This window comes from Pontibacter sp. HSC-14F20, assembly GCF_019599265.1.
GTDB lineage: Bacteria > Bacteroidota > Bacteroidia > Cytophagales > Hymenobacteraceae > Pontibacter.
On the sequence record NZ_JAHZTC010000027.1, the window covers coordinates 1 to 48,059 of the forward strand.

Consider the following 48,059-nt stretch of genomic DNA (forward strand, 5'->3'; position numbering starts at 1 on the left):
TTGCTCACATAATGCTCCAGGTACTCTTTATCTGATTCACTCAATTTTATTTCTATCTTCTCCATGCTTCCTCCTGCTTTTAAGGAAGAAACGCAATCATTACCTACTAAGTTGACTGTGTACTAGTACCTAACGGTCGGACAGGATAACCCGCCTGGCAATGTAATCCTGTAAGTCCTGCCGGAAGGTTTCCCCGATAGGCACTTCCAAGTGATTGGTGAGCAGGACCGTGCGGCCTGCTACGCGTTGTATGTGTTGCTTTGCGATGATGAAGGATTTGTGCACCCGGATAAAATCGCCGGAAGCATTCAACGTGTTTTCCATCTCCCGCATGGTTAGGTAAGCGACGTGCTTTTGCGTCGTGGTCGTAATTTTAACATAATTTTTCAGCCCTTCCACCAAAACAATATCCCCCGGGGATATTTTAACATACTTGTTTTTTTTGGTCACTTTTTATAAAAAATGAGGTGTCTTGGCGAATAGGTGGGCGCGCTGGCTCCTCCCGACGCTTCAGCAGCATATCGATAGTCATGGCAAACTTATTCATCCCGATAGGCTTTAGCAGGAAATGGTCCGCGCGTACCTCAAAAGCCTCCACGGCATACTTTGAATGGGCCGTCGTGAATACCAGGAAAGCGGTCAACGATCGGAGGGACTTTGCCAGTTCCATACCGGAGAGGCGGGGCATGTCAATGTCCATGAAAATAAAATCATAGTTTTCCTCTCCCTGGCTTTCCATCAGCGCGGCTACCGGGTCCTGGTACGTTTTTGTAAGTTGTAGCCGGGGAATGGCCTGAATGTAATCGGACAGGAGCTCAATCGCATGGCTTTCATCGTCGATCACCATACAGCGGTAAGTCTGTGTCATAGGCAGTATCCTGTGTTTGTTCTCAATGGTATGTTTTTCTAAGACGCGAATTGTTGTTAAGTTTCTCTTTTCAGGAATAAAACGGGTGATCCCAAAGGAAGCAGCGTCAGAAGCTAGGGTAATATAAAAATTATTATGCTGATAAAGTACTTTTTGCGGAATATAACATCGGGTAGCCGGCTCTTGTCAGTCCTACACCACCTGGATCGGTCAGGATCCGGCCGCTGTTGAAGCCATTGGCGTTCTATTCCGTGAGGAGGGTAGCAGCGACTCTGGTCTTCACCTATGGCAAGGCACGGGTGAAGATCACCTAGTGTAAGCTGTCGGCCATCGTACTTCGGAAAGTTTACTCATGAAAGCAGGAATTGCAGACCGGCAAGCTAAAGACGAGACAGCCCTGCTGTCCGTAGTTCCCGCACACTACAATAAAGGCACGTACTTTTACCTCTTTCTGAAAAACCTTCACAAAAAAAGCACAGCCCCCTATGGGGGACTGTGCTTTCCATACGATTCAAGTTAACAGACTACTGGTACAGGTAGCGCAGGGCTGTTCTGTCGTTGGAGTTGAAGTAGCGGTTCACGCCGGTGCCGATGCAGGCCAGCATCCAGGAGTTCGGATCAGCACCTGTCGGTGTGCCCGGGATGTGCACAGCACCCACTGTAGAGGCACCCTCGTTGTAGTACGAACCACCGCAGCTGTAGGCTCTGTTCATGTAGTCGGTGTGGCGGAAGCCGATCGTGTGGCCGATCTCGTGCGCCAGGATCGTGGCCAGGTAATTGGTGCCCGGGTTAGAGCCCAGGTAGTCTGAGTTCACGCGGATGGCGTTGTAGGGGTTGCCACCGGAAGGGAAGCCGGCAGAGGCCAGGTAAGAAGAGCCGCTTGGCGCTTTCGACACCAGGATGTTGTAGCCCGAGGACACGCGGCGGAACTTCAGGCGCAGGTTCTCTGCGTTGAAGCGGCGGATGGCCTCGTCGAGCGCCGACACATAAGAGGAAGGCAGGCTGGTGGTGATCGCCACGTTGATGGTGCGACTGGAGCCCACGCTTACCAGGTTGTTGGTGCGGTACTGCTCCTCCTCACCCACGCGCAGGGCCGTGGTCTCAGGAGAGGCCTGCAGGTCGCTGTCAGAGAAGAAGATGTCACCCTCCACAATGTAGCCGCCCTCGGTGCGCTGCACATTGTCGGTGTTGAAACCCATCTCTGAGATTTTAGCCATGGTGAGGGGTGAAATCTCGTTGGCTGTTACTTCAGCCTCTTCTTTCTGGCAAGAGGAGAAACCAAACATGACCGCAAGGGCCAGGAGCGAAAAGAGTCGTAATTTTTTCATAAAGGAACTGGTTTTAAGTGAGATGATGATTTGATTACGAGTAAGTTGCAAAAGGATTTCGGTGGTTGGTAATTTATTACACGAACTCCCTGGATCACGGGACAAACACGGCACAAAGCTTTATTCTCCGTGGTATTGTATGCGACGGTAAACAACTCTACCGTGCTTTGTGAAGTGCCGGGTTAGACCGATGGAGGGTTGCCGCCTTGCTGGAAACGCCGAACCAGCTCCTGGAAAGAAAAGGTAAAATAAGTGCCATCGGCAATCAGGGTTTCAAGGGCGACGCGCAGTTCATCAGGTTCCGTATTCTTGAGTACAAACCCGCGAACACCACATTCCAGAAGCCGCCAGATGACTACTGGGTCACATTCCGAGGAGAGTATCAGGATCTTTAACTGCGGGTAGTGCCTCGTAAGCCATGAGGCCGTTTCTATGCCATCCATAACGGGCATGCAGATATCAAGCAGGACGAGGTCCGGTAGTCGCCCGGAACCGAGTTGAAGCACCAGGTCTTTCCCGTGCGCTGCCTCAATGGTAACAGAAAATCCGTTCATTCCATCAATTAAGGCAACCATTTCCCTGCGAAAGCGCGGGTGATCGTCCACCATGGCTATGTTACAAATGACTGGATGCATGGTGCGTTTCTTTTACTGGGTACTGGACCTGGGTTAGTGATTGGCGACATGCTGCCATTGGCTTAAGAATAAGGGCAATACTAGCCAGATAATATGGCGCTTGATCTTTTTTTACACCAACGCTAACCTGGCTGGGACAAAGGGGCTGTTATGGCCGGAGTCGTCCCTATCGCTACACAGGGAAAAGGGGCTACCAGGTAGCCTGTTGCTTCCACAGGCGGATAACTGCCATTTTAGCCTAAAATCTTGAGAGAATGCTATATCAGCTGCGGCATTTATAAGGTCTTCGGGGGCAGCTCCGGCGGCAGGCTGCGGAGCACATGCCAGCTTGCCTTTCAGGGTATCTGCCAGTTGCGTGCATGACCGGTAATCGTACTGCAGAATGCCGGGTTGGATGATAACTATAATTAGAGAAACATTGCACTCGCTACCCGATCAGTAGGACGGGAAAACCCGCTTTCTCCCAAGCCTCTTACTTTCAGCAGCAGCCTGACGCTTACTTTGTCTAAGGCTTTGACAGGTTAGTCTAATATTCTTTCTATTTCTTTCTATCCATGCTTGCTTTAAACCATAAATCGCGGGCAGGGTGTGGATCTGATGCGAATCCCTCTCAACCCAGCGCTTAATTGAAACCTTAACTTATACAGTATGAAAACGAGAGAAAGATTCCAGGCGATCAAGTGCTGGCTTTTGCTTATCACGGGGCTCTCCCTGGTGGGCTCTCTGCAGGCCCAGCATGTGATTTCCGGCAAAGTGCTGGAAAAAAACAATAGTGGTGTGCCCTTTGCTTCGGTTACCCTGCTAAAGGCCAGTGATAGCACGCTGGTGAAGGGGGCAATGACAGGGGAGGACGGTCACTTTCAGTTAATGCAGCCTGTGCCGGGAACATATTTCCTGGCAGTATCCTATGTGGGATTCTCCAAACACCGCAGTGAGGTTTTCTCATACGCCGGACAGGAGCTGGAGCTTTCCCCCATCATCCTGCAGCCAACGTCGAATACTTTGGGGGAGGTGACCATCCAAGCGGAACGTCAGGTGGTCCAGCGAAAGGCAGACCGTTATGTGATGGACGTGACGGCCAGTTCTTTTCAATCGGACAACCTGATTGATATTTTCCATGCTTTGCCCTTTGTGCAGGTAAAAGGAGAAGAAATCACCATTAATGGCAAAGGAGGCGTGTTGATCCTGCTGGACAATGTGCAGATGCCGGGCGCCACGTTGAGTACCGTCCTGGAGACCATGACAGGAGACGAGGTAGAAAAGATCGAGTTTATCACAAACCCCTCTGCCCGCTACCCGGCCAGCGTCGGAACCGTGATCCAGATCACAACCAAAAGATCCAAGCAATACGGCATGACGGGGTCTGCCAGGCTTACTGCCTCTCAGGGCAACAGGGGCAGGGTTCTCGGAGGCACCTCCCTGACATTTCGGAGAGAGAAATGGGTGGCCAATGTGAACCTGAACCATACTATGGGAAACGCACTGTCAGAGAACAACGGTTACCGGGTTCTGCGATCAAACGGACAGCGCGTAGTCCTGCACCAGGACCTCATCTCCTCTTTCAACACACAGAAGCCCTCCCTGCGTGGAAGCTTTGAGTATACCCTCAATAAGAACAATACGTTGGGTGTGCAAGCCTCCACTGCCTATAGCAGGACAATGGATAACAGCCTGACGCAGAACAGAATTCGTTTCTCGACCGAAGTAAACGGAGCGACCGACTCCCTGCTTTCCACTGACTTCAGGGATTACGGCCACAGCCTGTTACAGAATTACAGCGCCTACTACAAGCACAAATTCGGTAAGATGGGCAAGTCCTTTGACCTGATTTTTACCTATACGCCGGTAGAGCGCAGGGAAAACACCGAAATGCTTTTCCAGGAATTGCTGAACCCGCAGGGGGGGCTGATCCGGCCTTTGCGTACCGTTCGGAACACCAATGCGAGCCAGGCCGATATCCTTGTAGGACAGATGGATTGGGAACTCCCTTATCAGAATGACTGGAATATTTCCACAGGCGCCAAAGTGACGCACTCCAAAAATAATACCCGGCCCACACAGGAAGTGCTGTCCGACAGAGGGTTTGTCCGGGAAGAGGAGTTCAGCTTCCAGAACAACTTTGAGGAAAGTATTCTGGCGGGATACGCCTCCGTTAACAAAACGGTCAATAAAAAAACCCAGATCAATGCGGGGCTGCGGACAGAGTATGCCTTGATGCAGGTAGATAATCTGACAACCGGTGCCAGGGTGGTGGATCGGAACTTCCTGGATTTTTTTCCGAACCTGATGGTCAACTACACGCTCTCGGATGATCTGCAGGTCACTGCAAATTACAGGGCTACCATCCAACGGCCGGGATTTCAGTCGTTAACGCCGTTCAGGACCTACCTGGATGACTTTACCATCACGGAGGGAAATCCGGCCTTGCGCCCTAAATACACTAGTTCTTACGCATTGAATACCGTCTACAAGGGCAATCTATACCTTGAGATGGAGTACAAAAGTGAAAAAGATATCTATACCCAGCTGCCGGAGGCGGTAGGGGACATCACGATCTGGAAGGACCGGAATTTTGACCTTAGCTCCTACAGCCTGGTCGGAAATTACAGCTATCGTTTCACATCCTGGTGGTCTGGAAGCGTGTTTGCCTACGGAGCTGTTTTTGAGGCGGCAATCGATTCAAAGGATTTCAACAAGGTGACCATACCACGTAGCCTCTACCATACTTTTGGACTGGAGAATACCTTTTCGCTTCCGGCGGGCCTGCGACTGGAAACCTCTTTCAAATATACGGGCCCCTTCCGCTACGGGATGATCGATATCGTCTCCAACAACTATTCCCGCATTGCCTTGAAGGGAGACCTGCTGGATAAAAAGCTGCAGTACACATTGGCTGTGACGGACCTGTTCAGAGGTGATGTGACAGGGGGGGCGATTAACGCGTTCAATGTGGAGACCAACCTGGTGAATTACTATGATGCCAGGAGAATCCAGCTCGGTCTGGTCTATCGGTTTGGAAAGAATACGGTCAAAGATGCTCGAAGCAAGAAAATGGGGAATGAGGATGTACTGGACCGGGTAGAGTAGTAGAAGACGTCTATTCTCCAGCTTTTTAAGCCCTTCAAATACCTTTTACTACACACAATATGGAACTACTATATAAGCTTAATACAGCAATCACTGAAAGTGACAGAAAGTTTAAGTATGCAAAAGTGCTTGCATTTCTTCAAAATCAGGAAGTAGATGCTTTGGGGATTTCCGCGGATTTAAAAGGGCTGTATGATCAGTATAGTGAGCAGATTAGAGCAATCAACGGGGAAATGTTCAGGCCGCAGGCGGATTACCAACAGATTCTGGCAAATCTCCACGCCGTGGAGCAGGAGGTACACCAAAATAAACGATTGACTCCTGCCTTAAGGAGATATATAGCAGTGCAGATATTTCCTAAAACAGCCTATTGCTATTACAAGCTAAAGGATTTATCACAGGCTGAGCATTATTTGGAACAAAAGTTCCGGCTTGGGATTGAGCTGGTGAAGGAGGGGAATTTTTTTGAATTCTATGACCTGTTGGAGCAGGTGCTCAATCGTAACAAGGTGTTGCTTGCCCAAAATAGGATGGATGAATGTATCCAACAGTGGGCTGAACTGTTCAGGTTCCTGCTAAATGGACACAGTTCCAGTTGGCCGTTTTTACACTTTGACATTTCTTTTACGGAGACAGGGCTCTTCAAAATACTGAAAGAGTACACCTTTTTTAATTTCCTGAATGTCTATATCAATGATTATATGAAGTTTAATGTCTACCCGAATCCTTCCGTCATCTTCTCTCCCTGGTACAGTGACATGGAGGTGAATACAACGGAGAGACTGGCCATTTATAGGTATATCAACCTGCAGGAACGCGTACCCAAGATACCGCTTGACAAATTTATCAGTGAGGTAGTTGAATTCACGCAGCTTTTTGAGAATAAAAACTACTTGAACCTGAGATGTTCCTTGATCGCCTCCCTGGTTGATAAGCTGGAAGTAGCTACCATACCTGCACAACAGAAATCTGTCCAGGCTGCTTTCCTGATTGATTACCTGAACGGACTTGCTACTGGAATAGCGTGGGTCCATAAGTTGACTGCCAAGCTTGAAAAACTGGTGTCGGCACAAGGAGTCCTGGCAAAATGTATTGAAAAAGAGCGCTAATAAACTTGAAATGTCAATGATGAACGAACTATTGGTAAAAGAGCAGGTTCCGGTGTCAACTGCTACACAGGCTGAACTGAGTTACTTACTAACCAGAATCGAAGCCAGTGTAAGCAGCAATATCGCACACTTAGAAAATTCTACGTTGAGCAGTGGTTGGTTAGGAGCCTGTCTTTTTTACTGCCAGTACGCGCAGTATACCGGCAACGACCTTTATTTTGAAAAAGCGAAAACGTACCTGGATAAAGCGCTGGAACGGGCTGATTACAAGTTCTACAAAAGGGTTTATCCCACAGACTCATACGATGCGAACATTGCAGGGCTGGGCACTTTCCTGCTCAAATCCGCTGAGCAAGGGTATCTGAATTTTGATGCAAGCTCCTGGCTGGAACATATTGAGGGTACCCTGCACCTGCTCTGCAAAAATAAACTTGAACAAGCGGATTTTAGTATTTTTTCAGGCGCCTTAGCCACAGGTAATTTCCTATTGTCAGCGCCGGGCTCAGCCCCTAATCAACAACTACTCGCTGAGATAGTGGAGTCCATTGAACGCCATGCGATACCAGATCCATCAGGGGGGATATACTGGACCAGTCCCAGACTGCATAACAAGGTCTACCTGGGAATAAGCCATGGCAGCTGTATGATCATTTCCTTCCTATGCGGTGTGTTTGAGCGGGGATTACTAAAGGACAAATGCCAGGCACTTATTGGACAGGCAGCCGCGTTTGTTTTGAAATGCAAGCGAAATAATCCCAAAGGATTGTTTCCCCATGTCCTGGGCGAAGGGGTTCAGGATACCCAGTTCAGCCTATGCTACGGGGATTTAGGCGTTGGGTATGGTCTGCTGAAAGGAGGCCTTGCAACAGGGAACGAAGACTTGGTGGCTGAGGCCAGGGAAGTGTTAGGGAAATGCCTGGAAAGAACCTATGAGGATGGGCTGACCTACGATGGCAGTATGACATACGGCGCTTCGGGAGTGGCTTATTTGTTTCGGAAGCTTTCAAAGCTAGATCCAGCGGAAGCGAAATACCAACAAGCCTATCAGTATTGGATTCACCAAATTCCCCGCTACGCAACCGGAGATAACGAGTTTTGTGGGTTTCAGTCCTTCTTCAAGCCGGAATCAGGCCTGTTCAACCTGTCTTATGGGTGGGGAATCATTGGGATTGGTGTTGCTGTGATGCAATTTCTGAATGAGGATCTTCCTACCATTGAAGGGATTAACCATGGTATATAGCATCAGGGAGGCAAGCGTCACGGTAGAGGAAATCGCCGGGAAACTGGTGGATGTAAGTGTTTACGATCCGCTGGAGTCAGATGCGCTGTATATGGGCAATTTAGGCAAAGTTGTCTCGCTTCTGACATTGTCAGAGTATTACCAAGATGCTGCATTCGCCAGCCGCGCGGTAGAGGTTTTCAAAGCGGTCACCGGGCGGGTAGGGGATGAGCAAGGGGTTAAATTCACAACCGCCATGAGCAACGGGTTGAGCGGGTTCGGTTACGTGCTGATGCTTATGCAGAAGAGTGGCATTCTGGAAAGTGATCAACAGGCCCAATCGCTTCTTGACTGGACCAGTGAGAAGGTTTATGAAAAAGCAAAAGCTGAGATTGAGACGGGTGACCTGGATCCCATGTATTCAGCGGTGGGTGGCCTGTACTTTCTTTCAAAGTCCGCCTACGTCAAGCCGTCGAATGCGGCCTACAGCATAGAGCTGGTGCAGCTACTGGAGAGTCGGGTACAAGAAAATGCGCATGGGAAGTACATAGCCAACAGAAGGTACCAGCGAGAGGGGACGTATGTGATCAACACCGGATTGGCGCATGGTATCTGCGGAATGATTCTGGTCCTGGTTGCTACCTATCAAGCTTCTCCTCATGCTGCTGCCGCGAGGCAAATACAGCTGCTCTTGAACTACCTGAAGCAACTATACAAGCCATATTCCGGGACAGAGGAAGACTTCCTGTTTCCACGTTCCGTGACGGATGAAGGAGTCCCCTTGTGCCAGCCCAGGAAACTCAACTTAAACATTGGTTGGTGCACCAGTGATCTTTCCATTGCCTATGCTTTCCTAAAGGCTGGAGATACGTTGAAGCATCAGGAAACAACAGCCTATGGAAACCTGTTGCTTTCCGATTTTTTGAAATTTGATCAAACCAAATTGCCTGTTTATGAAGCCAATTTTTGTCATGGTTTTGCTGGTTTCTCGTGGCTCTTTACGAAATGCTATGAATTGACGAATCGACTTGAGTGTCTGGAGGCTGCACAGTATTGGCTCCGAAGATCCCTGGCAAATCCGTATTCTTCAGACAACAATAACCTGTTGGATGGGAGCCAGGGAGTTTACAATGTAATCCTGCAAAGCACCGGGATGAAACGACAGCAGTGGGATGAAGTCTTTTTCTTATAAGCGGAGAATATAAGTATGAAAATAAGTCTATTAGAATTTGGGGAGGGGGATTCCAGGTCAAACAGCCTTGTCCGTCTAAGCAGTGTGTTTGATTACGCGATGAAAGCTGATGAACTTAAGTTTAACAGATTCTGGTTAGCCGAGCATCATCTTAACAACAGAAAGCGTGCCTGGTGCAACCCAGTGGCGATCGTGCCGGTGATTGCAAGCATTACACAGCAGATAAGAGTGGGAACAGGGGGGGTCTTATTGAAGATTCACGATCCGTTTGACACAGCCTCCCAATTTAAGTTGTGGAATAACATTTATTCAAACAGGATCGATCTTGGCTTGGCGAATGGAGGCACATCAAATATCGAATTGCTTCACCGTTCCGGTTATCCCAGCCCGACCTTTGATGAAAGGTTCAGTAGCATCATTTCTTACTTTCATGAGGAGGAGAAGCTACGGGATCAAAACATTGTCATTCCTCCCTATCAGGGCACTGTTCCCGAGGTTTGGGCTTTGGGTGCATCCGCCCGCGGCTTCCACCGGTCCCTCCTGCATGGCACCAATTATGTCAGGTCAATTTTTCATGAGTTGGCGGAACTTGAACCACAGAAAGAAATTTTTGAGAGCTTTAAAATAGATTTCGAGCAAAGGCACGGAAGAAAAGTAAAGACCATGCTCTCCATTTCCGGGAGTTGCCTGAGAAACGAAGGCCGTCTGAAAGAACTGCGCAATGAAGCTGAAAAGGATGATAAAAACCACTTCATAGGAACAGTTTCGTATTTTGAAGACAAGCTGCCTGAGCTATTGCAGGAATACGGGGCAGATGAAATTCTGTGGAGGGACATGAATAAAAACGTAGTAGAGAAATTTGAATCTCTTGAATTACTGTCCGCGTTCCTTACTAAAGATGAGCCGGAAGAGGAATGCTGCCTACAAGCTTAAAGGGCTTCCCGGATTCTTTTGCAGCCTGTAGGAGCGTGTTGCGCCTAGTTTGCATAGCGTTTCCCTCGACACTAGCCTTTTAAATTATAATTTTGTGTAATCCTGACCAGTTACCTGTAGGTATCGCATTTACCAGGCACTGCTTTCTACTCCTTATTGGCAGCCACTATAGACAGCGGGTGGGATTGGGGTATGTGTTGAATCATCCACTGGCGGGCTAGCCCATTTTGGTCTTGCCCCAATTTTACTTCTTCCTCCAATTAAACAGCTTCTTTTAACCGCTCTATTCGCTGTTGACTTAGCGCCCCCCTGGGCTGCTCTTGCTAAAGAATCTCCTTCTTTTGTCATGCTCATCCAGCGCTTTTTTATCTTAGAACGCGCTAAAAAAGCATAGTAAGGTGCTTTCCTACATCGGTGTCTGAGGAGCACCCGCTTCACGCCCGGTTTTTAAATAGAATGGCCAAATCTAGCCTTTGGGAGCGGATGGAGTATCAGGGGCCTTCTTTCTATATCCACACTGTTCTCAACCGGATTCAGTAGGTCTGTTCCAGCCTGATCCCTTTAGGATGGAGGCGAGGTATTTTCCGTCTTCAGCATTAGTACGTTTGTGGTTGTGACGCTGATGAGAGATAGGTCTGGGAGAGAGTACCCTACTTCAGCTGTAGAAGCGAATAGGTCCAGGTGACACCATGTTACTATGAGAACAAAAGTCACTTTCATTCCTCTTGTGGGATTGCTTTCGATACATCTCCCCTTGCCTTTCTCTGGCAGACGGGTATGCGATTTCCTGATTCCCCCCGTTTCTGACTCCACCTCTTTTCAATAAGTGCCTTGCCATCTTCAATCGGTACCTGTGTTAAATCCCTCGTCATATTGCGGCTGCTTTTAGGGAGCTGCATCAAGCGTTTTGTACTATCCGTTGCTGCATCGTGTATTAAAGGTCCAATAGGTTTCCTTCACTTTAAATTCTACCTGGATTTACCACAGCTGGTTAGGCCCTAGTCGCAGACCTTTAGACTCTGGTGTACACTACGCGGAAGATGAAGTAAATGCAATCATGCATCGACAGGGCTATATGGCTTTCTGTTTGAATAGCAAAGGCAGACAGGGTAGCAGCATCAGGGTGCTGTCAATATAAAACCAATTCATTCCATATTTTTCATAGAAAATGAGTTTAGACGAAGTTGAAATACGCGCAAACCGGCACTTTGTCTAAGGCAGGGTCGGGTATGTCTAAAGAGTTGCCGCACCAGAAATGTAGTGCCTACCTTTCAAGTGTTAATTGATCAATAACAGGAAAAATTTTTAACCCTTAAAAACGAATTAAGATGAAAAAGAAGAACGTAAGCCCCCTGAACCTGGACAAGGAAACGATCGCGCGACTGGACCAAAAGCAGCTGGACGCCCTGGCGGGCGGCGCCGGCGATCCGGACAGTGGCGACGAGGCCACCTGCTTTATTGCGACCAGAAACACTATCAAAAGCGAGGATGAACTGGAGCCGGCAGATCCGGGCGTTGCTGCCGACTGCTGCATCACAAAAGACTAGTGGGCGCACGCCTTATCTAGTGCTTTCCTCAAAGGGTTCGGGACATCACGTTCCGAACCCTTTTGTTTTCATCCCAACCCCTGTTAGGAGCGTGAGGCGTTTTGCCAACAAGGTCTGGACTGAGTGGTTTGCTGGTGCTGCAGCCGAAATTGCCCACCGTAGTGGAGTCTTCTTCCTGCCTGCCTTGGCTGGGACGATTGTTTTAACTGCCTTACGCTTAGGTTAGCAAAGTTTCAGGTGTACCGTGTAAGCACTGTCCGACCTGGATGGAACAGTCGAGATTTTTCAGAGGAAGTGGGTTTAGACGAAGTTGAAATATGCGTAAACCGTCACTTTGTCTAAGGCAGGGCCGGGTACGTCTAAAGAGTTGCCGCACCAGAAATGAAGTAGCTACCTTTCAAGAGTTAATTGATCAATAACAGGAAAAATTTTTAACCCTTAAAAACGAATTAAGATGAAAAAGAAGAACGTAAGCCCCCTGAACCTGGACAAGGAAACGATCGCGCGACTGGACCAAAAGCAGCTGGACGCCCTGGCGGGCGGCGCCGGCGATCCGGACAGTGGCGACGAGGCCACCTGCTTTATTGCTACTAAGAACACTATCAAAAGCGAGGATGAACTGGAGCCGGCAGATCCGGGCGTTGCTGCCGACTGCTGCATCACGAGAGACTAGCTAGCGCAAGCTTTCTCGAGGACTTTCCTTAAAAAGTTCGGGACACAGCGTCCCGAACTTTTTTGCTTTCATCCCAACCCCTCTCCGGGGTATGGGAGACGGCAGCTGAACGGACCTGGTGATGCGTGGCATACCTCTTCTGCCAGCGTAGGTGGTCCCGCTCTAGAAATGCCCTTTTGCAGTCAGTTTAATCTGGTATGGGATAGCGACTTCATACTCCTGCGTGCAGTTCGGATAGCGAAGCATCTGGCATGCTGTGTAACCACTATCCAGTATGGATGGGACAGTTTCAGTCCCTTAGAAGGGGTGGCCAAAAAAAAGAAGAAGTACGCCTGAATCGGGCCTTTGTCTAAGGCAGGGTCGGGTACGTCTAAAGAGTTACCACACCGAAGCATTTGTGGCTACCTTTCTAGTATTAATTCATCAATCACAGGAAATGCTTTTAACCCTTAAAAACGAATTAAGATGAAAAAGAAGAACGTAAGCCCCCTGAACCTGGACAAGGAAACGATCGCGCGACTGGACCAAAAGCAGCTGGACGCCCTGGCGGGCGGCGCCGGCGATCCGGATAGCGGCGACGAGGCTACCTGCTTTATTACTATGAGACCTAAGGAGGGGGAGGAGCTGCCACCAATTCAGCCCACTGCTACTGACTGCTGCGCTTCCTACAGATAATGCTGTAATTGAAGAATTTCCCAAGACTACCGGTGCATGATAATTTGAAATAATTCTGATTTCTGGGTTGTGGCAGCCGCGCCAAAGGCTGGCACATCGGCAAGACAGGAATACCATTGGACTGGTACTGATCAAAGTGCCTGTCCTGAAAGAATAGAAGGCTGATGGGACATGTAAGCTGGCACACAGGAACGTGCAGTGCAAACGCCAGTCAGGCAGCTAAAGGGACATGCAGGTTGTGTTGCTTCCCTACCAGACAGCAGGATTATATGGATATTCATGCTACACCATCATCTTCTCTTATAATTTGCCAAGGCCGGATATAAACTGCTACATCAAGTAGGGGAGTGCCAGCATGTATTCAGCTTACTGTGCAGGAAAACTCCCTTTATTAAGATTAAACAAAACCTGGTTATGAAATTATTTCATTCTTTAGAGTATTACCTGTTAAGAACTTCAGCCCTCCCCATTGAGGAGTCTTTTGAATTCATAGAGAGCGGAGGAAGTCCGGCCCTGCAGCATATCAGTAGTAAAATTTCAGAACCCTTTATCAGAAGCGCCTTTTTCCTTGCTTCCCCGGATTTTACGAAGGCGCTCGACAACTTTCTGGCAAGTGGGAAGCCTTTTTCAGTTGACGAAAAAGTAATCAAGTCTTTCTACAAGTACTATGTCCGCATGAGCAGTCGCTGCACACCCTTCGGGCTGTTCGCAGGATGCGCCCTTGGCTCGTTTGGCACGACTACCCGGATCGAATTCGGAGAAGACAAGCTCAGGACGATCTCGCGGCTTGACATGTATTACGTATCAGCACTTTCGGAATACATCAACAGAATCCCGGGCATTAAGAGTCAGCTTCTGTTTTACCCGAATGAGACGCTTTATGCAACCGGGAATGATTTCAGGTATATTGAATTCTCCACCTTCAAATCCACCCGGAAGTATAGGCTGTCCTCTTTTAAAGGGAACAGCATTATTCGGGATATGCTGCTATTGGCGCAGACGGGTGTCTCCTACACAGCCCTGATCCAGTCTTTGACCGACAAGAACTTTGAGGAAGCGGAAACGATCAGGTTTATAGATAACCTGATCGAGTCACAGATCCTGGTGAGTGACTTACTGCCCTCCATCACAGGGGAGGAGTACTTTGGCCTGCTGATTGAGCGGCTGAAAGCACTAGAGGATACCGGTCTGCTGGTTTCTGACCTGGAAACCGTAAATCAGCTGGTGAAGTCCGGCAATTGGACGGAAGAGTCGAGTGAAAAGGTAAAAGGTATCCTGAGCAAGTATGTGCCTACCCAGACGAAAGACATTGTGCAGACGGACCTGTTCTTCAATACCAGGCAGAACACCATCAGCAGTGGCGTCATCAAGGAAATTGCTGACCTGGCAGGAAGATGCATGACCCTGCAGCCTTTCGGACAGGCTCCCGGCCTACGTCAGTTTATTACGAAGTTTGAAGCGAAGTACGGAGAGCAGGAAGTGCCTTTGCTGGTAGCATTGGATTCAGAGAACGGTGTTGGCTATAACGTGACAGACCCCGGAGCTTTTGCCTTCATGCCCCTGTTGGAGAATATTCATGTGCCGCCAGGCAGGCAGGCACGCAATACTGCATGGGGGGCGGACAAAGACCACGCATTGCGCCTTATTTTGGATGCGATCCAAACGGGAAGCAGGCTGGTTGACCTGCAGCATTCAAAAGTTGACGCCGCTGTAAGCGGCAGGAAATCAAATCTGCCGGCTAGCATGTTCCTCTTTGGAAGCCTGTTGGCAGGATCTTCCAAAGAACTGGATGAAGGCAATTTCCAGTTTTTACTCAGTAGTGCCAACGGTCCCTCAGGAGCAAATCTCCTGTCACGTTTTTGCCATGGGGATGAGAAACTGGAGGCGAGTGTCAAAGAGACGCTACGTACAGAAGAGCATTTGCATCCAGACGTGATTTTCGCTGAGATTGTGCATCTGCCTGACGGCAGAACCGGGAATGTGATCATGCGTCCTACCGTGCGCGCCTATGAGATACCGATCCTGACACAGGCTTCTGTTGCGGATGACTTTGTCATCCGACTATCGGACCTGACAGTATCGGTCAGCAGTGGGTTGGTGGTATTGCGTTCAAAGAAACTTAAAAAGCAAATCATTCCCAGGCTCACCAATGCGCATAACTATGTGCAGGGGCTCCCCATTTACAAGTTTCTATGTGATCTACAGAACCAGGGATTGGACAGTTTGCAGCTTTGGAACTGGTCTGTCTTTAAACATCAGCCTTTTCTGCCCCGGGTACAATATGGGAAGATAATTTTGAGCCGGGCAACCTGGAATCTGAAAAAATCAGATTTCCTGAAGGCAACGCGCCAGGATTCCACGCAATCCTATTTTGAAATGTTGAAAAGCAAGTTTCGCATGCCGGATAAAGTGGCCCTGGTGGAGGGGGACAATGAGCTCCTCTTAAGCATGTCCTCACCGCTTAGCCTCCAGATTCTCGCAGATAAGCTAAAGAAAAGAGATGTTGTCCTGCAGGAGTTTCTGTTTACGACCGACAATTGCTTTATCAAGGACGAACGGGGAAGCTATACTAATGAACTGGTTATTCCATTCTTTACACAGCATGAAACCGCGACGGCCGATCGGCGGACGCAGCCGACGCCACCGTTGGCTGAAAGTACAAAGCGAGACTACCACCTGGGAGAACACTGGCTGTACTTTAAAATTTTTTTGGGAAATAAGACCGCTGACAAAATCCTTATTGAGGCCATCAAGCCCCTAGCCGAGACCCTCCTGATTGATGGAGTGATCGAAAAATGGTTTTTCATCCGATATGACGAGCATGGCCATCATTTACGGGTCAGGTTTTTTAACGGGAGCAACGAAAAGTTCTGGAGTACGGTCATTGACCGCATAAAATTCCTGCTGCAGCCTTTCCAGGAGAACGGGCTGATCCACAAAGTGCAGATTGACACCTATCAGCGTGAGCTGGAAAGATACGGCAATCATACCATGGAGTTAAGTGAGAGCCTGTTCTTTTTCGACAGTATCGCCGTCACAGAGTTTTTAGAGCTCATTGACGGGGACAGCGGTGAGGAGTACAGGTGGCTGTTCGCCCTACTGAATGTAGACCGTTTGCTGGATGATTTCGGACTGTCCTTATATGAGAAGTTTCAGCTGATGAGCCAACTCAGGGAGTACTTCTACCAGGAGGCGAATAAAGGGAGCCAGTCGAAGCGGCTATGGATCAGTTTAAATGATGGTTACAGAGCAAAGGCAGCGGATATCCGGGAGCTGCTGGATCACAACAGGCATAAACAGGAGGACGTGCGTGAGGCGATCGACTGCTTCAAGCGCAGGTCAGAACGGAACAGGCTAGTGACGAAGGATATTGTGGATATTCTGAAACAGGCCCACAGCCAGGAGGAGGTTTCGCTGTCCAGCCTGATAAGCAGTCATGTCCATATGACACTGAACAGAACCTTCATTGCCAGGCAGCGGATTCACGAAACCGTTATCTACCATTATCTGGCTAAATATTACGATTCTAAAATTGCCAGGGAAGCAAGTGCTTCCAGGAAAAAAAATGAAGAAGTCACCGCATAAAGAAAGAACATGATGCAACGTAGCGCCATTATAATGCTTTTTTCAGTGTTCCTGTGGAGTGTCTCCTTCTCCGGTCAGGCACAAAACTCCCTTGCTTATCAAAAACCCGCCAGAGCCCTGGAGGAGTTGATTAACCTGCCGACAGAGCCGGTCATGAGCCTGAGCCCTGACAGGAGAATTATCTTACTCTGTAGCTATGACCGATTTTTATCCAGTTCCCAGGGAGGGGAGAGGCGGACTGTAACACTGGCTGGAGTCAAGTTTGACACGCATTCCAACCTGCCCGCAGACAAGTCCTGGTATACTGCCATCTCGTTTAAATACGCCAACAGGGATTCTGCGACCTATCCCATCAAGGGATTGCCTGCCCATTTTCAGCTGGTGGACTATAAATGGTCTTATGACAGCCAGCACCTGGGTCTGGCCGTTCTGGAGGAGAAGGGGGTGCGGTTGTGGGTCGTGGATATCAAAACCAGGAAAGCAAGAAGAATTTACGAGGGATACCTTAACTTTTCACTTGTTGAAGAAGAGCTCTTTGCCTGGCTCCCCCAGGAAAAGGCCATTGTTTTTGCCGCAATTCCGGATAGGGGACAAGCCGAACCCATGGTATCGTCCCGTAAGCCCGCCATTTACGAGAATGACAGGCACACCCTGCCCCAGCGGACCTATCAGGGGCTGCTGAAGAGTGAGGCGGATGAGGCGCTTTTTGAGTATTACGCCACAACACAGCTGAAAAAGGTGGACATGAAAGGAAGGGTGTCCAATATAGGGAAGAGCGGAATAATCGCCAGCTTTGCGCCTTCCCCAGACGGCAAGTACCTCAAGGTGCATTATGTGAAGAAACCTTATTCATACACGCTGACTTTCCACCGCTTCCCTTCAGACATTGTTATACTTGGAAGGAATGGGAAAGAAGTCGCCAAAAAGGAGCTTCCTGCCGTGATCCGGCCGCTGGGCAGGGACGCGGCCTACCAGGTGCCCCGGGATTTTGCCTGGAGAACGGATGTAGGCGCGACATTGACCTGGGTCGAGGCAAAAGATGGAGGAGACCCAAAAATCGAAAGCAGGGAGAGAGATCAGTTATGGGCCTGGCAGGCGCCCTTCGATAAAGTACCCCGCCTGCTGCAGACGAGCAGCCTGCGGGCGGAGACCACCTACTGGGTGAATGATTCCCTGGCAATTATGGTAGAGAAATGGTGGACAAACAGATCGGTCAACTGGTTACTTTTTAATCCTTTAACGGGTAGGACACTTGATACCCTGATGGTTTCGGGTAATCAGGGGCCGACGATCGATCCGGGAGTACCGGTGCAGGTGAAAACTGCAGGGCTGAAAAAGCTGCTGTTCCAGGACGGAAGCATTTTCCTTTCCCGGAAAACGCAGAATGAGAAAGGCGAGGTGGTACCCGTACTGGAAAAATTCCACCTTACCCGTAAACGCAGCGACGAGATTTGGCGGTCCAGCGCGCCCTATTATGAGTACCCGGTTGCGTTTGAAAACGGCCCCGGATCCATGACCTGGATTATGGCTCGGCAGTCGAGAACCATCCCAAACAATTTGGTACGACTTGATCTGGAAAATCTGCACGAGGAAGTGTTGACCTACAACAGCGACAAGCTGTCGCTGTTAAATACATCCCTGGTTAAGAAGGAGCTATCCTTCCTCAGGAGTGACAGCATCCCGCTGCGGGCTACCTTGTATTATAACAAAGACAGTGTGCGGGATGATCGGCTGATGGGCTGCCTGATTTATGCCTACCCGCTGGATTATATACGCCCTGCCGATGCCGGGGCAGTCACGGCTAACCCCTACCGGTATGAAGCCAACCTGTCCCTGCAAAAATTACTGGCCTTGTCTGGATACGCTGTTTTGGATAATACCTCCTTCCCGATCATAGGTCGGAAAGGGAGTCATCCCAATGATACGTATTTAGAGCAGATCGAACTGAATGCGCAGGCAGCCATCAGGGCGGCAGGGAAAACGGGTCTCATCGATACGGGAAAGGTAGCGGTCATAGGACATTCCTACGGGGCTTTTATGGTGGCTAACCTGTTGACCCACACCAATTTGTTTAAAACTGGAGTGGCCTTGAGTGGGGCTTATAACAGGTCGCTTACACCCTTCGGTTTCCAGCGGGAGTACCGGACATATTGGGAAGAACAGGCTCTCTACCACCGACTATCGCCGCTTCAGAACGCGGACAAGCTGGCCCATCCCATCTTGCTTTTCCATGGGGAGCTGGATGAGAATCCTGGTACGCATTACAGCCAATCTGAGCAGTACTTTGCCGCTTTGAAGGGCCTGGGCAAAACGGTGCGTTTCGTATCCCTGCCAGGTGAGCCGCATTCCTATGGCTTGCGGGCTTCTTACCTGCACATCCTTTGGGAAGTTGACCATTGGTTGAGGAAGCACTTCCGAGAGGATCCGGCTCTCAAGGCTTCCAGTTGGGCGGATGAAAAATAGCCTTTGTCTAAGCCTTCCTGATTGTTGGTCTAATAAAATTCTTTTTTGACCAGTTCTTCATCAATTTAATCGAAAAGAAAGAAAACATGAAAAAGCTATTCAACTTCAAAAGCAAGCGCAAAGGTCTGGGAGACTTTCACGCGTTATCCCTCGAAGAGTCGGAGGCAAACCGACTGAGCGGAGGCTTCAAGGAATACAAGCCAACCATCTACAGTTCGGACAAGCACCAAAGCGTGCGGATAAAGGTCAGTCAACTGTTGAGTGGCATGGAGGAAATAGTATAACCTAAACGGATATGAAAAAGAGCAAAAAAGTGAAAGACAGGAAAACGATCGAAGAGCTCAAGCGGCTACGCCTGTTTGGCGATGCCGAGGGACAGGAGCAAAACGACGACACGGACCTGGACAACCTGGCTGGTGGGAACGCCGGCACTACGGTAGAGACCCACTGGCCGACCACGACAAACAAATTTCCTAATCAATAGCGCGGGCGATGCATTCCAAGTATAAGTTTTATAAGCAGTTGGACTACATGGACTGCGGTCCCACCTGTTTAAGAATGGTGAGTGCATATTACGGGAAAGAGTACACCCTGGACTACCTGCGGTCCATCTCGCATATCACCAAGAATGGCGTGAGTTTTCTGGGGCTCAGCGAGGCCTCAGAAAAGGTCGGGTTCAAAACGCTGGTAGGCAAGCTCTCCTACAATCAGTTGAAGGAGGAGGTGCCTCTTCCCTGCATCCTGCACTGGAACCAGGACCACTTCGTGGTGCTCTACGACGTGAAGGAGAAGTCCCTGCTGCGGCGGGAAGAGAAGCTGGTGATCGGGGATCCCGGCCATAACCTGGTGGAGGTGGACGTGGAAACGTTCAAGAAGTGCTGGGTCAGCACGGAGGACGGGAGAGGGGTTGCCCTCCTGCTGGAGACCACGCCGGAATTTTACAGCCGCGACTCGGATGAGGAGACCGAGGAGAGTTCCTCCAGCATTGGCTTCCTGTTTCAGTACATCAAGCCCTACAAGGCTTTTATCTTCCAGATTTTCCTGGGGATGATCCTGGCCAGTTTTATCAGCATGTGCTTTCCTTTCCTGACGCAGAGCCTGGTGGACTTCGGGATCAACAAGCAGAATATTGGCTTCGTCCACCTGGTGCTGATTTCCCAGCTGGCCCTCTTTATCGGAAGCCTGCTGGTCAGCCTGATCCGAAACTGGATACTGCTCCATGTCAGCACACGCATCAGCATCACGATTATCTCCAATTTCCTGATAAAATTAATGAAGTTGCCCATTAACTTCTTTGAGTCAAAGAACATTGGCGACATCACCCAGCGCATCAGTGACCACCACCGTATTGAAAGCTTCCTGACGGGCTCCGCACTGAGTACGCTTTTCTCCATCATCAACTTGGTGATTTTCTCCATTGTGCTGGGTATTTACGACATGCGGTTTTTGCTTGTATTCTTTGTGGGGAGCAGCCTGTCGGTGGCCTGGATTTTCCTCTTTCTCAAACGGAGGCGCAACATCGACTACAACCGCTTTCAGCGGGCACGGGAAAACCAGAACAGCATTTATGAGATCATTACTGGCATGCAGGAGATCAAGCTCTACAACAGCCAGAAGTCCCGGCGCTGGGAGTGGGAGAAAATCCAGTCGAAGCTCTTCAAGATCAACATCAAAAGCTTGGCCCTGGAGCAGTACCAGGAAATCGGCGCCACGTTTTTCACGCAGCTCAAGAATATCCTGATTTCCTTCATGGCGGCCCTCCTGGTGATCGAAGGGCAGATTTCCCTGGGGGTGATGCTGAGTATCTCTTATATCATCGGGCAGATGAACGGTCCGCTCAACCAGCTCATCCAGTTTGTCAAGACCGTGCAGGACGCCAAAATCAGCCTGGAGCGGCTAGGGGAAATCCACAATAAGCAGAACGAGGAAAAAAGCAGCCTGCAGGTGGCTGATGTGCACGAGGAGGACTTCGGACACTCGCTCAACCAGGTGTTCTTTGCCAAAGGGCTAAACAGCAGGTTCAGACCGGGCATCACGCTGGACAATGTCAGTTTCCAATATGGACACGCGAAGTCCGCCATGGTGTTGAAGAACATCAGTCTCCATATCCCCAAAGGACAGGTTACAGCCATAGTAGGTGCCAGCGGGAGCGGGAAGACAACGCTGATGAAGCTGCTGCTTAAATTCTATCCCCCCACCGAAGGGGAGATTCTGGTGGATGGGAGTAACCTCAACGACATTTCGGCCAAGCTGTGGCGAAGCCAGTGTGGCACAGTGATGCAGGACGGTTACATCTTCTCTGACTCCATCGCCCGTAACATTGCCCTGGACGGTAATAAGATCGACGAGCTCAAGTTAATGAACGCGGTGCACGTGGCCAACGCGCATGACTATATCTCGCAGCTCCCACTGGGTTTCACGACCCGCATAGGGAATACGGGCTCGGGCCTGAGCGGTGGCCAGAAACAGCGGATCTTCATTGCCCGTGCCGTTTACAAAGAGCCGGGGTACATGTTCTTCGATGAGGCTACCAGCGCGCTGGACTCCAACAACGAGCGCATCATCATGGAGAACCTGGACGAGTTTTACAAAGGCCGAACTGTGCTGATCATCGCCCACCGGCTGAGCACGGTCAAAAAAGCCGATCAGATCATCGTGATGAAAGACGGAGAGATTGTGGAGCAGGGTACGCACCTGGGCCTGGTCTACCAGCGCGGCTACTACTATGAGCTTGTTAAAAATCAATTGGAACTGGACGCCGCCTAAACTGAATATAAAATGCCAAACCACAGTCCCCTAAATGCAGAAGAGCAGAGCCATGAGATGGAGGAAATCATCGGCCGGGTGCCACACTGGATCACCCGGTGGGGTATTACCATCCTGTTCATCGTCTCGGCCATCGGTATCTTCATCAGCAACACAATCGCCTTTCCGGACAGTGTGCCGGCCGAGGTGTTGATCCAGGCCAAGGAGCAACCCGGAAAGGTTTCCCTCAAGCGAGAGGATGCCGGGCAGGAGTTCATTTTCCTTGTGAAGGACGAAGAATGGGTGCAGCCTGGAGACACTCTCTTCATTCACCGGAACACCTCCAAAAACATCAATGAACCTATTATCACCCCCATGTCCGGTCAGGTTTTCATTTCCAAAGGGATAGATGACAGTAATACGCAGGACTATGTGGTGTGGGTCGTGCCCAAAACGACCGATTTTGAAGTTAAGCTGTTCTACCCCGTAAAAGGATCCGGGAAGATACAGCTCGGACAGGAAGTTGTCATCACGGTGGACAACTACCCACCCTCGGACTTTGGCTTTCTAACCGGTCGAATCACCAAGATTCTCCCGGTTCCCGTGGACGGGAAGGTGCAGGGCTATGTAACGCTGGATCACCGGCAGCTGCAGACGAACCTGGGGAAGGAACTGCCCATCAAGTACCTGATGATCGGGAAGGCGGAGATCGTTTTGGAAAGAAGGACCATCGCGGGCAGGATCTTTGGGAATGTCCTACCCCTTTAACCGGACTGAAAGAGGCGCAGCGTCCCGCATCATGTTGAAAGAAGCATTTTTAAGTTGAAAAGATGGGTTTTCTAAAGAAATTTCGACAACTTGACATATCGTGCTGGCTTGGACAGATAAATTTCATCACTCGCTGTTCCGGCTGCCCGTACTTTTAGCATGGGTGAAGCATGCGGAGCAAACCAGACACAATGCTGTCAAGCTGTGTTCTGTTCCGGCTCCCGTTTCCACTTCCATTGAACCGATTAACCTTGTGAACAAACTTTGTAGGACGCATGAAGTGTATAATAATTGATGATGAGCCCCTAGCACAAGAGGTGATTGAAAAACTCGCCGCGAAAGTGCCTTTTCTGGAAGTGATTAAGAAAGCCGGAAACGCGATCGAGGGATTGCAGGATATAGAGAATCTGAAGCCCGATCTTGTCTTCATGGATATTCAGATGCCGACCATGAGCGGTATTGAGCTGATTAAAATACTAAACAACCACCGACCGCAGATCATTCTAACCACCGCCTCCCCTGACCATGCCCTAGAGGGTTTTGAGCTGGACGTGGCCGGCTACCTGCTAAAGCCGATCTCATTTGAACGCTTCCTCAAGGCTGTAAATAAAGTAAACAAGCTAGTCAATGGAATCCAGCCGGCCAGGAAGCAGGAAGTGGAGGGAGAGCCCTCGGCTACCCATTTCTGGGCCAAGGTGAATGGCAAACTGCTGCACATCAAGTTCGACGACGTCCTGCTGGTAAAAGGCATGAAGGATTATGTCCAGGTTTTCCTCAAAGATCGGAAAATCATTACCTACCTCACCATGAAGCGCATTCTGGAGATTTTGCCTCCTCAGGACTTTACCAGGGTGAGCCGCTCTTTTATTGTGCGCACCTCCTCAATCAAAGGGATCGACGGCAATGTGTTAGAGACAACGGTGGCCGACGAGGAAATCATCATCGGGTCCACCTACCGCGAGAGCATTAAAAACGAGGCAAACAAGTGGTTGAAGTAGTACTTCCCGGTCCAGGCTGGAAGGAAATGCTGCTTTAGCCCGGCAATTCATCCTTTTCCCTTAGGATGAAAGCCAGCGCTATTCGTCGGGTGGTAACCTGGCTGGGCTAACGCCTCCTTTCTGTGACTTTGTCAAATTTTCCTTATTTTGACAGCTGTATCTGCTTGGCCCATGCGGCTTCCCCTCATTAACTATGACAACAATCCACCCTTTCGGACACTTCATTGTCCGCAGTCCGCTTTTCCCCTATGACGGCATCCACCCGGACGCGGCCCACAGCCTGGATGACTGGCTGGATGTGCAGCTGCAGGACGATCTTTTCCTGGAAGCGGTTTTCTGGTCCTCCCCGGTCCTGTATGAGCAGGCGATTAAGATGCTACAGGGGGATGACCGTCAGCGGGAGCGTGTCCGGTTTAGTCTTAAGAAATACTTGATCCGGGCTTCCAGCCGTTGCACGCCCTTTGGCCTGTTTGCAGGATGTAGCCTGGGACACATCACCGGGTGGCGGAAAGATCTGGAAATCGCGGGCAGTGCTGGTTCCCTGCGCAAGGTAATCCGGATGGACATGCACTTACTGTTCACCCTCAGCAACCTCATCAGCCGCGATCCCGCCCTGGTTCCCCTGCTGGCTTATTATCCAAACAACTCGCTCTACGAAATAGGGGGCACTTTCCGCTACATTGAGTACACACTGGAGCAGGGGATACGCAACTATCGCATCTCCTCTGTGGAGCGGGACGACCTACTGAAGCGGATTTTTGCCGCCGCAGAAGCCGGGGTGCTCCTCAGGGAGGCGGTGGGGCTGATTGACCTGGAAGCGACGGCGGACGAGAAGGAGCAGTTTATTCGCGAGCTCATTGACTCCCAACTGCTAGTGAGCGAGCTGGAGTTGTCAGTGACGGACCCGGATCCATTAGGCTCCCTTGTCCGGAAACTCAAAACCGTGGCGGCAGGAGTGAGCCAAGCCCGGCTGACGCTTTACCTCGAGGTCCTCACGAGCTTTGAACAGGCGATCGCCCAGTTGAACGAAAGGAGCGACAGGACCCGTCGGGATGAAACGGTCACGTTGTTTAAAAGAGGACTGGAACGGTTAGGAATGGCGGACTACAGGAATAATTTCTTCCAGTTGGATCTTTTCAAAGCGGCCCCTACGCCGGATAGGCTACCAGGAAAAACAGTGGAGGCCGTACTGCGGGGGATCGAGGCGCTGAGTCGTTTCACAACCAGCCAGACAAAGCAGGAGCGGCAACTCGAGGCGTTCCGGCGGGCTTTTGTGGAGAAATACGAATCAGAGGAGGTCCCATTGGCGGAGGTGATTGACTCCGAGACAGGCATCGGCTTCCCAGTGTTGGGCAGCATTGGTAACATCACCGATGCCGCGCTGGCGGATGCCTATCCGGAAGGGAATCGTAGCGAACAGGTAACAGAACCCTGGCACGCTTTCCTACGGGAGCGTTATGAGCGGGCCATCCGGCAGGGAGCGACTGAAATCTCACTGCGGGATGTGGAAATCGCCGGTTTTGCCCCGAAGACAGGTCAGCTGCCACAGACCTTTGCCGCGATGTTTTCCCTGGTTTCGTCCGGCCCTGAGCCGCAAGTTTTCCTGCAGACAGTGGGAGGCGCCACGGCAAACAGCCTCTTGGGGAGGTTTTGCCACCTGGATGCGGGGATGCACACACTCGGGCGGAAGATAGCCGAAATGGAGCAGTCCCTCTGTCCTGATAAGGTCCTGGCCGAAGTGCTGCACCTACCGGAGGCACGGGTCGGCAATGTCCTGCAGCGGCCGGTGCTGCGGGAGTTCGAGATTCCCTACCTGTCCGCAGCTTCTGTGCCGGGTGAGCGGCAGCTGCCCGTAGCGGACCTGATGCTGCGCGTCGTGGGGGACAGGATCGTGCTCCGCTCCAAAAGACTTGGAAAGCAGGTAGTGCCCCGCCTGTCGACCGCCCATAATTACGCTCAGCGGGCCTTGCCGCTGTACCACTTCCTATGTGCCATCCAGCACGAGGGTAAAACCGCGCTGGGGGTGGACTGGGGAAGTTGGGCGACAGGACTGAAATTTATGCCGCGGCTCTCTTACCGGAATGTCATCCTCTCGCCCGCCACCTGGAAATTCACGGCTGCCGATACACGGCAGCTCCTGAAAGGAGACCGTACAGGGGACCAGTTAGAGGCTTTCTGGAAGCAGTGGCAGCTACCGCCGACCGTGGCTATCACCCGGGGGGACAACCAACTGGTTATTCACATCCAACGCCCTGAATACCGGGAAATCCTGCTGCAGGAACTCAAAGATCAACAAGCCCTGCATCTGACGGAATGGCTGCATACCAGGGAGGATCCTGCCGCTGGGAGCTTTTTGCACCAAGTTGTCCTGCCGCTCTATCAGCATGCCCCCCAGCCGGCCAGTCTGCAGACCGTGGAGAAGGAAGGTTTGCCGGTCCTGCAGCGGACTTTCTTCCCCGGGGGCGAATGGCTCTATGTGAAAATCTACTGTGGGGCCCATGCCGCTGACTTAATCCTGACGGAGGCGGTTAAGCCCGTGGTGGAACGACTGGAGGCAGCGGGGGACATCCGCCAGTATTATTTTATCCGGTTCACTGATCCGCACTACCACCTCAGGCTGCGGCTGCACCTGAAAGAGGAAGGTCGTTTCGGCCATGTTCTCAGCGAGTTGAATGCGGCTTTGGCCGACTTCAAGCGGCAGCGCCTGGTGTGGAAGGTGCAGCTCGATACCTACGTGCGGGAAGTAGAGCGCTACAATGCCCGGTACATGCTGCAGTCCGAGCGCCTTTTTTACCACGATGCTGCCCTGTTCCTGGCCACTGGCCTGCAGCTGGAGCTAGACGGGGAAGGGGACCGGCGCCTTCTGTATGCTATGCGCAACGTGGCGAGTTGGCTGGACACCTTTCAGCTAGGACTGACAGAGCGACTGGATTTTATCCGGAGCGCCTGCGCCTCATTGGGAAAAGAGTTTACGCCGGAACTGCGGGTGAGGCTTGATCAGCAATACAGGACGCTTCGACACAAAGTGACGGCAAACGAGGTGCCTGATGCGCTTGACTATTTGCTGGCGCTGCGAAAACAACGGGTAGAGGACGAACTGGGCCAGGATATTTCAGGCAAAGCGCCTGCGCTTTTCAGGAACCTGGGCAGTTACATCCACATGAGCATGAACCGGTGGTTTAAGACGGACCAGCGTCTACAGGAATATGTTGTTTATTATTTTTTACAAAAACACTACACCGAAAAGCTCAAACGAGCCGATGTTCTGTAAATGGAAACCAAATGACGCTAGAAGTGCTACATTATCAGACTTACAATTCCTTTACCAGAGTTTTTGTCCATAGCCTTTTGTGGTTGGGCATGTTCTGCTTTCTCTTGCTGCTGCTCAAACTACCCTTGCAAGGGAATTTGCTGGACCCTGCCTTTCCCCTGTTTGTGTTGGCTATGCTGACGATTGTCGCCACCAACCACTATGTCATCGCCTACGGACTGGTTCGGTTCGTGCAGCCGAGAAACTGGGGCATCTTGGTCGGTCTGCTGCTGGTACTCTATACTTTTTCCGCTATCTCCTCTATTCTCAGTATTGCCCTGCTGGCCGGGCTTTTTCCAGAGAATGCCGTGTTCCAGGCGCTATCAAGCAGGTATGAGCTACGGGGGATTGCGGACCTTTTTACGCTGAGCACCTTTACCTGGGTCATGTCCTTTGTATTTCCCTTCTGCATGTTTACCCTTTTTATAAAGTTCTACAAATCAAATCAGGACGCCGCCAGGAAGAACCTCTATTTACAGAAGGTCAACTCCGAGCTGGAACTGAATTTTCTGCGGTCCCAAATCAATCCGCACTTCTTTTTCAACACCTTGAACAGCCTGTATTCCCTGGTGTTTGACAATGAGCGCGCAGCCAAAATTGTGCTGGATCTTTCGGATATCATGCGATTCTCTCTATACGAGGCGAAAGGGGAGCGTATCCCGATTGAACGAGAGATCAAGTTTCTGAGTGACTATATCGGACTGGAGGCCATGCGTCATGACAGCCGCGTCCTGATCGAGTACGATTTCGATTTGAATGGACATGAAAGGCTGGAGCTTCCACCCCTGCTGCTGGTGAATTTTATAGAGAACGCCTTTAAGCACGGCATTCACAACACAATAGAAAAGGCCTGGGTGGAGATAAGCCTGCAATGCCAAGATGGTGTCCTGTTTTTTAAGGTCAGTAACAGCAGACCAACGCACGGGAGAGCACGGGAAAAGGGGGACTCGGGCATCGGCCTGCAGAACGTGAAACGGCGGCTGAATATTTTATACCCCGAGCGCCACGAGCTGATGATTAGGGAGGAAGTGTCCACATTTCACGTGGTGCTTCAGATTCAAATGAAATAAACTGGAACCGGGTGCCGGTACCAACCGATTCCAGTTTATTTCAGCTACAAGAGACTGCTGGATTGTTCATTCAAATGTGCTCCTGGATTAGCTTGAGGGAGAAAGTGGCGGTCAATGTGATCATCCTTTGCTACCTTCCCGCATTCGGTTCTACGAGCCTGCATGCCCCGTATCAACTTCTTCTTTATTTTCCTGTATCACGAAAGATATAAGGAAAGCCTGGTAGTTTTAATATGAGACTTCACATATAGCCTACCTGCCTGATTCCAGAATAAGCGCCCAACGTGTAACAGCTTGCACTTTTGCTGAATTAAATATTGTCTCATGGCAATAGCCTAGTCTTAGTTGCTTGTGACAAAGTCAGCCGTAAGATGAGGTTTATCTAAGAAATTCGTGCCTTTGTCTAAATTTTAAAGTTTTAATATATTAATATATTTATATTTGATTAAATCTTAAAAATAGGCAAATGAAGAAAGTAAAATTACAGCTAAAGAAACAAATCATTTTTACGCTTAATACTCAGCCAGGTAAAAGCAATAAGTTGGATAATGTTTTTACAACTGGTATTTGTACAATTTTAACAACTGCCACAGAAACGAGCTTTTAGCTACATTAACATCAGGTGTATGAAAGGGGCCCGGAGCGTGTCCGCTTCTATTGGCTTTTTGCTAACCTGATGCCCTCTTTCACTCCTTTAGCAGGAAAGGCCAAATCAGGATTTTGTTGTCAGGCACTATAGTATATTCCTCTATTGCGTGATAGAATAAAGACTCATCGGAAATCTTCTGTTTCAAAACTGGGACAAAGCAAACACCAATGGCTATCAACGATGGGCTCACTATTATAAGGGTAATTTGCGTCGTGCAGCGTTTTGTGCACGATAGTGCATCCTATCAATTGAGCCCAGCCTGAGTGATTGTTTTTGTCTGATGAATTGTAACCGGAAATGATGGCAAGTAGAAATGCCTGTTCTAGAGACAGGCTACTGCTCAGGTGAGTCCTAAACGATTAACCTGCTAATTTTTACAGCCTCTAGATTATCTCATCTGCTGCAGACTGGTAAGTGGTGATTTGAACATGATTCAACTTTACACTGCTAGTAGAAGAGTGTTCGTTGCTGTCAATCACCACCTGCTATCAGAGCAGGTAAATTGTTAAGTGAATGGGCGCTTTTAGTCAAAAGTCCAAAGGCTTAACATCAGGTATTCCGATACGCATTTGGAGATGGAGCCTGCGACCAATGCAGGTAGGGTTGTGTCTGGTCATAGATGCGTTTGTTCAAAGGCTTCTAGAGCCACACTCTCTGCGGAGTAACTTATCAGTTAGCATAAAAAGCCCTTAAATCAGCGATTTAAGGGCTTTTTGCTTTTTAGCCCCACCTGAATTTTACATTTTCTCTCCTTTCTGAGGCAGCCAATTCGGGCACCCGAATTGATGTGCAACCAGCTGGCTGTAAGCAAGATGTACTGTGTTTTTACATCTTGTGCAGCCTTCGGTTGATTGTTAAATTCAAGTATAAAAGGAGGAGTTGTATGGACACTAAGATCAGTATCCTGTTCTACGGCAGGAAAGCCGACAACCTTTTGCCGATCTACCTGCGCGTTACGCTGCAGGGTAGGCGGCTGGAGCTGAGCACCCACCGCTACATCTCGCCCGAACGATAGTAGGCCGAGGCCCGGAGCGTGAACGCCTACCTGGACACCTTGCGGGCAAAGGCTTATGATCACCACCGGAAGCTGCTTGAAAGCCTGCGGACCTACTATATTTTTTAATTCTAAGCTGTGAGAGGCGGAATTTTCATAGTGTTATACCACTAACCATGCAATAACCTCAAGCTCTATATGTCTTCACGTATTCTTGATATTTCTTTGCACACATTCTCGCAGCGTTATTCTGTATAATCAACGTGTAGGTTGACTGAAATTGTCAACAAATCAACTAATATGTTTACTTATTAAAAATAATAGTATACTTTTATGTTTACTATAGCACGGTATGTGTAAACCAATATATTTACTTTATTCAAGGAAAGTAAACTAATATATTTACCTTTATCAAGTAACAGTAAACAAATATGTTGATTAATTAAGGTGTTTATGCGAAATAAAAAGAAACTACTGCTGGAGCAATTGGATCGAAAAATTGCTCCTTTAAAGGTTTTGACTAAGACTCCAGTCCCGGAACAAGGTTGGATTCACGCTATTCGGGTCGCACTTAACATGACTTTAGAGCAGTTAGGTCATAAGCTGGGCAAGACAAAGCAAGGCATCAAAAAGATAGAGGAAAGAGAAGCTACAGGTACCGTCTCCCTAAACGTGTTGAAGCAGGTAGCTGAAGCGCTTGACATGCAGCTCGTGTACGGCTTTGTGCCTAAGCAAGGGTCAATGGAGAAGTTGGTCGATCAACGAGCACAGCAGCTAGCAAGAAAGATCGTCTTAAGAACAAGTCAGCACATGAAGCTGGAGAACCAGGGAAATAGCGATGACCGGATTCGGCAGGCAATCGAAGAGCTAGCTGAAGAACTTAAACGTGAAATGAAGGGCACGTTATGGGATTAGAATATGCCTACCTGGATGGCCAGACTCCTTTAGATGAAGAAGAGAAAGAAGGGCTGCTACTCAAAACGATCACCTCACACGGGGAACTGGACGAATTCGAACAGCTAAACATTGAAAAGGCAATCGCCTGGACCATGAACACCAGGTTTAAGAAGGATGCCATATTGACTGAGAAGTTTATCAGAACGCTGCACAAACGCATGTTTGACGATGTCTGGAAGTGGGCAGGTGAGTTCAGGAGATCTGAGAAAAACATTGGGGTGGCTTGGGTTACAATAGGTATGGAGCTCAGGTACCTGCTAGACGACACCGCCTATTGGATCAATAATAAAACGTATCCCCAAGACGAGATAGCGATCCGCTTCAAGCATCGGCTGGTCAATATCCACTGTTTCCCAAACGGGAACGGGCGGCATTCACGCATCATGGCAGACATCATCATGGAGTCCATCTTTGGTGAAGATGCCTTCACATGGAATAGATCCAACATGGTGAAAGCGGATGCTACACGCAAAGCCTACATTGCCGCCATTCGAGCTGGCGATAAAGGTGACATAACGCCGCTGCTTCAGTTTGCGAAAAGCTGAGCCTTATGCGGGAAGTTATTGGATTGGAAGCAGGAGATAGTAACTGGGCATAGGCTCTTTCTTCCCTAAGATTGTATACCGGAAGTAGGGTAATTAACTTTTACTTTGTCAGCTTGCTGTTTGTGAAATAAAGCGGTAAATTTGATTAAAGAAAACACTGAAATCCTCAGAAGGGGGAAAATTCGGGTGACCGCTGATTTTAAGGTTATAAGTAATTGATAATAAAAGCATTGTGGGGTAGGTTCGAATCCCTTACTCTCTGCGGAGTAACTTATCAGTTAGCATAAAAAGCCCTTAAATCAGCGATTTAAGGGCTTTTTTGTTTTTAGCCCCTGCTTCATTTTCACACTTCTTCGCACATTTCAGGAGCGTGATCAGGTGAGTTCATTTGGAGCAGGCGTTTACTCACCAATTTGATTTTAACTGATTGATACACAAGATGTACAGTAGCTTTACATCTTGACTTCGGTTGACTGCAAGGCTATATTTGTATAACCTTTAATGTCACTGTTATGAGCATCAACTTCCGCCTTCTCTTCTACCTCAAGAAACCCAAGAACTACCAGCAGGGCCCTGTGCCCATCTACCTGCGCATCACCGTAGCGGGCAAACGCTCCGAGCTGGCCACAGGCAGGACCATTGAGCCAGCCAGTTGGCTGGCTCAGGCAGGGAGAGCCCTTGGCAAGAAGGAAGAGATCAAGTCCCTGAACGCCTACCTGGAGATCCTGCAGGCCAGGGTCTACGAGGCGCAGCGCCAGCTAGTGGAGGCCCGGCAGCCGCTCACGGCCGAGGCGCTCAAGGACAGGCTTCTGGGCAGGGAGGCGAAGGGCAGGATGCTGCTGGAGGTCTTCTCCGAGCACAACCGCAAAATGGAAGCACTGGTGGGGGAGGAGTTTGCCCCCGGCACCCTGGAGCGCTACACCACCTCGCTGCGCCACACCCGGGATTTTGTGAAATGGAAGTACGCAATAGAGGACGTTGACGTGCGGCAGGTGGATCATGCCTTTGTCACGGATTATGAGTTCTACCTCAGAAGCGTGCGTAAGTGCTCCAACAACACGGCCGTCAAGTACATCAAGAACTTCGGCAAGATCATCCGCATCTGCCTGGCCAATGGCTGGATCACTATGAACCCTTTCCTTCACTACAAGGCCAAGCTTCGGAAGGTGGAGCGAGCCTACCTGTCCGAGGAGGAACTGGAGCGGATGGCGGAAAAGAAATTCGTCAGCGATCGCCTGACGCAGGTGCGGGACATCTTCCTGTTCAGCTGCTACACGGGCCTTGCCTACGTGGACGTGCAGCAGTTAAAACGTGCAGATATCCAAACGGGAGTGGACGGGGAGCAGTGGATCTTCAAGAACAGGCAGAAGACGGACACCCCTTCCCGCATACCCTTGTTGCCGAAGGCCCTCACTATTCTGGCGCGCTACCAGGATCACCCGCAGTGTTTGTATGAGGACAGGTTGCTGCCTGTGCCGAGCAACCAGAAGATGAACGCCTACCTGAAGGAAATAGCCGATGTGTGTGGAATTGAAAAGCCTGTCACCTTCCACACTGCCCGCCACACTTTTGCCACCACTGTGACACTGCTCAAGGGGGTGCCGATGGAGAGTGACTCAAAGATGCTCGGCCACACCAGCATGAGAACCACGCAACATTATGCCAAGATATTGGATGTGAAGGTAGGGGAGGATATGCGCCTGCTCAGAGAGCGACTCAAGCAGTGAGCAACAGCAAGGGATGTTTGGATTGGCTTGTGAAAGTAATTCGAGAGATCTCTGTAAAAGAAAAAACCCGGCTTCTTCACCAGCATTGTTTATCTGGGAGAGGAAGGACCGGGACTGCATTAGCAAATATGCATGCTATTTTATGAACAAGCAATACGTAGAAAAAGTTTTTTCTACGGAAAGGGTGCGCAAATACTTTGACGCTTATTCCCACGACCAGGCCAAAGCTATAACCCATTACCAGTGCAACGTGCAAATTTCCGAGGCGCTTTACCCATGCCTGTCGGTTATGGAAGTTGCCTTGTGCAATGCCGTAAACGAACAGCTCTCACGAATGTTTAGTACCGCTCACTGGTATACCCTCCTCGCCTTAACGCCTGTCCGGTCTGGAAAACTGATCCTGTAATATTGCCTTGCAAGCCGCTCTCAAGTCCTGACCTCCATAACGATACGTTCTGTGTCGTATTGAAATGCAAGAGAAAAGGCACCAATAAAGACCGGGTCGACATGGCTCTTGTCTGCCTGCCGCCCCGGTCCCGGACTAAATAAACCTAAAAACTAGTTTCGCTTTATCAATTTGGTGGTGGAGTCGATATTAGCGCTCTTGATCTTCAGGAAATATACTCCTGTAGATAAGTGCTGTGTTGATAACTCAAACTCAGTATACCTTCCCTCAATCATGATCGGCTTCTCCATAACTACCCGTCCCTGCATGTCGATCACCGTCACCTGAGCAGAACCAGTTTCCTCCGTGGCCAGCTCCACCCGAAGGTAATCTTGGAACGGGTTCGGATAGGTTTTAACTGAAGCGGCAATTGCTCTGAGGGTGGTGGCTACTGTCTTGCTGAACTCAAAGGTGCCGTCGAAGTCCACCTGGCGCAGCCGGTAATAGTTGGTGCCGGTGCCCGGGTTTGTGTCTTTGAAGGTATAGTGGTGGGTCAGGCTGCTGGTGCCCTTGCCCTGTACCGTCCCTATTTTAGTGAATGTGCGGCCGTCCTGGCTGCGCTCCACCTCGAAGCGGTCGTTGTTCAGCTCAGAGGCCGTGCTCCAGTTGAGCGTAACGTGGTTGTTTTGGGCCGTTGCTTTAAAGGAAAGGAGTTCTACTGGCAGAGGTTCAATTGCTGCATCGTAAGATCTCCACATAAGGTCGTAGATGCCGATGCCTTGATTGCCAGTACTTGACGCATTCCGGTATGTCAACACAACACGGTCTACCGCACTACCAAATGTAACGGTAACATCTGCGTCTTTAGAAGTTGTAGCGACATCATTATAGGCATCAGATGCTAAGATTTTATTGCCTGAGAATACTTGAATATAGCTAGTGATTACTTGCTTCTTAGTAAGAGAAACTGTTGTGTTACCATTATACCCGATAATCTCAACATCATCACGGAACTGGCCGCTTTCTCTGTCAATATCGAAAAGAGTAAAAGTTAGATCTTCAATTGGTCTACTCAATTCTAATGTAACAATGGTTCTGTTGCTGCTAGCGTTGGCGCCCGTTTGCATCAATGCTAAGGTTGGAGTATTTTGGAATTGCGTATGTGACACACCAGATGCTGTGCCGCTAACAGTTGTTGTTACGTTTGTTTCTCTGCTCCACTTCATATAAAGACCTTCTACCGTATAAGCTTGAGGATTAGAGACTGAAACTACAAAAGGATTCTCACCGTTGGGTCTGCTGCTCCAACTAAACCTATCTAATCCTATTACCGGGGTGCCAATGATCGTAATGTCGTCCAATGCGTAGTATCTCGAGGCAGTGGAAGAATTATTCTGCCATCTGATGCGCAGGTTAGGTGCGTTCGAAGCATTTTCAGGTAATACGATATAATTATTACTTGCCCAACTCCAAGCTGTTGAAGGACTGCTAACGTTTGTAATAGACATCCAATTAGTGCCATCAAGGCTGTACTGAAGTGTTAATGCATTTCCAGTAGTACTTGAACGTCTGTGAGCAAACATGATTCCAATCTGCTCATAACCAACTGTGGATATAGGATCCATTGTAAGGGATTTTGCTGCGGCAACATTGGATCTGATAAATGTTCCCCCAGATGATTGTGCGGCCTTAGTAGTGTTATCACTTACAGGTGTAAGGTTCCATCCAGTTGCAGTTAATCCACCGGTATAGCTGGTGAAGTTCTCGTGGTAAAGAATAACGTGGGTAGTCAGATTACTATTACGCGGAACGGTTGTAATGGAAGCCCTAACACGGGTTCTTGAGCTTTCACAATTTCCTGAAGATACTATTGCAACCCAATAATCTGTCGTTGTACTTAATTCCGGGGTTACAAAAATAGCTGAAGTAGCTCCGGCAATGGCAGTTCCACCAGAAGCCTGGGTATACCAACGATAGCTGCCGTCGGATGGAGCGCCTGAAGCAGTTAATGTAAGACTGCCAGTATTTGCTCTGGAGGCCCCTGTAACAGTGGGTGCTGCAGGTATGGCATTTACAGTCGCAGTAACAGGAGTTCTTGGGCTTTCGCATGTTCCGTTAGTAATAGCAACATAGTAGGTAGTAGTGTTGCTTAAGCTCGAAGTAGTGTAGGAGGCATTAGTGGCTCTGCTAATGGCTGTTCCGCCCGTGGCTACTGTGTACCAACGGTAATTTCCATTCGTGGAGCCGCTTGCCGTCAAAACAACAGTGCCGTTGCCGCAACGGGAGTTTCCTGTTGTGGTGGGTGCATTTGGAACAGGATTTACTGTTACAGTAACAGTTCTTCTGGCGCTTGTACCACAAGCATTACTAGCAGCTACATAATAGGTAGCGCTAGCTGTTAGGCTAGGTGTTGTGTAAGTCGGACCGGTGTGGAAAGGCGTTCCACCTGAAGAAGCGGTATACCAGCTATAGACTGTGCCATTAACAGGAGAACTTACTGAAATTGTAGGAGTGCTTCCCGAGCAAATCGTTACGCTATTTACAACAGGAGTATTTGTGCCAGAATGAACAAATGCAGTTACGGGAATTCTTGAACTCTCGCATGTACCATTGGTTACTGCTACATAGTAAGTGGTAGAGTTGGTTAGTCTGGGAGTAGTGTAGGTGGCATTTCTTTCCCCATTAATTGCTGTGCCACCTGTTTGAGCAGTGTACCATCGGTAATTTCCGTTGGTTGTGCCACTTGCCGTTAGGGTAACTGTGCCATTACCACAACGAGCAACGTTTTCTGCGGATGGGGCAGAAGGTGCTGAGTTGGCTGTTATAGTGGTATAGCTAAGATTCTGAGGAATGTACCAGTCATTGCAGAAAATCCAAAAAGCGCACTCCCTTGTCTCATAAGATGCTCTAAAACGTTTGTTGTTATCGTTCGAGGTTGCTATGAAAGTGTAGCTTGTAGCGGTTGCTCCACTTATGTCGCTATAATCTATACCATTGTTTATGCTGACCTGCCATTGGATCCTACGAACTTCTGAAGGAAATGTCATGGTTAATGATACAGTTTCACCCTCACAAACTATTGTATCAGTCTGCGCTTCAGCCGTATTAATTGAAAGCATTATCAAACCGAAGCACAGGAGCGCTATTTTAAATAGTTCCCTGGGCCCTTGCTTCGATGCTAAGAATCCTTGCGAGGTGGTTGAGGAAAATATGCCTGCAAAACTCTTTTTATATACTCTCTTGGTTGGTACTAGGTAATTAAGAATTGCATTGTTTTCTGGTAAAGTTGACTTCATAAGGGGTTAATTAAGGATGAAAATTATGATATTTAGTTTTTCTTGGTTAAATCCAATTAAAGAATGTTGTTTTAACTTTAGTTGAAAATTATTTTAACCTGAAAGTGAGAGAATGAAGCCAATTGATTTGTGAGTAATACTAAATATTGAAATGATCAAATATTGCGAATGTATGTGATTGAAATTGAAAGGATTTTATTGATATGAAACAAGTAAAATTTTTAAACGAAGTAGATCCTTTTATATATAAAATAGCCAATGCTCTATATATGGGAAGTGTTATTCCAATTATGGGAAAAAAAGTTTGAGCGGTTTCATAATTATAATTAATAAAATTATAATTATGGTTCATGTAATAATGAGTCTGTGAAGTGATAAATAAAGGTTAATAAATTGCACTAATATTACGAGGTTTATTGTTTAAATGACTGTCTTTTAGCCTTGGGTGTTAGCTGGTTAATGTGCGCTGATTAAATAAATAACCAAGTCTGTCGAATGCAGCAAAAAAGCTTGTCATTACGGAAGCATTTTTCGACAGAGCGCAAAGCACTTGGCTGGGGCAAACACTTAGCTGCTATAAGTAGGCCGTCCTAAGGAGGCCAGCATAAGCCTGATATAGCAATGAAATACTAATTCCTTTAGCGATTGAACAGGAGTCGTTTAACTGAAAGCCGCACGTCCAGGCACTCATCAATTACCTCAAGCAGCTCCATTTTAAAAGCAGGTGCAATTAAGACCAACCCACTAATCCCGTAGCGTAGTTTAGGTAAGATGTCGTGCGGGTAGCAAATGCAAAGCAAGGCCTGCAGCTTTGAGCTGGTGGGAGCAATGAACGCTTATCGCTTCACAATGGGACGGAAGGCCGCCCCCTCGATAGTCGTCAGGGGCAACGTCTGCAAGGTGTGCTGGCGCAGCTTCCTGTGGCAGTCGGGGCAGGCACCCACTGCCACAGGAAGCTGCCGCCCAGGCCTGCCCCGTGCTTTTCTCTGTGCAAAGGAGCAGAGCCTTGGCAGTCTGGTTCCCGGCAACTCTTGTCTTTTTCATCCCCTCAGTTTAAAATCAAAACATTTATGTCTGATTATTAAGCTGTTACGATCTTGGGGATACTTACCTTTTATAAATGGCCATTTATAAAAGGTAATAGATGTGCTGATCCAGATGAGGCACAGAAGTTTCTTAAGTCAAGGGAGTAAAGGTGCCCGTTCAACCATAGTGTCTGTAAAGCACACAGGAGCCAACATTTGAAAGGGGCATTCCATAAAAAATATAGGATAGGAAAGATTTTAAAAAAATGCTGCATATACAACTAAGATTTAGGCGCATATACAATGGATGGTAGATAGCTTTATGTCAAAGTAGGTCAGACTAGTCGCCAGGCTGTGTAGTTGCACTGCTGAATTTAGGTGGGCAGAGCTGGTAAGCGTACTCAACGGCTTGGGGTACAAGGAGCGTACGGGCGGAAGAACAGGAGGCAGTCGCCGGGACTTTTGGCACCCGGATACGGGCCATGTGATCAAGCTTCACAGACCGCACCCGGGAACAATCCTAAAGCGTTACCAGCTCACGTTAGTTATTGCTGAGCTGGAGCTTGACAAACTGGAGCTTGATAAATAGATAACTGCAAAGAGAAACAAAGCATAAACAACGAAGAACGGTAATAAAATGAGCAGCACTATCAAGTACAAGGACTATCTCGGCAGTGTCGGGTATAGGGCCGAGGACAAGGTGTTTTTTGGCAAAATTGAGTTTATCAATGATTTAGTGACTTTTGAAGGCACCTCAGTAGAAAAGCTGGAAACTGCCTTCCGTGAGTCTGTAGATGATTACCTGGACATGTGCAGAGAGATAGGCAAGGAGTCAGAGAAAGCCTTCAAAGGCACGTTTAATGTGCGGATGCAACCAGAGCTTCACAAGAAAGCGGCCAGGCTGTCAACTGAGAAGGGAATAAACCTGAATCAGCTTGTTGTCGAGGCGGTAAGTCAATATGTGCGACAGGCTCACTAAGGCGGTGTCATTTTAATTAATTTAATATTTAGGAAGCTGTCCAAAAAAGGCAGCCTCCTAAATAACATCTACTACTGCCGCCGCATCGCCTGGGCTCTGGAGGAGAACCTCAACGGCAAGATCTGCAAGTACACCAAGGGCAAAGGCATATTCCTGGCCCTAAGGGAGATCACCAAGAAATAGCCCTAACTCCAGCAGAACTGGGATCTGATACTGAATTAGTTTATAAACTTATACCCACAAAGAAGTTGATGCTAGAAAAGCAGCCGAACCCATTTGCACGTATTACTGGGCACTGTCGAATAAAACCGACTACCTGATTTAGAAATAATACGCCAACAATAGTAAAGGAAGGTCCGCCCGGCAAGGCCAGGTGGCCCTTCGCTTTTTTTAAGCGGCCGACTTCAGGGCATGCAGCGCATCCTCGTTCGCCTCCGTCTTCAGGCTAAGCATATAGCTGGCTGCCTTGAAAGCCCTTGTGCTGGCGTAAAGGATCATCGTCTTGTCATCTTTGAACTTACTGGCCCAGCCCTGCAGGTAAGCCACTGAGTTTTGAAAGACCGCTTCTTTGATGCCGGTGAAAGCACTGAGGAAGCTGGCACCCATCTCGGCGATCAGCTCCTCTTTGCTGTAGCGCTCCTCCCCGAAGCGACTTGCCTTCTCCTCCTCAGAGAAGCGGTTGAGCCGGGTGGGGTGGCCGGTGGAGTGGATTAACTCATGGAAGAGCGTGGCGTGGTAGGCCTGGGAGGAGACGAAGCTTTTCAGCTCCGGCATTTGCACCCTGTCAAGAGTGGGGGCATAGTAGGCCTGCGACCCTCCGTGGAGGATCTGCGGGCGCGGCAGGGGGTAGCTGTCCACCACCTGCTGGCAGGCTCCGATGATCTGTTGCTCTGTTCGCTCAACGGCTGCCGGAAGTATAAAGTCAACGCCTTCTACCTGTTCGATGTTGAACACCGTCCATATAAAAGGTACAATTTTTCTTCCGTGCCTGTCATGTTCGTCCTCTGTCTGCTCCGGTTTGTGCTTATCTGCTTTCCCCTCGTAGATTTTCCAGTAGATGACCTGGGTGCCCTTCTCACCTTTTTTCACGTGGCCGCCCAATTCTCGGGCCTGTTTGAAGGTGAGGAAGTAGGGCGCGGTGAAGTTCTTTTTTTCGGTGACGTGGTTCAGGTAGAAGGCATTGAAGCCTTCGTAGTGCCGGCCAGAGCTGTAGTTCCTGGGGAGGCCGTACGAGGTCCAGGGCTTTTGCCAGAGTACTTTTCCCTGCGCCAGCTGCGCGATCACTTCGTTTGTCACCTGCTTGGCCAGTTGATTCAATTTCGGATAGGTGTTCATAAAATTAAAGTTTAAGATGGTTTAAAATTGGCTTTCCGGAGCGTGTGCCGCCTGCACGGTGGCGCCAGTAAAGAAAAAAGGGCTCTACAGGAGCCCTTCGTCAGCGAGGGAGTAGTAGCCTTCACCGGTGAGGATGATGTGGTCGAGCACAGCGATGTCGAGGAGTTCTCCGCCCTGCTTGAGCTTTTTGGTCAGCTGCAGGTCCGCCGCGCTGGGCTTGAGGTTCCCTGAGGGGTGGTTGTGGGAGAGGATGATACCCGAGGCGCAGGCCTTGAGGGCGGCTGCGAAGATGAGCTTGGGGTCGGCGACGGTGCCGGCGATGCCCCCAGTGGAGACTTCGTAAATGCCCAGTACCCGGTTGGCTCGGTTGAGGAGCAGGACCTTGAACTGCTCGACGAACTCTATCCTGCCTAGGTCCCAGCCGGCTTTGAGCACGTTGTAAGAATCGGCAGAGCAGGTGACCTGCGGTCTTTTACAGGGCTTAACGCGGTTGCGGTAGGTGAGCTTGATCTCGGCCAAGCGGCTGGAGGCGGATGTGTTGACTTTCTTTTCCATAATCTCGGTCATTTAGTGTAAGGAAATTGATTAAGGTGCTCCCGCTGCCTTCGGCGCCGGACTAAGGGCAAGGTGGAGCCTGAGAAAATGCGGAGGGCCCGCCTCGGGGCGGATACCCACTTTGTCTGGACGACCTTGCTCCCGTGTCTGGACCACAAGGCTACCTTTGCGCCTGTATGAATTGCCCCCGCACTTTTGCATGGGAGTGGCTGGGGAGGAAAGATATTTCAATCAAGGTTTTGCTACTTGTTCTGCCACTTTATGTCTTCGCTTCACCGGGCGTGAAATCGGGAAATAGCGCTACCTGTTTTGGCATGGGATTGCAGGCGATTATTCCTGAATGAGGGTAGTACACATCAGCGCGAGACCAGTGGTATTATCGGTCCATGCAGGTCTATCTCTAAGTTAATGGTGACGATGTGCAGGTGCGGGTGCAGATGTGCCCGGTCCCGGTGCAGCACGATCAGATACTGCGTGCTGATGATCTGCATCTGCTCCATGTACTCCCAGCCCGCTCGACCATCACCCGGTCAGAGAGCTTGGCTTTGTCGCGTGCGCTCCAGTTCAGGGCGATGTGCCCCACGGCCTTCTCCAGCCAGGGGTTGAGCTTGCGCTGCAGGTTAAAGTCGGCCGCCATCGAGGCGACAGTGTTTGTGCGGACGCCGTCCGAATCCAAGATACCCGCTCCGGCTTTCTGGACCACATAGCGCACGCAGCCCGAGAAGCTCTTACCGATCATCACCTTTCCGATCATCTCTGCCTATATGCTGAAGTATGTGGTGGATGTCATAAAGAAGCTGGCGGCACCTGCCCTGCAGGGTCAGCAGCCCCTCGCGATGGGCCAGCCGGGTCAGCTGGTTGAGGTTGTTGGCCAGCCCCGAGAGCATGCGCAGCGAGGCCGCCTCCTCGGGGCGGAGGCGCGCCACGACTATTGCCTTCTTGGCCGCCGCCCGAAACCAGGCCGACACGCTCAGTCCCGGCTCCCGCGCCTTGCCTGTAATCAGGAGCCACTCCGTTGTCACCCGCACCACCAGGGTGTGGCTCCGCTTCACCCGCTTAATTGGGCGGCCACCTTTCTTTCTCTCGTGGGTTTGCTGCCGCTGTGCCGTCTCTTTTTCCATGCGCTCGTTGTTTACTTAGTAAGAAGATTCCCCTGCTGCGACCACCGGGAGCAGAGGGCCGCCAGGAGTTTTTGTATGACAAAAACACAACTTGCTGCGCTTAAAGTCCCTGCTTCTTAGCTCCTTTCCGGGCGCCAAGTCCTTGTAGCAACCTTTGCGCCTGCCGGGGCTTTGCCACCAACAGCTCGTTCACATCCTTGTAGTTCTGGTAGGTGGAGGAGAGGTCCCGGCAGTTCGGCACTGACTGGAGCAGGCGCTCACTTGCCATTCTGCCCGCCTGGTCATGGTCCAGGAAGAGGAGCACCCGCCGGTGCCGGCCGAGCACCTCCAGGCTCTTGCTTAATTGTGTGAGGGAGTTGAGAACCAGGAAGCTAGAGCCGGTTGTGAGGCGAGGCCGAACCTCGAGGAGGGAGAGGAGATCCATGAAGCCCTCTAGGAGGCAGACGGTGCCCGCGCCGCGAGGGATATAGGTGATGTCCTTGGGGGAGGAGGATCCTTTGAACCAGTTGTTGCGCAGTTCATAGCCGCCAGAGCGATTGGCAAACCCAATCGCTTCATAATGTCTGGTACCGATAGCAAAGCTGACCGCTTGGCAAAAGGGGGTCGCCGTTTGGAGGCTAATGCCGCGCTGCTGCAGGTAGTTTGTCAGTTGGGTATTGTCCTCTAGGGGCTTTGCCTCCAGTATTTTGATGCCGGGGAAAGGTGCTGGAGTGACAGCCGGAGCTTGTCCCTTCGCTTGTTTCCCAAGTGGTTGCATGCCTAGGGTAGCTGTTGCCGCTGAAGCAATAGTCTGCCCGGAGAGGAGCTGGATGACCTCTTGGATGGTGGCAGTGCGGTGCAGGCGCAGGGCCAAATCGAAGACCTTGCCGCCCTCCCCGCTGCCGTGGTCGTACCAGCGGTTCAGACGCGTGTTGACCTTGAAGGAAGGGGTGCGCTCGGCCATCCGTACCGGGGAGATGTACCACCAGTCACAGCCCCTTTTATAGGCGGGCTGTATACCTTGGTTCGATAGGAAATCGGTGATAGCGATTTCGTTGTTGATCTGTTGAATGTTCATCCTTTCTTGTCTTTTAAAGGCCTGAAGTACTTTCGTAGTGTAGCTGCCGTGCTGTGGAGAGCTGGGCAGCCTGAGAAAATCTTGAGTATTTCATATTGTTGACTCATTTTAAAGGTCGAGGAGCAGCATTGATTTTTTTCACAAGGCGGTACACAGTTGGGAAAAATTTTGCAGAGCGTGACGTTGGATCTTGCCTTATGAGTGGCTTTAAGTGTGGGATCTAAAGGAAAGCCATCGCTCTTTTGACTTCTGTTGATAATGCTGTTCTCTTGCTCAAGGAGGGATAAGGATTAGTTGTATCTGCCTTGGGGCGTCAGATGTGTTAAAAGCTTCTGCATAAGCCGGATACAGCTTGATTCAGATTGAAATGATAGGCTGGATATTTCATTCCAAACTGAGCCACTCATACGCAGCAAAGTGAGCCAGTAATTCCGGCGCAAACTGAGCCACTTTACCAGGCCTGTCTCCGGAATGATTCCGCCGCAAAGTGAGCCACCTTTAGAGGGCATGCAAGTGTAATAGAAACCAGATATTGCTTTGTAATCAAACGCAAAGCAGATGTCCAACAACCCTATACGCATGCACCTTGTCCGTCACATTCTTCTTTCCCTGCAACGGGGCGTCTCCCAGCGGCAGATAGCCCGGCAGCTGGGCCTCTCCCGCAATACCGTCAGCCTTTATGTGAGCCGGCTTGAGAGCAGCGGCCCCCTGGAGGCACTGCAGCAGTTGGATGACGCTGCCCTTTCAGCCCTGGTCTATCCTGCTCCAAAACCGCTTGTCGAAGATGCCCGCGGGGCTGACTTCACTTCCCGTATACCCTATTTTCTCTCCGAGCTCAAGCGCACCGGCTTCACGCGTCAGCTCCTCTGGCAGGAGTACAAGCAGGTTTACCCGCAGGGTTACCAGTACACCCAGTTCTGCCAACTGCTGGCCAAAAACAAAAAGCTCCATGTGGCCACCATGCATTTTGAGCACCAGCCCGGCCAGATGCTCATGGTGGACTTTGCCGGCGACAAGCTCTCCTATGTGGAGCGGGAAAGCGGGGAGCTCATCTGCTGCCCGGTGCTGGTCTGTGTGCTGCCCTACAGCGGCTACAGCTACGTGGAAGCGCTGGCTAACGCCTCCCTGCCACAGGTGGTCAAGGCTCTCAACGCGTGCCTGGACTACCTGGGAGGGGTTCCCCTCCAGCTCAAGAGCGACAACATGAAGCAGTTGGTGCACAAGAGCTGCCGCTATGAGCCTGTCTTCACCGAGATGATGCAACAGTGGGCGCTGCACAACCGGGTGGAACTGCTGGCTGCCCGCGTGCGCAAGCCAAAAGACAAGGCTGCAGTCGAAAATGAGGTAAAGCTTGCCTACCAGCGCATCTACGCCCCATTGCGGGAGAAGACCTTTTTCAGCCTCCGGGAGCTCAACACAGCCATCCGGGCACAGCTGTCCCAGCATCACTGGCTGCCTTTCCAGAAGCGGGAAGGCAGCCGCCATAGCTGCTTTACCGCCTCAGAGCAGCCACACCTGCAGGCCCTTCCACCGCAGCCTTACCAGCTCAAGCACAGCCTGGAGGCCAAGGTGCAGAAGAACTACCACATCACCCTTGGCCAGGACTGGCACCACTACAGCGTTCCCTTCGCCTACATCGGCAAAAAGGTGCAGCTGGTCTACGACACGGACCTGGTGGAGGTGTATTACCAGCACCAGCGTATCGCTCTCCACCAGCGCAGCTACAGAAAGCACGGCTATACTACCCTGAAGGAACACATGCCCCAGGGGCACCGGAGCTACCTCGAGCAGCAGGGCTGGGATGCGGAGTACTTTCTGGAGCAGGCCAGAAAAATAGGCACGGCTACCGGGGAGTACGTGGAAAAGGTGTTGCAGGGCAGGCGCTTTGCCGAGCAGACCTACAAGGCCTGCCTGGGCATCCTGCGCCTGGGCAGAAGCTATGGGGTAGAGCGGCTGGAGGCTGCCTGCCGCCGGGCCCTGCAGGGAAACACCTATACCTACCTTACCCTTAAAAACATCCTCGAACACAACCTCGACAAGCTGCAGGCCCAGCAGCCGCCGCTCTTCGCCGTGCCTGCCCATGAGAATGTTCGTGGCCCGCAGACTTATCAGTAACACCCGCAGACTTATCAGTGACATTATTCACCCCAGTAGCATTATTCACTGTCAAACAAAATAAGATGAACACACACAGTACCCTTGAGGAATTACAGCAGCTCAAGCTGCAGGGCATGGCAAAATGTTAGCAGGCCACTATCCAGCTTCCCGTCCACCAGCAGCCCGAAGCCCACCTGCTGGTGGCCATGATGGCCCAGGCCGAGACATATGTCTCCCCTGCTACCCTGCAGAAACTACGGGTAGAGGTGACAGCCGCACATAGGTATGGGAGTCATAGATGCCAGGAAGATACCAATTTTGAATTCGGATAAAGGAGTCTAGGATATCGTGCTTTTCGCTGTAATGAGAAATGAGCCTTGCAGGCAGTACAAGCTTTTATACACAGAGCCTGAGTAGCTTTGTTGTTAAATAATTTTTAAATTTATTCTAATCATAGGTGTCATGCTTTCAGTTTGCTGGTAAGCCTTTATTTTTGCATATAATCAATCCATGCAAGCTCACATTGCATTGTGAGTGTGGTTATGTTTGCATTTAGTTATAGCCCATTAGCCTTCGGTTAGAATGTTGAAATCAAAGAAAGAACATATTTTAGATACCGCCTTGGACTTATTCGCAGAGAGAGGATATGAGTCTACTCCCACGAGCCTGCTTGCCAAAGAGGCTGGCGTATCGGAAGGGCTTATTTTCAAGCATTACCTGAACAAAGTCAACTTGCTTGAAGAGGTAGTGAAGGCAGGTTACAGGCGCATCATTGATAAAAGCAAAGGCTTTGCAACAGAAGGTGATCCAGTTCAGCTCATAATGAATGTACTCGACATGCCCCAGCGATTAGTGGAAGAAGAGAGGAATTTCTGGCGTATGCAGTTTCGCCTGGTAGATGATGAAATCGCGCAGAAGCACCACAAGCGCTATACGCATTCGGTAATGCAGAAACTGGTAGAGGCTTTTAAAAAACTAGGTTATCCGGAGCCTGAACTGGAGGCAGAGGTGTTGATGCTCAAAATCGAAGGACTTTGGCGACTATTCGTGACAAATGGCGACAAGGAGCACTTCCGGAAAATAGTGGACCTGATCAAATCCAAGTACAATAAGCCTACCGGAGCCTGATGCAGTAGTTGCGTTGCGTCATAAGGTATAAAGCCTAGACTTGTTTTTGGTGCTGCCCTGCCCACTGCAGTACCTGCCGGCAGCGTTCCGTCAGCCATTCTTTTCCATCTCCTGCTTGTGCATCCTGCTCAAAGAGCCTGGACCCAAGCCCCACGGCCTTCACGCCGGCCGTAAACCACTCCTGAATACTTTCTTTTGTCGGTGCGACGCCTCCTGTGGGCATAAACGAGATACCCGGAAACAGGCTCTTCACCGCCCCCACGAAAGACGCGCCCAACACATTTCCCGGGAAAAGCTTCACCAGGGTAGCACCTGCCTGCTCAGCCTGCGCAATTTCGGTTGGCGTCATGCAGCCGGGTATCCACAGCAGTCCGTGCTGGTGCACAGTTTCCGCTATACCCTGGTCCATGATGGGGCTCACGATGAAGTCGGCTCCAGCGGTTATGAATTCGGCGGCACGTTTTGCATTTTTAATGGTACCGATCCCCAGTTTCAAATCAGGGTATTGGTCGCGGGCAGCTGTTTTCAGTACTTTGAAGTTAGCAAGGGCCGCATTACCTCTGTCCGTAAATTCAAACACCTGCATACCACCCGCGTAGCAGGCTTCCAGCACTGCCAGGCATTCTTTTGCGTCATCGTGGTAGTAGACAGGTATAACCGATGTCCCGAAGATCTTATCTAATGCGTTTTGTTTTGCCTGGTTCATGTCAGGGAGGTTGTGTTTTATTCTAACGTATACCTTGCTGCACCTGGCTGACAGTGAAATCGCCGAAATCACCGGGTACAAATAGTTTCTGATATGCTGCCGACGTGGCAAAGTCCACCACAGACTGACCATCCAGCTGATGGTGCAGACCATACAGCAAACCGGCCATAAAAGCGTCTCCGCTTCCGATTCTGTCTACCAGTGCCTGCGTTTCATACGTGGCAGAGGTATAGCAGTGGTTCTGGTGGTGGTAAGTACCGAACAGCAGGTTGTGCTTTGGATTGTCCATGAACCGGAACGTGAAAGCGGTATGCTGACAGTTAGGGTAAAGCTGTTGCAGGGCCTGTGCCGTTTCATTGGTTACGGCGATGTATCTTTCCTGACTGGTATGGCGATTCAGCTCTGGTTCTTTCAGAGGAGTACCCAGCATTTTGTTGGCCGCCCAGATATTGCCCATCACCACGTCACAGTACTGCACCAACTCTGGCATTACCTCCAGTGGCGTTTTGCCGTAGTCCCAGAGGCGGTTGCGGTAGTTCAGGTCCACTGAGATGGTAAGGCCCATCTTTTTAGCTGTTCCCATCGCTTCGCGGCACACGGCGGCCAGCTGTTTGTTCAGGGCAGGGGAGATGGCGCTCCAGTGGAGCCAGCTGTAATCTTTGAGCAGATACTCCCAGTCGATGGTGTCTGGCATGAGCTGACTAAAGGCAGAATGCTTTCTGTCGTATACTACCTGGCCAGTACTGAGACCGTTGGCCGCCAGCAGAAAGTAAAGCCCCATGCGGTCGCCCTGCCGCAGCACAGCATCTGTGTTTACACCACAAGATTGAAGTGCCTGCAAAGCTTTGTCCGCCAGCTCATTTTGAGGCAGGGCGGTGAAGAAGGTGCAGGAAAGTCCCCATTGCCCGAGTAAAGCCAGTACGTTGGCCTCCGCACCGCCAGGGTACTGGCTGAGCGTGCCGCCATAACGTGACGATTCGGTGCCCGTTGAGGCAAGTCTGCAGAGCATTTCCCCAAAGGAGAGTATTTTTCTTTCTTTCATAAGCTAACCAGCTGGCTTGAAATAAACAGGAGTCTGCCGTTGCAGCATGAGGCGGTCCCACCTGACCAACAGACTTCCGCTGTCTGACTCCATCTAAATGATTTGCCAGTTCTGGCAGAGGCAGATGAGGCTATACCTTGGTTTTAACCGCCAAGGGTGGTGTTTTGTGTTGCGCCAGGGCTGCCGGTCCGGTCCACAGCGCCTCCATTTCCTCGAGCGACCTGTTTTTGGTTTCCGGCACCATCTTCCAGACAAA

General features: G+C 50.0%; 39 protein-coding genes and 1 pseudogene. 27 read left to right on the top strand and 13 right to left on the bottom strand.

The features are described from left to right. Positions 1 to 129: 129 nt before the first annotated feature. From K3G39_RS18955 to K3G39_RS18970, 4 genes are all read right to left on the bottom strand, one after another. The gene (locus K3G39_RS18955; protein WP_220627750.1) at positions 130 to 450 is read right to left on the bottom strand and encodes a LytTR family DNA-binding domain-containing protein; all 321 of its coding nucleotides are present in this window, start codon (positions 448 to 450) and stop codon (positions 130 to 132) included. Then, positions 425 to 868, bottom strand: coding sequence for a LytTR family DNA-binding domain-containing protein (locus tag K3G39_RS18960; RefSeq protein WP_220627751.1), 444 nt, complete (start codon positions 866 to 868; stop codon positions 425 to 427). The genes K3G39_RS18955 and K3G39_RS18960 overlap by 26 nt, the downstream gene beginning before the upstream one ends. A gap of 524 nt (positions 869 to 1,392) precedes the next feature. Further along, positions 1,393 to 2,196, bottom strand: a complete 804-nt coding sequence (locus K3G39_RS18965; RefSeq protein ID WP_220627752.1) for a M57 family metalloprotease — start codon at positions 2,194 to 2,196, stop codon at positions 1,393 to 1,395. Between the two features lie 182 nt (positions 2,197 to 2,378). Next, positions 2,379 to 2,831 carry a response regulator transcription factor gene (locus K3G39_RS18970; protein ID WP_220627753.1) on the bottom strand — a complete coding sequence of 151 codons (453 nt, stop codon included), beginning with the start codon at positions 2,829 to 2,831 and terminating at the stop codon, positions 2,379 to 2,381. A 648-nt stretch (positions 2,832 to 3,479) separates the two neighbouring features. Here K3G39_RS18970 and K3G39_RS18975 point away from each other — a divergent pair. The 23 genes from K3G39_RS18975 to K3G39_RS19080 all read left to right on the top strand — a co-directional run bounded on the left by K3G39_RS18975 (position 3,480) and on the right by K3G39_RS19080 (position 33,483). Next, positions 3,480 to 5,918: a TonB-dependent receptor domain-containing protein gene (locus tag K3G39_RS18975; RefSeq protein WP_220627754.1), complete on the top strand. Its 2,439-nt coding sequence runs from the start codon at positions 3,480 to 3,482 to the stop codon at positions 5,916 to 5,918. A 59-nt stretch (positions 5,919 to 5,977) separates the two neighbouring features. Further along, positions 5,978 to 7,027 (top strand): hypothetical protein, encoded by a 1,050-nt coding sequence (locus K3G39_RS18980; RefSeq protein WP_220627755.1) that lies wholly within the window; start codon positions 5,978 to 5,980, stop codon positions 7,025 to 7,027. A gap of 16 nt (positions 7,028 to 7,043) precedes the next feature. After that, positions 7,044 to 8,267, top strand: coding sequence for a lanthionine synthetase LanC family protein (locus K3G39_RS18985; RefSeq protein ID WP_220627756.1), 1,224 nt, complete (start codon positions 7,044 to 7,046; stop codon positions 8,265 to 8,267). Next, positions 8,257 to 9,438: a lanthionine synthetase LanC family protein gene (locus tag K3G39_RS18990; protein ID WP_220627757.1), complete on the top strand. Its 1,182-nt coding sequence runs from the start codon at positions 8,257 to 8,259 to the stop codon at positions 9,436 to 9,438. The genes K3G39_RS18985 and K3G39_RS18990 overlap by 11 nt, the downstream gene beginning before the upstream one ends. Before the next feature lie 15 nt (positions 9,439 to 9,453). Beyond that, positions 9,454 to 10,371: an LLM class flavin-dependent oxidoreductase gene (locus tag K3G39_RS18995; RefSeq protein WP_220627758.1), complete on the top strand. Its 918-nt coding sequence runs from the start codon at positions 9,454 to 9,456 to the stop codon at positions 10,369 to 10,371. A 1,328-nt stretch (positions 10,372 to 11,699) separates the two neighbouring features. After that, the gene (locus tag K3G39_RS19000; RefSeq protein ID WP_220627759.1) at positions 11,700 to 11,918 is read left to right on the top strand and encodes a class I lanthipeptide; all 219 of its coding nucleotides are present in this window, start codon (positions 11,700 to 11,702) and stop codon (positions 11,916 to 11,918) included. Positions 11,919 to 12,372: 454 nt separating this feature from the next. Beyond that, positions 12,373 to 12,591: a class I lanthipeptide gene (locus K3G39_RS19005; protein ID WP_220627760.1), complete on the top strand. Its 219-nt coding sequence runs from the start codon at positions 12,373 to 12,375 to the stop codon at positions 12,589 to 12,591. Between the two features lie 465 nt (positions 12,592 to 13,056). Then, a complete protein-coding gene (locus tag K3G39_RS19010) occupies positions 13,057 to 13,266 on the top strand; it encodes a class I lanthipeptide (protein ID WP_220627761.1) in 210 nt (69 codons plus the stop codon). A 414-nt stretch (positions 13,267 to 13,680) separates the two neighbouring features. Further along, the gene (locus tag K3G39_RS19015; protein WP_220627762.1) at positions 13,681 to 16,851 is read left to right on the top strand and encodes a lantibiotic dehydratase; all 3,171 of its coding nucleotides are present in this window, start codon (positions 13,681 to 13,683) and stop codon (positions 16,849 to 16,851) included. A 9-nt stretch (positions 16,852 to 16,860) separates the two neighbouring features. Then, positions 16,861 to 19,314, top strand: coding sequence for a S9 family peptidase (locus K3G39_RS19020; RefSeq protein WP_220627763.1), 2,454 nt, complete (start codon positions 16,861 to 16,863; stop codon positions 19,312 to 19,314). 86 nt (positions 19,315 to 19,400) lie between these two features. Then, a complete protein-coding gene (locus K3G39_RS19025; protein WP_220627764.1) occupies positions 19,401 to 19,598 on the top strand; it encodes a hypothetical protein in 198 nt (65 codons plus the stop codon). Positions 19,599 to 19,609: 11 nt separating this feature from the next. Next, complete coding sequence (locus K3G39_RS19030) at positions 19,610 to 19,798, top strand: hypothetical protein (RefSeq protein WP_220627765.1); 189 nt, start codon at positions 19,610 to 19,612, stop codon at positions 19,796 to 19,798. 8 nt (positions 19,799 to 19,806) lie between these two features. Continuing rightward, a complete protein-coding gene (locus K3G39_RS19035; RefSeq protein ID WP_220627766.1) occupies positions 19,807 to 22,080 on the top strand; it encodes a peptidase domain-containing ABC transporter in 2,274 nt (757 codons plus the stop codon). Positions 22,081 to 22,092: 12 nt separating this feature from the next. Next, complete coding sequence (locus K3G39_RS19040) at positions 22,093 to 22,827, top strand: hypothetical protein (RefSeq protein WP_220627767.1); 735 nt, start codon at positions 22,093 to 22,095, stop codon at positions 22,825 to 22,827. A 275-nt stretch (positions 22,828 to 23,102) separates the two neighbouring features. Beyond that, positions 23,103 to 23,825, top strand: coding sequence for a LytTR family DNA-binding domain-containing protein (locus tag K3G39_RS19045; protein WP_220627768.1), 723 nt, complete (start codon positions 23,103 to 23,105; stop codon positions 23,823 to 23,825). Between the two features lie 193 nt (positions 23,826 to 24,018). Next, positions 24,019 to 27,096 carry a lantibiotic dehydratase gene (locus K3G39_RS19050; RefSeq protein WP_220627769.1) on the top strand — a complete coding sequence of 1,026 codons (3,078 nt, stop codon included), beginning with the start codon at positions 24,019 to 24,021 and terminating at the stop codon, positions 27,094 to 27,096. A gap of 89 nt (positions 27,097 to 27,185) precedes the next feature. Further along, positions 27,186 to 28,205 carry a sensor histidine kinase gene (locus K3G39_RS19055; protein WP_220627770.1) on the top strand — a complete coding sequence of 340 codons (1,020 nt, stop codon included), beginning with the start codon at positions 27,186 to 27,188 and terminating at the stop codon, positions 28,203 to 28,205. 466 nt (positions 28,206 to 28,671) lie between these two features. Next, positions 28,672 to 28,812: a hypothetical protein gene (locus K3G39_RS19060; RefSeq protein ID WP_220627771.1), complete on the top strand. Its 141-nt coding sequence runs from the start codon at positions 28,672 to 28,674 to the stop codon at positions 28,810 to 28,812. Between the two features lie 925 nt (positions 28,813 to 29,737). Then, positions 29,738 to 29,869, top strand: coding sequence for an Arm DNA-binding domain-containing protein (locus tag K3G39_RS21025; protein ID WP_255594516.1), 132 nt, complete (start codon positions 29,738 to 29,740; stop codon positions 29,867 to 29,869). A 432-nt stretch (positions 29,870 to 30,301) separates the two neighbouring features. After that, positions 30,302 to 30,763, top strand: coding sequence for a mobile mystery protein A (locus tag K3G39_RS19065; protein ID WP_220627772.1), 462 nt, complete (start codon positions 30,302 to 30,304; stop codon positions 30,761 to 30,763). Next, complete coding sequence (locus K3G39_RS19070; RefSeq protein WP_220627773.1) at positions 30,754 to 31,350, top strand: mobile mystery protein B; 597 nt, start codon at positions 30,754 to 30,756, stop codon at positions 31,348 to 31,350. The genes K3G39_RS19065 and K3G39_RS19070 overlap by 10 nt, the downstream gene beginning before the upstream one ends. Positions 31,351 to 31,862: 512 nt before the next feature. Continuing rightward, positions 31,863 to 33,077 (top strand): site-specific integrase, encoded by a 1,215-nt coding sequence (locus tag K3G39_RS19075; protein ID WP_220627774.1) that lies wholly within the window; start codon positions 31,863 to 31,865, stop codon positions 33,075 to 33,077. A gap of 142 nt (positions 33,078 to 33,219) precedes the next feature. Then, entirely contained in the window at positions 33,220 to 33,483 is a 264-nt protein-coding gene (locus K3G39_RS19080; protein ID WP_220627775.1) for a hypothetical protein, read from the top strand. Positions 33,484 to 33,635: 152 nt separating this feature from the next. Here the strand turns inward: K3G39_RS19080 and K3G39_RS19085 are convergent, their stop codons facing one another. Further along, entirely contained in the window at positions 33,636 to 36,758 is a 3,123-nt protein-coding gene (locus K3G39_RS19085; RefSeq protein WP_220627776.1) for a T9SS type A sorting domain-containing protein, read from the bottom strand. A gap of 1,413 nt (positions 36,759 to 38,171) precedes the next feature. On the opposite strand from K3G39_RS19085, the gene K3G39_RS19090 reads away from it, so the two are divergent. Together K3G39_RS19090 and K3G39_RS19095 are read left to right on the top strand one after the other, a co-directional pair. After that, entirely contained in the window at positions 38,172 to 38,372 is a 201-nt protein-coding gene (locus tag K3G39_RS19090) for a type II toxin-antitoxin system HicA family toxin (protein ID WP_255594523.1), read from the top strand. Positions 38,373 to 38,420: 48 nt separating this feature from the next. Continuing rightward, entirely contained in the window at positions 38,421 to 38,762 is a 342-nt protein-coding gene (locus K3G39_RS19095; protein ID WP_220627778.1) for a type II toxin-antitoxin system HicB family antitoxin, read from the top strand. Between the two features lie 390 nt (positions 38,763 to 39,152). Here K3G39_RS19095 and K3G39_RS19100 read toward each other — a convergent pair whose 3' ends face one another. From K3G39_RS19100 to K3G39_RS21235, 6 genes and pseudogenes are all read right to left on the bottom strand, one after another. Continuing rightward, complete coding sequence (locus K3G39_RS19100; protein WP_220627779.1) at positions 39,153 to 40,097, bottom strand: ArdC family protein; 945 nt, start codon at positions 40,095 to 40,097, stop codon at positions 39,153 to 39,155. An 84-nt stretch (positions 40,098 to 40,181) separates the two neighbouring features. Then, entirely contained in the window at positions 40,182 to 40,652 is a 471-nt protein-coding gene (locus K3G39_RS19105) for a RadC family protein (protein ID WP_220627780.1), read from the bottom strand. A gap of 356 nt (positions 40,653 to 41,008) precedes the next feature. Further along, on the bottom strand, positions 41,009 to 41,152 hold the full coding sequence (locus K3G39_RS19110; protein WP_220627781.1) for a relaxase/mobilization nuclease domain-containing protein: 144 nt from the start codon (positions 41,150 to 41,152) through the stop codon (positions 41,009 to 41,011). A 228-nt stretch (positions 41,153 to 41,380) separates the two neighbouring features. Then, on the bottom strand, positions 41,381 to 41,773 hold the full coding sequence (gene mobC, locus K3G39_RS19115) for a plasmid mobilization relaxosome protein MobC (protein ID WP_220627782.1): 393 nt from the start codon (positions 41,771 to 41,773) through the stop codon (positions 41,381 to 41,383). Between the two features lie 100 nt (positions 41,774 to 41,873). Continuing rightward, positions 41,874 to 42,530, bottom strand: coding sequence for a toprim domain-containing protein (locus K3G39_RS19120; RefSeq protein WP_255594520.1), 657 nt, complete (start codon positions 42,528 to 42,530; stop codon positions 41,874 to 41,876). Between the two features lie 51 nt (positions 42,531 to 42,581). Continuing rightward, positions 42,582 to 42,830 (bottom strand): annotated as a pseudogene (locus tag K3G39_RS21235) (CHC2 zinc finger domain-containing protein); the annotation flags it as partial. Between the two features lie 558 nt (positions 42,831 to 43,388). On the opposite strand from K3G39_RS21235, the gene istA reads away from it, so the two are divergent. Next, positions 43,389 to 44,945: an IS21 family transposase gene (gene istA / locus K3G39_RS19125; RefSeq protein ID WP_220627784.1), complete on the top strand. Its 1,557-nt coding sequence runs from the start codon at positions 43,389 to 43,391 to the stop codon at positions 44,943 to 44,945. Between the two features lie 564 nt (positions 44,946 to 45,509). Further along, complete coding sequence (locus tag K3G39_RS19130; protein ID WP_255594521.1) at positions 45,510 to 46,055, top strand: TetR/AcrR family transcriptional regulator; 546 nt, start codon at positions 45,510 to 45,512, stop codon at positions 46,053 to 46,055. A gap of 34 nt (positions 46,056 to 46,089) precedes the next feature. On the opposite strand, the gene K3G39_RS19135 is transcribed toward K3G39_RS19130, so the two are convergent. Further along, the gene (locus K3G39_RS19135) at positions 46,090 to 46,761 is read right to left on the bottom strand and encodes a bifunctional 4-hydroxy-2-oxoglutarate aldolase/2-dehydro-3-deoxy-phosphogluconate aldolase (protein ID WP_220627786.1); all 672 of its coding nucleotides are present in this window, start codon (positions 46,759 to 46,761) and stop codon (positions 46,090 to 46,092) included. A gap of 22 nt (positions 46,762 to 46,783) precedes the next feature. Next, the gene (locus K3G39_RS19140; RefSeq protein WP_220627787.1) at positions 46,784 to 47,803 is read right to left on the bottom strand and encodes a sugar kinase; all 1,020 of its coding nucleotides are present in this window, start codon (positions 47,801 to 47,803) and stop codon (positions 46,784 to 46,786) included. Between the last annotated feature and the right edge of the window lie 256 nt (positions 47,804 to 48,059).

Bases quoted from the DNA above. Each gene is read 5' to 3' on its own strand.
- K3G39_RS18960 (WP_220627751.1), bottom strand. From the start codon at position 868: ATGACACAGACTTACCGCTGTATGGTGATCGACGATGAAAGCCATGCG.
- K3G39_RS18965 (WP_220627752.1), bottom strand. From the start codon at position 2,196: ATGAAAAAATTACGACTCTTTTCGCTCCTGGCCCTTGCGGTCATGTTT.
- K3G39_RS18970 (WP_220627753.1), bottom strand. From the start codon at position 2,831: ATGCATCCAGTCATTTGTAACATAGCCATGGTGGACGATCACCCGCGC.
- K3G39_RS18975 (WP_220627754.1), top strand. From the start codon at position 3,480: ATGAAAACGAGAGAAAGATTCCAGGCGATCAAGTGCTGGCTTTTGCTT.
- K3G39_RS18980 (WP_220627755.1), top strand. From the start codon at position 5,978: ATGGAACTACTATATAAGCTTAATACAGCAATCACTGAAAGTGACAGA.
- K3G39_RS18985 (WP_220627756.1), top strand. From the start codon at position 7,044: ATGATGAACGAACTATTGGTAAAAGAGCAGGTTCCGGTGTCAACTGCT.
- K3G39_RS18990 (WP_220627757.1), top strand. From the start codon at position 8,257: ATGGTATATAGCATCAGGGAGGCAAGCGTCACGGTAGAGGAAATCGCC.
- K3G39_RS18995 (WP_220627758.1), top strand. From the start codon at position 9,454: ATGAAAATAAGTCTATTAGAATTTGGGGAGGGGGATTCCAGGTCAAAC.
- K3G39_RS19000 (WP_220627759.1), top strand. From the start codon at position 11,700: ATGAAAAAGAAGAACGTAAGCCCCCTGAACCTGGACAAGGAAACGATC.
- K3G39_RS19005 (WP_220627760.1), top strand. From the start codon at position 12,373: ATGAAAAAGAAGAACGTAAGCCCCCTGAACCTGGACAAGGAAACGATC.
- K3G39_RS19010 (WP_220627761.1), top strand. From the start codon at position 13,057: ATGAAAAAGAAGAACGTAAGCCCCCTGAACCTGGACAAGGAAACGATC.
- K3G39_RS19015 (WP_220627762.1), top strand. From the start codon at position 13,681: ATGAAATTATTTCATTCTTTAGAGTATTACCTGTTAAGAACTTCAGCC.
- K3G39_RS19020 (WP_220627763.1), top strand. From the start codon at position 16,861: ATGATGCAACGTAGCGCCATTATAATGCTTTTTTCAGTGTTCCTGTGG.
- K3G39_RS19025 (WP_220627764.1), top strand. From the start codon at position 19,401: ATGAAAAAGCTATTCAACTTCAAAAGCAAGCGCAAAGGTCTGGGAGAC.
- K3G39_RS19030 (WP_220627765.1), top strand. From the start codon at position 19,610: ATGAAAAAGAGCAAAAAAGTGAAAGACAGGAAAACGATCGAAGAGCTC.
- K3G39_RS19035 (WP_220627766.1), top strand. From the start codon at position 19,807: ATGCATTCCAAGTATAAGTTTTATAAGCAGTTGGACTACATGGACTGC.
- K3G39_RS19040 (WP_220627767.1), top strand. From the start codon at position 22,093: ATGCCAAACCACAGTCCCCTAAATGCAGAAGAGCAGAGCCATGAGATG.
- K3G39_RS19045 (WP_220627768.1), top strand. From the start codon at position 23,103: ATGAAGTGTATAATAATTGATGATGAGCCCCTAGCACAAGAGGTGATT.
- K3G39_RS19050 (WP_220627769.1), top strand. From the start codon at position 24,019: ATGACAACAATCCACCCTTTCGGACACTTCATTGTCCGCAGTCCGCTT.
- K3G39_RS19055 (WP_220627770.1), top strand. From the start codon at position 27,186: ATGTTCTGCTTTCTCTTGCTGCTGCTCAAACTACCCTTGCAAGGGAAT.
- K3G39_RS19060 (WP_220627771.1), top strand. From the start codon at position 28,672: ATGAAGAAAGTAAAATTACAGCTAAAGAAACAAATCATTTTTACGCTT.
- K3G39_RS21025 (WP_255594516.1), top strand. From the start codon at position 29,738: ATGGACACTAAGATCAGTATCCTGTTCTACGGCAGGAAAGCCGACAAC.
- K3G39_RS19065 (WP_220627772.1), top strand. From the start codon at position 30,302: ATGCGAAATAAAAAGAAACTACTGCTGGAGCAATTGGATCGAAAAATT.
- K3G39_RS19070 (WP_220627773.1), top strand. From the start codon at position 30,754: ATGGGATTAGAATATGCCTACCTGGATGGCCAGACTCCTTTAGATGAA.
- K3G39_RS19075 (WP_220627774.1), top strand. From the start codon at position 31,863: ATGAGCATCAACTTCCGCCTTCTCTTCTACCTCAAGAAACCCAAGAAC.
- K3G39_RS19080 (WP_220627775.1), top strand. From the start codon at position 33,220: ATGAACAAGCAATACGTAGAAAAAGTTTTTTCTACGGAAAGGGTGCGC.
- K3G39_RS19085 (WP_220627776.1), bottom strand. From the start codon at position 36,758: ATGAAGTCAACTTTACCAGAAAACAATGCAATTCTTAATTACCTAGTA.
- K3G39_RS19095 (WP_220627778.1), top strand. From the start codon at position 38,421: ATGAGCAGCACTATCAAGTACAAGGACTATCTCGGCAGTGTCGGGTAT.
- K3G39_RS19100 (WP_220627779.1), bottom strand. From the start codon at position 40,097: ATGAACACCTATCCGAAATTGAATCAACTGGCCAAGCAGGTGACAAAC.
- K3G39_RS19105 (WP_220627780.1), bottom strand. From the start codon at position 40,652: ATGGAAAAGAAAGTCAACACATCCGCCTCCAGCCGCTTGGCCGAGATC.
- K3G39_RS19110 (WP_220627781.1), bottom strand. From the start codon at position 41,152: ATGGAGCAGATGCAGATCATCAGCACGCAGTATCTGATCGTGCTGCAC.
- mobC (WP_220627782.1), bottom strand. From the start codon at position 41,773: ATGGAAAAAGAGACGGCACAGCGGCAGCAAACCCACGAGAGAAAGAAA.
- K3G39_RS19120 (WP_255594520.1), bottom strand. From the start codon at position 42,530: ATGCAACCACTTGGGAAACAAGCGAAGGGACAAGCTCCGGCTGTCACT.
- istA (WP_220627784.1), top strand. From the start codon at position 43,389: ATGTCCAACAACCCTATACGCATGCACCTTGTCCGTCACATTCTTCTT.
- K3G39_RS19130 (WP_255594521.1), top strand. From the start codon at position 45,510: ATGTTGAAATCAAAGAAAGAACATATTTTAGATACCGCCTTGGACTTA.
- K3G39_RS19135 (WP_220627786.1), bottom strand. From the start codon at position 46,761: ATGAACCAGGCAAAACAAAACGCATTAGATAAGATCTTCGGGACATCG.
- K3G39_RS19140 (WP_220627787.1), bottom strand. From the start codon at position 47,803: ATGAAAGAAAGAAAAATACTCTCCTTTGGGGAAATGCTCTGCAGACTT.